The organism is Streptomyces plumbidurans (assembly GCF_019857225.1).
Classification (GTDB): Bacteria; Actinomycetota; Actinomycetes; order Streptomycetales; family Streptomycetaceae; genus Streptomyces; species Streptomyces plumbidurans.
Genome location: NZ_JAFJSY010000014.1, coordinates 1 through 57,671, shown reverse-complemented (window position 1 = coordinate 57,671; position 57,671 = coordinate 1). Strand labels below are relative to the sequence as shown.

Annotated in this window: 47 protein-coding genes and 1 pseudogene (1 of these 48 running past the window's edge); 17 read left to right on the top strand and 31 right to left on the bottom strand. The window is 71.0% G+C overall.

Features of this window, described 5'->3' with window-relative positions:
- A protein-coding gene (locus JYK17_RS12240) for a S8 family serine peptidase (RefSeq protein WP_222810360.1) crosses the window boundary here: on the top strand, positions 1 to 1,363 show its 3' portion. 2,264 nt of this gene lie to the left of the window's left edge; 1,363 of the gene's 3,627 nt are visible here — the last part of the coding sequence; the start codon falls outside the window, past its left edge; the stop codon is at positions 1,361 to 1,363.
- Here the strand turns inward: JYK17_RS12240 and JYK17_RS12235 are convergent.
- The 3 genes from JYK17_RS12235 to JYK17_RS12225 form a co-directional block, all read right to left on the bottom strand.
- Positions 1,338 to 2,693 (bottom strand): carboxyl transferase domain-containing protein, encoded by a 1,356-nt coding sequence (locus JYK17_RS12235; protein WP_222810359.1) that lies wholly within the window; start codon positions 2,691 to 2,693, stop codon positions 1,338 to 1,340. The two genes, JYK17_RS12240 and JYK17_RS12235, sit on opposite strands and share 26 nt — an antisense overlap.
- On the bottom strand, positions 2,686 to 4,188 hold the full coding sequence (locus JYK17_RS12230) for an acyl-CoA synthetase (RefSeq protein ID WP_222810358.1): 1,503 nt from the start codon (positions 4,186 to 4,188) through the stop codon (positions 2,686 to 2,688). The genes JYK17_RS12235 and JYK17_RS12230 overlap by 8 nt, the downstream gene beginning before the upstream one ends.
- 64 nt (positions 4,189 to 4,252) lie before the next feature.
- Positions 4,253 to 5,617, bottom strand: a complete 1,365-nt coding sequence (locus tag JYK17_RS12225; protein WP_222810357.1) for an SLC13 family permease — start codon at positions 5,615 to 5,617, stop codon at positions 4,253 to 4,255.
- A gap of 263 nt (positions 5,618 to 5,880) precedes the next feature.
- Here JYK17_RS12225 and JYK17_RS12220 point away from each other — a divergent pair, with 263 nt between their 5' ends.
- Complete coding sequence (locus JYK17_RS12220; RefSeq protein ID WP_234547725.1) at positions 5,881 to 6,669, top strand: FadR/GntR family transcriptional regulator; 789 nt, start codon at positions 5,881 to 5,883, stop codon at positions 6,667 to 6,669.
- A gap of 1 nt (position 6,670) precedes the next feature.
- Here the strand turns inward: JYK17_RS12220 and JYK17_RS12215 are convergent, their stop codons facing one another.
- Positions 6,671 to 7,732, bottom strand: a complete 1,062-nt coding sequence (locus tag JYK17_RS12215) for a MerR family transcriptional regulator (protein WP_222810356.1) — start codon at positions 7,730 to 7,732, stop codon at positions 6,671 to 6,673.
- A 141-nt stretch (positions 7,733 to 7,873) separates the two neighbouring features.
- On the opposite strand from JYK17_RS12215, the gene JYK17_RS12210 reads away from it, so the two are divergent.
- Positions 7,874 to 8,776 (top strand): ATP-grasp domain-containing protein, encoded by a 903-nt coding sequence (locus tag JYK17_RS12210; RefSeq protein ID WP_108008066.1) that lies wholly within the window; start codon positions 7,874 to 7,876, stop codon positions 8,774 to 8,776.
- On the opposite strand, the gene JYK17_RS12205 is transcribed toward JYK17_RS12210, so the two are convergent.
- The gene (locus JYK17_RS12205) at positions 8,712 to 9,371 is read right to left on the bottom strand and encodes a TetR/AcrR family transcriptional regulator C-terminal domain-containing protein (protein WP_108007787.1); all 660 of its coding nucleotides are present in this window, start codon (positions 9,369 to 9,371) and stop codon (positions 8,712 to 8,714) included. The genes JYK17_RS12210 and JYK17_RS12205 overlap by 65 nt on opposite strands.
- A gap of 128 nt (positions 9,372 to 9,499) precedes the next feature.
- On the opposite strand from JYK17_RS12205, the gene JYK17_RS12200 reads away from it, so the two are divergent.
- The gene (locus JYK17_RS12200) at positions 9,500 to 11,017 is read left to right on the top strand and encodes an FAD-dependent monooxygenase (RefSeq protein WP_222810355.1); all 1,518 of its coding nucleotides are present in this window, start codon (positions 9,500 to 9,502) and stop codon (positions 11,015 to 11,017) included.
- A 546-nt stretch (positions 11,018 to 11,563) separates the two neighbouring features.
- Here the strand turns inward: JYK17_RS12200 and JYK17_RS12195 are convergent.
- The 10 genes from JYK17_RS12195 to pgfA all read right to left on the bottom strand — a co-directional run bounded on the left by JYK17_RS12195 (position 11,564) and on the right by pgfA (position 23,905).
- Positions 11,564 to 12,154, bottom strand: coding sequence for a hypothetical protein (locus tag JYK17_RS12195; RefSeq protein WP_234547723.1), 591 nt, complete (start codon positions 12,152 to 12,154; stop codon positions 11,564 to 11,566).
- Complete coding sequence (locus JYK17_RS12190) at positions 12,129 to 12,965, bottom strand: FkbM family methyltransferase (protein WP_222810354.1); 837 nt, start codon at positions 12,963 to 12,965, stop codon at positions 12,129 to 12,131. Before JYK17_RS12190 ends, JYK17_RS12195 begins: the two co-directional genes overlap by 26 nt.
- A complete protein-coding gene (locus JYK17_RS12185; RefSeq protein WP_108007791.1) occupies positions 12,965 to 13,189 on the bottom strand; it encodes a Trm112 family protein in 225 nt (74 codons plus the stop codon). Before JYK17_RS12185 ends, JYK17_RS12190 begins: the two co-directional genes overlap by 1 nt.
- Positions 13,186 to 14,103, bottom strand: a complete 918-nt coding sequence (locus JYK17_RS12180; protein ID WP_108007792.1) for a hypothetical protein — start codon at positions 14,101 to 14,103, stop codon at positions 13,186 to 13,188. The genes JYK17_RS12185 and JYK17_RS12180 overlap by 4 nt, the downstream gene beginning before the upstream one ends.
- 24 nt (positions 14,104 to 14,127) lie before the next feature.
- The gene (locus JYK17_RS12175) at positions 14,128 to 14,862 is read right to left on the bottom strand and encodes a class I SAM-dependent methyltransferase (protein ID WP_108007793.1); all 735 of its coding nucleotides are present in this window, start codon (positions 14,860 to 14,862) and stop codon (positions 14,128 to 14,130) included.
- A complete protein-coding gene (locus JYK17_RS12170) occupies positions 14,859 to 16,247 on the bottom strand; it encodes a condensation protein (RefSeq protein WP_222810353.1) in 1,389 nt (462 codons plus the stop codon). The genes JYK17_RS12175 and JYK17_RS12170 overlap by 4 nt, the downstream gene beginning before the upstream one ends.
- Positions 16,244 to 20,758 (bottom strand): alpha-(1->3)-arabinofuranosyltransferase domain-containing protein, encoded by a 4,515-nt coding sequence (locus JYK17_RS12165; protein ID WP_222810352.1) that lies wholly within the window; start codon positions 20,756 to 20,758, stop codon positions 16,244 to 16,246. The genes JYK17_RS12170 and JYK17_RS12165 overlap by 4 nt, the downstream gene beginning before the upstream one ends.
- The gene (locus JYK17_RS12160) at positions 20,755 to 21,492 is read right to left on the bottom strand and encodes a class I SAM-dependent methyltransferase (protein WP_234547721.1); all 738 of its coding nucleotides are present in this window, start codon (positions 21,490 to 21,492) and stop codon (positions 20,755 to 20,757) included. Before JYK17_RS12160 ends, JYK17_RS12165 begins: the two co-directional genes overlap by 4 nt.
- Before the next feature lie 89 nt (positions 21,493 to 21,581).
- A complete protein-coding gene (locus JYK17_RS12155) occupies positions 21,582 to 22,733 on the bottom strand; it encodes a glycosyltransferase family 4 protein (RefSeq protein ID WP_108007797.1) in 1,152 nt (383 codons plus the stop codon).
- Positions 22,734 to 22,945: 212 nt separating this feature from the next.
- Entirely contained in the window at positions 22,946 to 23,905 is a 960-nt protein-coding gene (gene pgfA, locus JYK17_RS12150) for a cell envelope lipid trafficking protein PgfA (protein ID WP_222810350.1), read from the bottom strand.
- A 164-nt stretch (positions 23,906 to 24,069) separates the two neighbouring features.
- On the opposite strand from pgfA, the gene JYK17_RS12145 reads away from it, so the two are divergent.
- Positions 24,070 to 24,222, top strand: a complete 153-nt coding sequence (locus JYK17_RS12145) for a hypothetical protein (protein WP_164932261.1) — start codon at positions 24,070 to 24,072, stop codon at positions 24,220 to 24,222.
- A gap of 3 nt (positions 24,223 to 24,225) precedes the next feature.
- Positions 24,226 to 25,467, top strand: a complete 1,242-nt coding sequence (locus JYK17_RS12140) for a PucR family transcriptional regulator (protein ID WP_108007799.1) — start codon at positions 24,226 to 24,228, stop codon at positions 25,465 to 25,467.
- A gap of 16 nt (positions 25,468 to 25,483) precedes the next feature.
- Here the strand turns inward: JYK17_RS12140 and JYK17_RS12135 are convergent, their stop codons facing one another.
- Together JYK17_RS12135 and JYK17_RS12130 are read right to left on the bottom strand one after the other, a co-directional pair.
- Positions 25,484 to 26,521: an NAD-dependent epimerase/dehydratase family protein gene (locus JYK17_RS12135; protein WP_222810349.1), complete on the bottom strand. Its 1,038-nt coding sequence runs from the start codon at positions 26,519 to 26,521 to the stop codon at positions 25,484 to 25,486.
- Positions 26,522 to 26,557: 36 nt separating this feature from the next.
- On the bottom strand, positions 26,558 to 28,591 hold the full coding sequence (locus JYK17_RS12130; protein ID WP_164932262.1) for a TerD family protein: 2,034 nt from the start codon (positions 28,589 to 28,591) through the stop codon (positions 26,558 to 26,560).
- A gap of 218 nt (positions 28,592 to 28,809) precedes the next feature.
- Between JYK17_RS12130 and JYK17_RS12125 the strand changes: the two genes are divergently transcribed.
- On the top strand, positions 28,810 to 29,583 hold the full coding sequence (locus JYK17_RS12125; RefSeq protein ID WP_108007801.1) for an IclR family transcriptional regulator: 774 nt from the start codon (positions 28,810 to 28,812) through the stop codon (positions 29,581 to 29,583).
- Positions 29,580 to 30,440 carry an SMP-30/gluconolactonase/LRE family protein gene (locus tag JYK17_RS12120; RefSeq protein ID WP_222810348.1) on the top strand — a complete coding sequence of 287 codons (861 nt, stop codon included), beginning with the start codon at positions 29,580 to 29,582 and terminating at the stop codon, positions 30,438 to 30,440. The genes JYK17_RS12125 and JYK17_RS12120 overlap by 4 nt, the downstream gene beginning before the upstream one ends.
- A gap of 68 nt (positions 30,441 to 30,508) precedes the next feature.
- Here JYK17_RS12120 and JYK17_RS12115 read toward each other — a convergent pair whose 3' ends face one another.
- From JYK17_RS12115 to JYK17_RS12105, 3 genes are read right to left on the bottom strand one after another with little or no spacing between them, the layout of a single operon-like run.
- Positions 30,509 to 31,921, bottom strand: coding sequence for an NAD(P)/FAD-dependent oxidoreductase (locus JYK17_RS12115; RefSeq protein WP_222810347.1), 1,413 nt, complete (start codon positions 31,919 to 31,921; stop codon positions 30,509 to 30,511).
- On the bottom strand, positions 31,914 to 33,311 hold the full coding sequence (locus JYK17_RS12110; RefSeq protein WP_222810346.1) for an MAB_1171c family putative transporter: 1,398 nt from the start codon (positions 33,309 to 33,311) through the stop codon (positions 31,914 to 31,916). Before JYK17_RS12110 ends, JYK17_RS12115 begins: the two co-directional genes overlap by 8 nt.
- Positions 33,308 to 33,985 carry a toxin-antitoxin system, toxin component family protein gene (locus JYK17_RS12105; protein WP_181362357.1) on the bottom strand — a complete coding sequence of 226 codons (678 nt, stop codon included), beginning with the start codon at positions 33,983 to 33,985 and terminating at the stop codon, positions 33,308 to 33,310. Before JYK17_RS12105 ends, JYK17_RS12110 begins: the two co-directional genes overlap by 4 nt.
- A 220-nt stretch (positions 33,986 to 34,205) precedes the next feature.
- Here JYK17_RS12105 and JYK17_RS12100 point away from each other — a divergent pair, with 220 nt between their 5' ends.
- The 4 genes from JYK17_RS12100 to arfA all read left to right on the top strand — a co-directional run bounded on the left by JYK17_RS12100 (position 34,206) and on the right by arfA (position 39,025).
- Entirely contained in the window at positions 34,206 to 35,555 is a 1,350-nt protein-coding gene (locus JYK17_RS12100) for an extracellular solute-binding protein (protein WP_108007805.1), read from the top strand.
- A complete protein-coding gene (locus JYK17_RS12095) occupies positions 35,552 to 36,490 on the top strand; it encodes a carbohydrate ABC transporter permease (protein WP_108007806.1) in 939 nt (312 codons plus the stop codon). Before JYK17_RS12100 ends, JYK17_RS12095 begins: the two co-directional genes overlap by 4 nt.
- Positions 36,487 to 37,380, top strand: coding sequence for a carbohydrate ABC transporter permease (locus tag JYK17_RS12090; RefSeq protein ID WP_108007807.1), 894 nt, complete (start codon positions 36,487 to 36,489; stop codon positions 37,378 to 37,380). The genes JYK17_RS12095 and JYK17_RS12090 overlap by 4 nt, the downstream gene beginning before the upstream one ends.
- 130 nt (positions 37,381 to 37,510) lie before the next feature.
- Positions 37,511 to 39,025 (top strand): arabinosylfuranosidase ArfA, encoded by a 1,515-nt coding sequence (arfA, locus tag JYK17_RS12085; RefSeq protein ID WP_128803135.1) that lies wholly within the window; start codon positions 37,511 to 37,513, stop codon positions 39,023 to 39,025.
- Between the two features lie 10 nt (positions 39,026 to 39,035).
- Here the strand turns inward: arfA and JYK17_RS12080 are convergent, their stop codons facing one another.
- Entirely contained in the window at positions 39,036 to 41,978 is a 2,943-nt protein-coding gene (locus JYK17_RS12080) for a beta-galactosidase (RefSeq protein WP_222810345.1), read from the bottom strand.
- 75 nt (positions 41,979 to 42,053) lie between these two features.
- Here JYK17_RS12080 and JYK17_RS12075 point away from each other — a divergent pair, with 75 nt between their 5' ends.
- Together JYK17_RS12075 and JYK17_RS12070 are read left to right on the top strand one after the other, a co-directional pair.
- Positions 42,054 to 42,512: an RrF2 family transcriptional regulator gene (locus tag JYK17_RS12075; RefSeq protein WP_108007810.1), complete on the top strand. Its 459-nt coding sequence runs from the start codon at positions 42,054 to 42,056 to the stop codon at positions 42,510 to 42,512.
- 213 nt (positions 42,513 to 42,725) lie between these two features.
- On the top strand, positions 42,726 to 43,376 hold the full coding sequence (locus JYK17_RS12070) for a DUF4360 domain-containing protein (protein WP_108007811.1): 651 nt from the start codon (positions 42,726 to 42,728) through the stop codon (positions 43,374 to 43,376).
- A 79-nt stretch (positions 43,377 to 43,455) separates the two neighbouring features.
- Here JYK17_RS12070 and JYK17_RS41160 read toward each other — a convergent pair whose 3' ends face one another.
- Complete coding sequence (locus JYK17_RS41160) at positions 43,456 to 44,148, bottom strand: acyl-CoA dehydrogenase family protein (protein ID WP_340645145.1); 693 nt, start codon at positions 44,146 to 44,148, stop codon at positions 43,456 to 43,458.
- Positions 44,149 to 44,262: 114 nt separating this feature from the next.
- Positions 44,263 to 44,439: pseudogene (locus JYK17_RS40460) on the bottom strand (acyl-CoA dehydrogenase family protein); the annotation flags it as partial.
- 317 nt (positions 44,440 to 44,756) lie between these two features.
- On the opposite strand from JYK17_RS40460, the gene JYK17_RS12060 reads away from it, so the two are divergent.
- Together JYK17_RS12060 and JYK17_RS12055 are read left to right on the top strand one after the other, a co-directional pair.
- Positions 44,757 to 45,725: a winged helix-turn-helix domain-containing protein gene (locus JYK17_RS12060; protein ID WP_222810343.1), complete on the top strand. Its 969-nt coding sequence runs from the start codon at positions 44,757 to 44,759 to the stop codon at positions 45,723 to 45,725.
- 159 nt (positions 45,726 to 45,884) lie between these two features.
- On the top strand, positions 45,885 to 46,847 hold the full coding sequence (locus JYK17_RS12055; protein WP_108008068.1) for an arabinan endo-1,5-alpha-L-arabinosidase: 963 nt from the start codon (positions 45,885 to 45,887) through the stop codon (positions 46,845 to 46,847).
- Positions 46,848 to 46,884: 37 nt separating this feature from the next.
- Here JYK17_RS12055 and JYK17_RS12050 read toward each other — a convergent pair whose 3' ends face one another.
- The 8 genes from JYK17_RS12050 to JYK17_RS12015 form a co-directional block, all read right to left on the bottom strand.
- The gene (locus tag JYK17_RS12050) at positions 46,885 to 48,492 is read right to left on the bottom strand and encodes a pyridoxal phosphate-dependent aminotransferase (RefSeq protein ID WP_108007813.1); all 1,608 of its coding nucleotides are present in this window, start codon (positions 48,490 to 48,492) and stop codon (positions 46,885 to 46,887) included.
- A 137-nt stretch (positions 48,493 to 48,629) separates the two neighbouring features.
- The gene (locus tag JYK17_RS12045) at positions 48,630 to 49,784 is read right to left on the bottom strand and encodes an aldose epimerase family protein (protein ID WP_128803139.1); all 1,155 of its coding nucleotides are present in this window, start codon (positions 49,782 to 49,784) and stop codon (positions 48,630 to 48,632) included.
- A gap of 57 nt (positions 49,785 to 49,841) precedes the next feature.
- Entirely contained in the window at positions 49,842 to 51,089 is a 1,248-nt protein-coding gene (gene mmsB / locus JYK17_RS12040; protein WP_108007815.1) for a multiple monosaccharide ABC transporter permease, read from the bottom strand.
- Positions 51,086 to 52,636, bottom strand: a complete 1,551-nt coding sequence (gene mmsA / locus JYK17_RS12035; protein WP_222810342.1) for a multiple monosaccharide ABC transporter ATP-binding protein — start codon at positions 52,634 to 52,636, stop codon at positions 51,086 to 51,088. Before mmsA ends, mmsB begins: the two co-directional genes overlap by 4 nt.
- Positions 52,637 to 52,686: 50 nt before the next feature.
- Positions 52,687 to 53,793 (bottom strand): multiple monosaccharide ABC transporter substrate-binding protein, encoded by a 1,107-nt coding sequence (gene chvE, locus JYK17_RS12030; RefSeq protein ID WP_108007817.1) that lies wholly within the window; start codon positions 53,791 to 53,793, stop codon positions 52,687 to 52,689.
- 61 nt (positions 53,794 to 53,854) lie between these two features.
- Positions 53,855 to 54,823 carry a hypothetical protein gene (locus JYK17_RS12025; protein WP_222810341.1) on the bottom strand — a complete coding sequence of 323 codons (969 nt, stop codon included), beginning with the start codon at positions 54,821 to 54,823 and terminating at the stop codon, positions 53,855 to 53,857.
- Positions 54,824 to 54,936: 113 nt separating this feature from the next.
- Complete coding sequence (locus JYK17_RS12020) at positions 54,937 to 55,941, bottom strand: zinc-dependent alcohol dehydrogenase (RefSeq protein ID WP_108007819.1); 1,005 nt, start codon at positions 55,939 to 55,941, stop codon at positions 54,937 to 54,939.
- Positions 55,938 to 57,095: a mandelate racemase/muconate lactonizing enzyme family protein gene (locus JYK17_RS12015; RefSeq protein ID WP_108007820.1), complete on the bottom strand. Its 1,158-nt coding sequence runs from the start codon at positions 57,093 to 57,095 to the stop codon at positions 55,938 to 55,940. The genes JYK17_RS12020 and JYK17_RS12015 overlap by 4 nt, the downstream gene beginning before the upstream one ends.
- 299 nt (positions 57,096 to 57,394) lie before the next feature.
- Here JYK17_RS12015 and JYK17_RS12010 point away from each other — a divergent pair.
- The coding region (locus tag JYK17_RS12010; RefSeq protein WP_443742964.1) for an SCO2400 family protein at positions 57,395 to 57,671 on the top strand (277 nt) is incomplete at its 3' end.

Below are 57,671 nucleotides of genomic sequence, written 5' to 3'. Positions count from 1 at the left end.
CGGCGAGGCAGTCGTCCAGTCCGGCGGCACCCTCGCCGAGGGGCGCACCCGGCTGCCGCTCGTGGACGTGGGCACGGCACCCGTCACGGGGGCCGACCTCAGCGGGGTCCGGGGCAAGGCCGTGCTCGCCCGTCTCGCCGACGGGGCCGACCCGGTCGCCCTCGCGCAGGCCGTGCAGGACGCCGGTGCGAAGGCCCTGTTCGTCACCGACGGGGCCGCCGGACGGCTGTCCGTCTGGTGGGGCAACGACGACAACAGCGACCGTCCGCTGCAGATCGCCACGGTGAACGCCGCCGACGCGGCACGGCTGCGGGCGGCGCAACGCGTCGACATGACCGGCACCCGCAACTCGCCCTACGTCTACGACCTTTCCGAGGGCCACCGGGGCGCCGTCCCGGACCACGACCTGACCTACAGGCCCGGCCGCCGTGAACTCGCCACCCTGCAGACCAGATTCCACGCCACGAAGCCGGTCGACGGGACCGAGTTCCGGTACTCCCTCACCGACACCTTCCCCATCGGCCTCGGCTTCCGGGAGCGCATCGACTACCCGGCCGAGCGCACCGACTACGTGTCCACCGGCCCCGGCCAGCTCTGGACGGAGTCGGTGACGGCCGCGAACGACGCGCTGGAGGAGCGCAGCGGGTTCGTCACCTACCGCGGCGGCTCGCACCGGACGCTCAACTGGTTCAGGCCCGTCTGGCACCCGTGGCTGGGCACCGGGCTCGGCTGGGGACAGCAACGCTCCGGCAACCAGCTGCAGTTCAACATCCCCGGCTGGGGCGACTCCGGGCCCGACCACACCGGCTTCGGCGACGTCTGGAGCACGGACACCGGCATGTCCCAGACCACCGAGGTCTACCGGGACGGGACGCTCGTCGACCACGCCACCGGATCCGGCGCGTACGACTGGGAGGCACCCGCCGACGAGCACACCTACAAGGTCGTCACCGACACCGCGCTCGACGCGGACCGCTGGCGGCTGTCCACCAAGGGCCACTCCGAGTGGACCTTCCGGTCCGCGGCCACCCCCGCCGACCGGTGGACCTTCCTGCCCCTGATCAACCTCGGCTTCGACATCGACACCGACCTCGCGGGCGACGTACCGGCCGGGAAACGGCTGCCGGTGCGGGTCTTCGCCGAGTACGTCAAGGGCGCACCGGACACCGGGACGATCAAGAGCCCGGCGCTCCAGGTGTCCTACGACGACGGGGCGACCTGGCGGCCGGTGCGGCTCGCGGACGGCCACGGCACGCTGAACGTGCCGCGCGACGCCTCCTACGTCTCCCTGCGCGCCTCGGCCGCCGACGACCGCGGCGGCTCGGTGACGCAGGAGATCATCCGGGCGGTGGGGGTGCGGTAGGACGCACCACCCCACGGATCACCCCCAGCTCCACCAGGTCCTGCGGCCGGATGCGCAGTTCGTCCGCGGTGGCCTCGACCCGGGCGGGCGGCCGCTTCAGGATGGCGGCCGCCATCTCCGGGGCGATGACGGAGAAGTAACTGTCCGGCGTGGCATAGGTGTTGCCGGGAGCGGCGAGCGCCAGTGCCCCGCCGGACCCGCCCTCGCCGACGACGAGGGTGGTGACCGGGGTGCGGGCGGCGGCCACAGCCCCGAACACCTCCGCGATCGCGGCGCCCACGCCCTGCCGCTCCGCCTCCGCGTCGTTGGCGGCGCCCGGGGTGTCGACCAGCGTCAGCACCGGGATGCCGAGCCGGTCGGCGAGACGGATCAGCCGGGCGGCGGTGCGGTAGCCGGCGGGGCGGGTCGCGGTCCCGGTCTGCGCGGCGTAGGCCACGGTGCGGCCCTCGTGCTCGCCGAAGCCGCAGAGCATCCCGTCGGGGTCGGTGCCGCCGCAGCGGTCGCCGGAGATCGCCGTGCGAACGGTGAAGTACGCGTCCAAGTAGGCCCGCGCACGCGGGCGTTCGGGGGAGCGGGCCCGCTGGACCGCCGCCCAGCCGGTGGGGGGCAGGTCGCCCGTGCCGAGGGCGGCGGGGACGGGCGCTCCGTCCGCCGGTGAGGTCAGCAGCCGCAGCCAGGTCCCCAGCGTGGCGCGCAGTTCGGCGGGCGGCACCACCGCGTCCGCGGACCCGGCCGCGACCTGCGCCTCGGCCGTGTACGCCGCCGGGTCCGCGTCCGGCGGCCGGACCCGGGAGCCCGCGAAGCCGACCTGGGCGCCGGGCAGCGCGAGGATCACGTCGGCTCCCGCGCCGAGCGTGGCCCAGCCGCCGCCCGTCGTCGGGTCCCGCAACACAGCGATCTGCGGCAGCCCGGCCTCCCGGGTGAGCGCCGACTGCCGTGCCACGCGCTGGAGTTGGGTCAGCGCGAACATGCCCTCCTGCATCCGGCTGCCGCCCGTGGCGACCAGCGGGACGACCGGCAGACGGTGTTCGCGGGCATGGACGTACGCCGACTCCAGCCGGTCGCCGGTGCGTTCGCCGAGCGAGCCGCCGAGGAACCCGAACTCGAACGCGATCAGCACGGCCGGGGTACCCGCGACGCTCGCGGTGCCGCACACCACGGACTCCTGCTCGTCGGTCCGCTCGGCGGCGCGGGCGCGCGAGGCGTCGTAGCCCTGCCAGCCGAGAGGTCCGTCGGGCTCGGACTTCCGCTCCGGGCAGGGGAGTTCGCGAAAGGTGTCCTGGTCGGCGACGAGAGCGAGGAACTCGCGGGCCGAGAGGCGTTCAGTCACGGCTCAGCGCCCGCTTCATGATCTTCCCCATGTCGTTGCGGGGGAGGGCGGTCAGATGGTGCACGACGCGGGGCCGCTTGTGCGGGGCGAGGCGACGGGCGACGTGCTCCGCCAACTCCTCGACGGTGGGCGGGCATTCCGGGTCCTCCGGGACGACCCAGGCCACGATCCGCTCGCCCAGGTCGGCGTCCGGCTCCCCGGTCACCGCCGCCTCGCGCACCGCCGGATGCTCCAGCAGGGCGTTCTCGATCTCGCCGGCCCCGATCTTGTAACCCCCGCTCTTGATCAGGTCGGTGGCCTTGCGGCCGACGATACGGACATAGCCGTCCGGGTCGCGGACCGCCATGTCGCCGGTACGGAACCAGCCGTCCTCGGTGAACGCGGCCCGCGTGGCGTCGGGCCGGTTCAGGTAACCGCTGAAGAGATTGGTGCCGCGCACCTGGATCTCGCCCACCGTCTCGCCGTCGTACGCGGCGACGGCCGACCCGTCCTCCTCCACGAGCCGCAGCTCGACCCCGGGCAGCGGTACGCCGACCGTGCCCGCGCGCGCCTCGCCGTCGGCCCGCACGCTGGTGTTCATCAGCGTCTCCGTCATGCCGTACCGCTCGACGACCCGCCGCCCGGTCGCGGCCGCGATCCGCTCGTGGTCGTGCACGGGCAGGGCCGCCGAACCGGAGACCAGCAACCGGGCCCGGCCGAGCGCCTTGGCCAGCTCCGGTTCCTGCGGGAGTGCCTCGGCGATGCGGTGGTACATCGTCGGTACGCCGAAAAGCATCGTCGCGCCGTCGTTCAGCTCGCGCGCCACGCCCTGCGTGGTGAACCGGCCCAGGTGCCGCACGGAGCCGCCGCGCCGGAGCGGGCCCAGGATGCCGAGCACCAGGCCGTGCACATGGAACAGCGGCAGGCCCTGCACCAGCACGTCGTCACCGGTCCACTGCCAGGCGTCCGCGAGGGCGTCCAGGGTGGTGGCGACGGCCCGGCGGGGGATGACGGCGCCCTTGGGCGGGCCGGTGGTGCCGGAGGTGTAGACGATCAGGGCGGGGTCCTCGTCGCCGACGGACGCGGCGCGGGCGGTGGCGGAGGTTGCCTGGGCGGTGGCGGAGGTGGCGTGGGCGGCGGTGGGGGCGGCGCTCGTCGTGCCGTGCAGATCGACGTCGATGCGCGGCAAGTCCCGTACGGGAGCGGGCAGTTCGGCGCCCGGCGCCGCCAGCACCGCGGACGGGGCGCTGTCCGACAGGATGTGCCCCAGCTCCTTCTCGCCCGACTTCGGGTTGAGCGGCACCGCGGCGATCCCGGCCTCCAACGCCGCCACGACGGCCACCGCGGTCTCCAGTTCCACCGTCGCCCAGACGGCGACTCTTCCGCTGCCCGGAATCCGGTCCGCCAGAGCGCCGGTCGCGGCGGCGAGTTCCGCGTACGTCAGGGACCGGTCGCCGAACCGCAGGGCGGGACGCCGGGCCGGGCCGCCGGTCAGGGCAGGGAAGAGAGAGGACACGCGTCGTACTCCTTAGTTGTTCCTCGGCTGTTCAACGGTTGCCGGCTGGTGCAGCCCGTCCGTCCTACCCGAAGCCGGGCACGACCATCACCAGCCACACCACCGCGGGCACCACCGCCACCACGATCCCTCCATAGACCATCAACTGCCTCAAGAAACGCTCGCGGTCCACGTCCGGTGCCGCGGCCAGGACCAGCGCGCCGTTCGTCGAGAACGGGCTCACGTCCACCACGGTCGCCGACACCGCGAGTGCCGCCACCATGCCGACCGCGCCGATCTGGCCCTGCGCGAGGAACGGCACCGCCAGCGGGATCAGCGCACCCATGATCCCCACGGACGAGGCGAACGCCGACACGATCGCGCCGATGTAGCACAGCAGGACCGCGGCCAGCAGCGGGACGCCGATGCCGCCCACGCCCTCGCCCGCCCACTTGATGGTGCCCATCTCCTGCAGCACGCCGACATAAGTGAGGACACCGCAGATCAGCAGGACCGTCGACCAGGCGATCTCGCCGACCGCCCGCTTGCTGTCCTGCGGCCAGGCGGTGCTGAGCACGACCGCGAGGGTGATTGCCGTCAGACCCGCGTCCAGGTCCAGGACGAGGACGGCGACGACCAGCGCGACCAGGGCGACGAGGGTGGCGATCCGGGCCGGGGTGAGACGGATTGCGCCGGGTGCCTCGGTTGGGGAGGCGACGGCGGTGGCCGTCGGCGAGGCTACGGTGCCTGTGCCTGTGCCTGTGCCGGAGCCGGAGACAGGGGCGCCGGGCGCGCCGTCCGTCGCCCCGCTCCCGGTCGCCTCCTGCGGCGAGACCGCCCCCTGCTTCCACAGCTTGAGGCCGCCGAACAGGACGAACACCACGGCCGCGATGACGAGGTTGGTGAACAGCGAGGCGAGGAAGAGGGCGATCTCGTTGCCGGGGAGCTTCTCGCGCTCGACGATGCCGTTGACGATCGTGCCGTAGATGCTGATCGGCGAGAAGCCGCCCGCCTGGGCGCCGTGCACCACCATCACGCCCATCAGCAGCGGGCTGATGCCGTGCCGGACGGCGAAGCTCAGGGCGATCGGCGCGACGATCGCCACCGCGGCGGGGCTGACCGCCCCGATCGCCGTGAGCGCGCCGGTGAGGGCGAACATCACCCAGGGGATCAGCGCCACCCGCCCGCGCACCAGCCGGATCGCGGCCTGCACCAGCCAGTCGGTGGTGCCGTTGGCGCGGGCGATCGCGAACAGATAGGTGACACCGACCAGGACGACGAACAGATCGCCCGGGAAACCGGCGAAGATGCCGTCCGCGTCGAGGTCGGCGACGAGCTCACCGACGCCGAAGGCCGCGGCGAAGGCGAGCGCGCCCATGTTCACGGAGCGGGTGGTGGCGATGACGAACACCACGACCAGGACAAGGATCGAAATGAGTTCGGAGGACATACGGGGCTCCCGTCTTGGGTCCCTGTCGAGCGGTTGGGGGGAGTGGGGGAGGGCGGAAGTGCGGGCGGACGTGCGGGCGGACGTGCGGGCGGGGCATATGCCCAAGTGGTCAATTGGCTGAACCACTTCGGGGCTGGTTCGGGGCGTTGGCTGGTTAGCGTGCGGGCGCGAGACGGGTGCGTCAAGGGGTCGCGCAAAGAATTGGTTCATCCACTCGGCCACTTCGGGGCGCGGTGCTAGTCTCCCGACGAGAGGGGGAGCCCGTGACCGACGCCCTGCGCCCCATGACCAAACAGCGCCTGTACGAGCAGGTGCTCGACCGGTTGCGCCAGTACGTCACCGAGAGCGGCCTGCGGGCCGGCGACCGTCTCCCGCCCGAGCGTGACCTGGCCCAGCGGCTCGGCGTCAGCAGGGCCTCGGTGAAGCAGGCGATCGTGGTCCTGGAGGTCCAGGGCCTGGTCGAGGCGCGGCACGGTGGCGGCACCTATCTGGTCCGCGACAGCCTCGACGTCGAGCCCGTGGAGAAGATGGTCGAGCGCCGGCGCCGGCTGCCCGACGTGCTCGAAGCCCGCGAGGCCCTGGAGACCAAGCTCGCCGAACTGGCCGCCGAACGCCGTACCGACGAGGACCTCGACGCGATGCGGCGGGCTCTCGACCACATGGCGCGGGAGATGCGCGAAGGCCACCACGGTGTCGAGGGGGACCGGCTGTTCCACGCGGCGGTGACCGCGGCCGCGCACAGCAGCCTGCTCGCCGAGTTCATGCGCTCCATCTCCGACCAGATCGCCGAGAGCCGCACCGAGTCCCTGCGCCAGCCGGGGCGCCCCACCCGTTCCCTGGCCCAGCACCGCGCCATCCTCGACGCCATCGCCGACCGCCGCCCCACCCGGGCGGCGGCCGCCATGCGCCGCCATGTCCGTACGGTGGCGAAGGTGCGGCTGCTGGACTGGGAACCGGAGACCGAACAGGAGACGCAGGGGGAGTCCGAGACGCAGGTCGAGCCCGAGGCGCAGAACGGGCCCGAGGTGCAGAACGGGCCCGAGGCGCCGTAGCTCAGCGGCCGTCCGTCTCCACCACGTCCGCCACCACGCAGCTCACGTTGTCCGGGCCGCCCGCGGTGTTCGCCTCGGCGATCAGGGTGCGGGTCGCCTCGTCGGGGCTCGCGGCCGAGGTGAGGACGGTGCGGATGCGGGCGTCGGGGACGACACGGCTCAGGCCGTCGGAGCACAGGAGGTAGCGGTCGCCGGGGGCCGTGTCGTGCAGGCGTAGTTCCGGTGCGGCGGTGCCGAGTGCCTTGAGGAGCAGGGTGCGTTGGGGGTGGGCGGTGGCCTCCTCCGGGGTCAGCCGGCCCTCGTCGATCATCGACTGGACCATCGTGTGGTCGTGCGTGATGCGGAACAGGGCCCCCTCGCGCAGCAGATAGGCACGGTAGTCGCCGATGTGCACCAGCGCGAGCCGGGAGCCCGTCCACAGCAGGGCCGTCAGGGTCGTACCGTCGTCGCCCGAGCCGTCCGTCGCGTCCCGCACCGCCTCGGTCGCGCCCCGTACGGCGTCCTCCAGGACGTTGAGGACGTCCCCGGCCGGCAGTTCCTCGGTGTCCAGGACCCGCAGCGCCTCGACCGCCGCGCTGCTCGCGGGCGCGCCCGCCGGGCCGAATCCGTCGGCGACCGCGAGCAGCCGTGTGCCCGCGTAGGCCGTGTCCTGGTTGGCGGGGCGGACCAGGCCGCGGTCCGAGTGGGCGAAGTAGCGCAGTTCCAGCATGGTGGTGTCCTTCCTCGGGTCGTCCATCAGGTGCTCCACGAGGAACGCGGCGAGATCCCGCCGTACCGCCGTCTCCGCCTCTACCCGCGACCAGTACGCCCGGATCTCCCGGGCGGCGTCCGCGGGTTCGAGGGCGCAGACCTCGCGGATGCGGGCCAGCGGCATGCCGAGCCGTCGCAGCCAGGCCACCAGCCGGGCCCGCTCCAGCTGCGCCGCCGAGTAGTAGCGGTAGCCGGAGTGCGGGTCGACGCGGGCCGGGCGCAGCAGGTCCAGCTCGTCGTACAGGCGCAGCGCCTTCGGCGACAGCCGGCAGGCCCGTGCGAAGGCACCGATCGTCAGCATGTCCTTGGCCATCCGGCAGTCCTCCCCGTGTTCCAGGCACCGATGCTGGGCCTTCACCGAAGGGGAAGGTCAAACCGGTTGCCTCGGTTGCGGGCGGTCCGGTTAGCCTGCGAGGCGATCCGCCGCCGCAGGACGTACGAACTGGAGACCCTCGTGCCCCGAGTCGCCCTCGCCACCTACGACCCCGGTGCGCAGCCCAGCAAGGACCGCGACCTTCCCGGGCTGGTGCGGGCGCTGCGGGAGGCCGGGGCCGAGGCGGTGGCCGTGGCCTGGGACGACCCCGGCACGGACTGGGGCGCCTTCGACCTGGTCGTCATCCGGTCGACCTGGGACTACAGCTGGCGGGCGGGCGAGTTCGTGGCCTGGGCGCGGAAGGTCGCCGGGCTCACCCGGCTCGCCAACCCGGCCGAGGTCGTGCGCTGGAACACCGACAAGCGCTACCTCGGCGATCTGGCCGCGGCGGGCGTGCCCGTCGTACCGACCCGGTATCTCGCGCCCGGGGACACCCCCGAGCTGCCCACCGACCGCGAGTACGTCGTCAAACCGGCCTCGGGCGCGGGCGCCCGCTACGCCGCCCGCTACACGCCGGACGACCACGACACGGCGCTACGGCACCTCGCGCGCATGCACGAGGAGGGGCTGACCGCGATGGTGCAGCCGTATCTGAATGGCATCGACGTCAGCGGGGAGCGGGCGCTGCAGTTCTTCGGCGGACGGTTCCTGCACGCGGGCCGCAAGGGTGCCGTGCTGGCGCCGGGCACCGCGTACGACGCCGCCAAGGTGGCCCACCCGGACCTGGTCCCGTGGACGCCGACCCCGGCCGAACTCGCCCTCGCCGAGCGGGCGTTGGCCGCCGTGCCGGACGCGCCCGAGCTGCTGTACGCGCGCGTGGACGTGGTCGACGGGGAGGACGGGCGGCCGCTGCTGATGGAGCTGGAACTCGTCGAGCCGAACCTGTTCCTCGATCTGCACCCCGGGTCGCTGGCCGTGGTCAGGGACGCGATTCTGGCGGCGGCGCGGTGGTCGAGCCCGGGCGCAGGGTCCGTAGGCCCGTGAGGACGATCGACAGGGCGTAGCGGAAGTCGTCGTCCGGGGAGGCGGCGGACGCGTGGCGTTCGCGCATCGAGCGGGCCATGAAGGGGAACGGGAAGTCCGCGGCGTCGAGGACGGCCCGCTCGGCCTCCGGATCGGGCCGGGTCTGCTCCTCGACCACGCGGCCGACGAGGAAGTGGATCGACGCCCCGGCCGCGCGCGAGGCGTCGGCGAGCGAGAAGCCCGATGCGTGGAGCACCTCGGTGATGCGTTCGGCGTGCAGGCCGAGCGCATGGGCCCGGCGCAGATCGGCACCGGAGGCGACCGAGGCGCCGTCCCGGTGCGCGAGCAGGGCGCGGCGCAGACCGCCGAGGGTCTCCTCCAGCCACTCCCACCAGGGCTGACCGGGGCCGGGGTGGCCCAGGCGTGCGGCGGCGGGCGCCAGCATCGCGTCCGTCATCTGGTCCAGCAGGGCGCGCTTGTTGGCGAAGTGCCAGTACAACGCGGGGGCCTGGACGCCGAGTTCGCGGGCCAGCCGACGCACGGTCAGCTTCTCCAGCCCCTCGGCGTCGAGCAGCCGCAGGGCGGTGCGGGCGGCGTGGTGCTTGTCGATGGGCAAGCGATTCGGGTCCTTCCCCGCGGGGTGACGTTCTCGTGCGGTGTCTGCTTTCCGATGTTCTGGCTTGACACCTTAACAAGTTAAGGAAAGCGTTGAGGGTGCACTTAACTTGTTAAGGAGGGGTGGGCATGACCCACGACGCCGACGTGATCGTGGTCGGAGCGGGCCCCGTAGGACTCCTGCTCGCGGCCGAACTGCGCCTCGCGGGCGCGACCCCGCTGGTCCTCGAAAAGCTCGCCGCCCCGTCGCCGCAGCACAAGGCCCGCAGTGTCGGGCCGTTGGCCGCCGAGGCGCTGGTCCGCCGGGGCCTCGGTGAGCGGCTGGCCGCGCACGGCGGCGCGGGAGCCGCCGACAAGGCCCGGGACCACGGCAGCGAGAAGGGCCACTTCTCCTCGATCTTCAAGCTCGACCAGGCACTCCAGGAGGAGCCCGAGCGGCAGAGCGTGTACATCTGGCAGCCGGACCTGGAGGCCCTGCTCGGCGCGTACGCGAGCGGGCTCGGCGTCGAGGTCCGCCGTGAGCACACGGTCACCGGGCTCGTGCAGGACGCGGACGGGGTGACGGTGACCGTAGCCGTCCCGCAGGGCGAGCAGCGGTTGCGTGCCGCCTACGCCGTCGGCTGCGACGGCGGGCGCAGCACGGTGCGCCGGCTGACGGAGTTCGCCTTCCCGGGCACGGCCCCGATCATGACCGCCCGCCGCGCCCAGGCCGAGATCCTCAAGGGCGCGGAGCAGCTCCCGCCACCGGGGCGGCAGCCCCGCGGCATCCTCTACTACGGCAACGGCATGCTCGCCACCTTCGACTTCTTCGGTGACGCCCCCGAGGAACGCGACGCCCCGCTGACCGCGAAGGAACTCCAGGACAGCGTCCGCAGGATCACCGGGGTCGACATCGAGGTCGCCGTCACCGGGGAGACGCTCCGCTTCGGCGACCACGCCCGGCAGGCCGCGACCTACCGCCAGGGCCGCGTCCTGCTCGCCGGGGACGCCGCCCACGTCCACTCGCCCATGGGCGGCCAGGGCCTCAACCTCGGCCTGATGGACGCCGTCAACCTCGGCTGGAAACTGGCCGCAGAGGTGCGCGGCGACGCGCCGCCCGGCCTGCTCGACAGCTACACCGCCGAACGCCACCCGGCCGGCGCCCGCGTCCTGCACAACACCCGCGCCCAGTCCGCGCTGCTGGCCCCCGGCCCGCACACCGACGCCCTGCGCGACGTCTTCTCCGACCTGATGGACCTGCCCGAGGTCAACCGCCACCTCGGCCGCATGCTGTCCGGACTCGGCGACACCTACGACTTCCCCTACCCGAGCACCCACTCCCTCACCGGCCGCCACTGCCCCGACCTGACCATCAGGACCGGCGAGCGCGAGGAACGCCTGAGCGACCACACCCGAGAGGGACGCCCCGTCCTCCTGACACCGGACGTGCGCCCGGCGGAAGCCTGGCGGCGCCGCGTCGAACTGGTCCAGATCGACACGCTCGCCTACGACGGCCTCGACGCCGTACTGGTACGCCCGGACGGGGCGATCGCTTGGGCGTCCGGAGCAGGAGCCGGGGCGGGAGCGGGAGTTGCAGCCGACTCCGATGCCGAGGAGCGGGCGGACGAGGACCTGGAAACCGCCCTGGCCACCTGGTTCAGCCGTTGACGGAGGTGCGCTGAAGCAGCCCGGAGGTGAACGCGGGGCGGTTCTCGGGTCCGGGCCTTCTGCGCCCGGGGCGCGCACCGGCCGCTCGTACGGGACGGCGCCGCCCGTGCGGGGAGCCCCTCGAAGTGTCGCAGGTCGGCGCGTCCGGGGCCGTGGACGCGAGGCGGGTCTTCAGGCCCGGGCCTCCGACGCCCGGCGCGCACGCGAGCCACGCGTTCCCGACCGCGCCGTCCGGGCGCGGCGCGCCTCAAGCGCGGCAAGTCGGGCCGAACGGGCTGCCCGATACTCGCCCGGCCCACCCGGTTCAGCCGTTGACCGCGACGCGCTGGAGCAGCCTCCCGGGAACTCCGCGACCACCTGACGCCGTAACCCCCGCGCGTCCGGGGCGTGAATGCGGGGCGGTGCTCAGGCTCGGGCCCCGGCGCCCCGGCGCCCGGGGCGCGCACCGGCCGCCCGTACGGGACCGCGCGGTCCGGGCGCGGCGCGCCTCAAGCGCGGCAAGTCGGGCCGAATGGGCTACCCAAATACCCGCCCCGCCCACCCGGTTCAGCCGTTGACCGCGACGCGCTGGAGCAGCCCCCAGGTGAATTCCGCGACCACCTCCCGCCGCACCCCCTGCGCGTCCGGGGCCGTGAAGGCCAGGCCCCAGCGGGTGGGTGCCGAGCCCTGTAGTGGGCGGGCGGGGGTGAAGGCGTGGGCTGCCTCGTCGACCGTGCAGGACCAGGGGGTGAGGTCGGCGAGGGTTTGCAGGGGCGGGGCCTCGGCGCCGGGGGCGCGCACGAGCCATTCGTTCCAGACGGCGCCGTTCGGGGCGAGGAGCACCTCGAAGCGGAGGTCCGGCCAGAGGGGGACGGGGAAGAGCCATGCCTCGCAGTTCAGGTCGCCCACCTTGCGGGCAAGAGTGGTCTCGGGGGTGCCGAGGATCGAGCGGTAGCGGGAGGCGGCGGCGCGGCCGCGGGGGGAGTGGAGCATCGCCTGCCAGCGTTTGTTGGCCTCCCTCATGTCGGCGATGGAGACGCCCAATCGGTGCCGGGCGTCCTCCACCAGGTCCGGATTGTGGTCGGCCATGCGGCGCAGCAGGACCAGCTGGAAGTCGAGCGGGGTGAAGGGGCTAGCGGGGCGCTTGGCGGACGGCATGGGAACCATGGTCGCCCATGCCGTGCCCGGCCGCCCCGCCGCCGGGGCGGCGCCCGTCCGGGAGGAACAGGACGGAGTTGACGTAGCGCGGATGGCGGCGGAAGGGCAGGACGCGGCCCAGCAGTCCCTGGGAGACGACGTGCGAGGCGGTGGCCTGGTGCGCCTCCAGGGGGAACCGCGCGAGCGGCACCCAGGTCGCGCCCGGCAGCACCCAGCCGTCGTAGCGGAGCAGGGAGAGATAGGTGACGACGGGGGCGATCGGCTGGATACGGGACTCCAGTTCCACGAACAGGGCCGGGCGGTCGCGGGCCAGCAGTCCGGTGGCGCCGCGCAGCACCGCGAGCTCGCTGCCGTCCACGTCGATCTTGATGAAGTCGACGTCGCGCAGGCCGAGTTCGTCGAGGGTGACGCAGGGGACGTGCAGGGCGCGGGCGTGGATGTCGCGCCGGACCAGGGAGGACACGCCACGGTCACCGGAGTCGTCGGCCGGGAACCACAGGCGGGCCGTGCCCGGGCGGTCCGAGGCGGCGGCCTGCACGACGCGTACGTTCGACGGGCTCGCGGAGTCGAGCAGCCGGGCCAGATGCGGGACCGGTTCGACGGTGACCACGTCGCGCGCCCGTCGGGCCAGGCGCCGCGTCCACGGGCCGTACCAGCCGCCGACGTCCACGGCGGTGCCGCAGCCCGACGGGCACAGGTCGGCCAGCCGGGCCAGTTCGGGCTCGAAGCGCGGATAGACGGCCCGGGCGGTGGCGGCCACCAGACGGGTGGGCAGGTACGGCGCCAGACGGGCGGCCAGGGTGCGGGACATCACCGGGCCATCCGCTCCAGCAGGACCTCGTGCTCGGCGTCCGACACCTGCTCGCCGGACGACGGAAGCAGTTGCGGGATGCCGTCGACGATCGGGTAACGGCGGTGCAGGCGCGGGTTGTAGAGGGCCTCGTCGTCCGTCGGCCCGGCCGGCGGGAGAAGGTGCAGCGAGCCCTTGTCGAGCGGGCACGCGAGGATCTGCAGCAGGGGGTCGTCGGGGTTCATGGAGGGGTCAACTCCTTGGTGGCAATGGGGGGTTGGGAGGGCTGTGGGTCGTGTTTGGGCATGGCGAGGAGTACGGACACGGCCAGCGCGATGCCCGCCAGGCGCAGCGCGAGCCGTACGGGGTCGTGCGGCAGCGCCTCGCCGAACGCGAGCGTGCCGAGCACGGCCGTGTACAGGCAGGTGACCGTGGTGCAGACGGGCACGATCAGCGAGGCCCGGCAGCGCTGCAGCGCGGCCTGCGACATCACCAGGCCGAACGCGCCGGTGAACAGCAGGAGATAGGGGTACGGCGAGCGGATCACCCCGGACACCGCCGGCCCGAGCCCACCGGCGGTCAGACAGCTCGACACGCCCTTGATGGCGAGCGAGCTGACCCCGTACAGCAGGCCCACGGCCACCCCGTACTCCACCCCTGTGGTCGGCGCCCGGTGCCGGTGGCGGGCACGGCGCTCCGCGGAGCCGTAGAGCCACACCCCGCCCGCGAGCGACGGCACGCACACCAGCAGGATCAGCGGGTACGGCGCGCTGCGGCTGACGGAGTCGGCGCCCGCGCCCTGCTCCTTGAGCGAGAGCACCACCATGAGCAGGGCGCCGAGGATCGCACCGAGCGCGTACCGCTCCCGTCCCGTGGTCTCCTCGCCGAGCAGCCGGGCCGAGAGCAGCACGAGCAGCACCAGGCCGGAGACGAAGATGCCCTGGGCGGCGGCGATCGGCAGGGTGCGGTAGACGACGAGCTGCGCACCGAACCCCGCGGCCAGCGCCAGCGAGCCGCCGATCCACAGCGGACTGCCGATCACCAGCCGCAGCAGCCGGGCGGGCTTGCGGATGGTCACCTCGGGGAGGCCGCTGAGCGCCCGTTTCTCCAGGACGAAACCGAGGCTGTACAGGGTGTTCGCCATCAGGGCCGCGGCCACTCCCCACCACATGGCGGCCCCCCTCTACGTCTTCGTCGCGTGCAGGAGCAGGATCGAGGCGAGCGAGGGTCTGGTGCAGGCCAGCCGGTCGAGGGCGCGCAGCGGGCGGGGCACGCCGTGGAAGGGCGCGCCCTTCATCCCCACCACCTCGAATCCGGCCGCGGTGACGAACTCCCGCAGCGCGCGGGCGGTGTACAGCCGCAGATGTCCCACCACCTCCTTGCCGGGGCGGCCGTGGATCGCGCGCAGGCTGACCTCGGAGAACACGGGCTGCACCCCGGCGAGCAGCAGTGCGCGGTTGTACCAGGCGGCCAGGTTCGGGGTGGAGAGCATCAGGTGGCCGCCCGGGCGCAGCACCCGGCGGATCTCGTCGAGTGCCGCGTCCGGGTCGACCAGATGTTCGACGACCTCGCTGAACAGCACGGCGTCGGCGCAACCGGACCTGAACGGCAGCCCCCCGCCGGTGAGTTCACCCCGGATCGCGTACGTCAGACGCGTACGGGCGCGGGTGAGGGCGTCCTGGGACCAGTCGACGCCGACGATGCGGTGGCCGTCCAGCAAGGGGGCGGCGGTGGCGGCGGCGGTGCCGTCGCCGCAGCCGATGTCGAGGACGGTGCACGGCGTGCTGGCGGCCGGACCGAGAGCGGCGGCCAGCATCCGGGCCTGGCGGAGGGTGCGCGGGGTGCCGGAGGCGACGGGAACGGCCGGGTCCTCGTAGAAGTCGCGCAGGTCGGGGTGGTGTGCCGGGGCGGTGGTCACGGGGTCACCTCCGTGGCGTGCAGATAGTGCTCGAACAGGTCGCGCAGATGCGCGCCGTCGCCGTGGCTGAGCAGCGCGCGCGACCAGCGCAGAGCGAGGTGCAGGCGGCCCGCGGTGGAGGCGGTGGTGACGGTCAGGCCGCGCGGCATGCGCGCGGGCGCCGAGAACCAGACCGCGTGCGCACGGCCCGCCTCCTCGCCGAAGTCCAGCGGGTAGGGGACGCGGCCGATGTTGCTGAGCAGCGTCGTCGACGTCCAGGGCGCGGCGGCCCTGCGCAGGCCCCGGGTGAGGGCGGCGCGCCAGGCCACGGGGGTGACGGGGGCGGTGAGCAGGGCGGCGCCGTGGCCGAGTTGGGGCCTGGGGAGCGACTTCAGGGCGCGGGTGCGGGTCGCCGTACGGCGGAGCAGGGCGGGCATCTCGTCGGTGCCGTGTGCCGCCAACTCCGCCATGGAGAACGGCACTTCGACCAACCGGGTGCCGTTGCCGATGGGCATGGTGGTGTCCCGGGGGCGGTCGTCCACGGGCATGGTGATGCGCAAGGGGCGCGGCCCGGCGCCGTGTTCGCGGTTCCAGTGGGCGATGGTGAGCGCGGTGGCCACCATCAGCTGGTCGTTCACCGTGTAGGGCGAGCCCTTGGGGCGGTGCGGCAGGGGGATTTCGGTGACGAGCATGCCGTTGCCGGGGGAGGGCTCGGGGGTGCCGGGGGCGACACGGGCGGGCGGGGACCAGTTGGAGGGGGTGTCGCCGGGGTCCTGGGGGGCCTCCGGTGGGCGTACGGGCGGTGCCGCGGGGGAGTTGTCGCGGCCGCCGTAGAGCTCGGCGGCGGTGGCGAGCACCCGCAGACAGGCGGGGCCGTCGAGAGCGGTGTGGTTGATGGTGAGGAAGAGAACGGTGCCCCCGGGGCGCGGCGGCTGGGGTCCGCCGGGCCGTCCGGGCGGCACACCGACACCGTCCGACGCCTCGCTGCCCTCCGCCGGGCCCGCGCCCTCCACCACCTCCAGGCGTATCGGCGGGGACAGGGACAGCGGCGGTGCCGTGGTCAGGGCGCGGGTGCGGGCGTCGCGCAGGGCGCAGCGGCCGGCCGACGGGAAGGTCACCACCTCGGCGTCCGGCTCGGCGGTCAACTCCCATTCGTAGCGCCGCCGGTACCAGCGGCCGGGCGCCTCGCGCATCAGGATGCGGGGGTGCCTGCGCAGCGCCTCGGTGAACGCGGTACGCAGGCGGTCGCGGTCCAACCGTCCCGGCAGATGCACCTCGATGTGGACGGTCTCCGGCTCCTCCTCCTGCAGGCAGTGCCGGGCCACCTCGTCGACGACCGGGAACGGGATCCGTACGGGCGGATGCGCCGGGCCGCCGGCGCGGGCGGGATGGTCGAGTGCGGTCACGTGGGCTCGCCCCTCTCCCTGTCGGTCTCGGGCGGCTCCTTCTCGGGTCGCTCCGTCTCTGGCGCGGTCGGCCGGAACAGCGGTTTGCCGCGCCTGATCCGCGCGGTGGGCGGGTCGGGATCGGGCCCACCGGGACCGCGCGCCGAAATCGTGTGCCCGGCGTCGGGGCCGGGAGCGGGTGCCGTGTCCGCGGGACCGGAGCGCGGGCCGCCGTCGTCCCCGCGTTCGCCCTCGCGGGAGCGCCCAGGGGGTGGCCCGCTCTCGCCGCGCTGCCGCTGCGGCAGGTGGGGGAGCGGCGGGAGCGGACGGGTCGGGGCCTCGGAACCGGGCGCGGGTCCTCCGGGTGCCGATCCCGGCAAGGGCGCCGCAGGCAGCACCGCCGTCGAGCCCGGTCGTTCGTCCGGCTCCCGCACGCTCACCATGCCCGCGAACAGCCCTACCAGCGCGAGTAGTTGGGCCGCGTGTCCGAAGGCTCCGTGGCCCGCGCCCGCGGGCTCGCCGGCCCCCGTGGCCGCCGCGATCCCCGCGCCCGCGAGGGCGGCGAAGGCGATCGGGACGAGCAGCGGGCGCCGCCGCAGTGCGAGCAGTGCCAGGGCGGGCACCAGCAGTGCGAACCACCCGGCGATCACGATGCCCACCGCCGTCAGCACCACCGTGCCGAGCCACAGTCCCGGCAGCGGCGCGGGTGGCTGCAGCGGGTCGGGGTTCGGCGCGCGGCGGCGCCACACGACCAGGCCGATCAGCACCGCCAGCCCCGCGGCCCCGCCGATCAGGCCGCCCTCGTAGGTCGTCGCGGGCTCGTACGTCAGCTTGACGGTGCCGCCCGATCCAGACGGGATCCGCCAGCCCTGCTGCCAGCCGTCGAGGCGGACCGGGGTCAGCTCCTTGCCGTCCAGGGTGGCCTTCCAGCCGTCGTTGTAGTTCTCGTACGTCGTCAGATACATGGCGGCGCCGGAGCCGACGGTCACCTCGCGGCGGTCGCCCAGCCAGTCCCGTACCGTCAACCGGCGCGCCACGGCCGTGGGTTCGGTGACCGTGCCGCGGGTCAGCGTCACATCGGTGAGGATCAGCGGCCCCGCGTCCCCGGCCTCGACCCGGTGCGCGCCCGACGTCAGCTCAAGTCCCGTGTCGGAACGGCCCTGTTGGCAGAGCGTCACAGTCACCTGCCGCCGCTCCCGCAGATCCCGTACGGTCCCCTTCACGCTCGTGGCGTACAGCGTGCCGTCCACCGCCACATCCGGCCCCCGCCCGCACGGCAGCGAGAACGTCCGGGAGCTCCTCGGCTGCGGTGTGCGGTACCGGTCCAGCGCCGGGATGTAGGCCTCGGTCAGGCCCACGGGCAGCTGCAGATCCTCGTCGGCGACCGGGTTGTGCAGGGTCAGCGGCGCGGTCCGGGTGACGGTGATGTCCAGCCGGTCGGTGGTGATCGGGTCGAAGCGGACCACGCCGTTCTCGTCGACGCCGGCGATGGTCGAGCCGTCCGGCGAGCTGATGTGCACCTCGGTCGCCCGGGTCGAAAGTCCGCCCGCCGGGGCCAGCACCACTTCACCGATGGGCTGTTTGCCGCTCCAGCTCAGATGGATCGTGGGCCGGTCGCCCGCGATCCACGCCGTCGTCAGATCGCCGTCGGTGAGATTGCGCGCCGAGACGCCCGCGCCGAGCGGCGCCGTCGAGTCGGCGGTCGCCACGATGCGGTGCTGCTGTTCCGGCGCGACCTCGTAGAGCAGCTTGTCGAGGTCCTCGCCGGGCACCGGCACCGCGCTCGCCCTCATCTCGTACGTCCCCGCCGTCGCCGTGGAGAAGCGCCGGTGCAGGCCCGCCTCGGTGCCGGTCGCGGAGAGCCCGGTGGGGTCGGCGGCGCGGTGCAGGGAGATCAGGGAGGCCGCGGCGTCGGACGCCTTGTCCGCGTCCGTCGGCAGCCGGAGCAGACGGGTCACCTGGACGTGCGGCAGCGCGATCTCGGAGAAGCCCGCGCCGGTCAGACCCGAGCGGCGCGCCACCGAGTCGGTGATCGTCAGCTTCAGCCAACTCGTGTTCCCCACCGGCGCCTTGATGCTCTGCGTGGTGCCGTTGGGCCTCAGGAAACTGGTCCGCGAGCCGTTCTCGGTCTCCACCCGCACCTTCGTCGCCGCCGAGCGCACGCTCTGCTGCGGCAGCGGGGTGACCTTGAACGACGACGGCATGTCGTACTTCCCGGTGAAGGCGATCCGCAGCCACTGCCCGTCCGGCGACCCGGGCGCGCCCTCGGTCCAGGCGGTCTGCGGATTGCCGTCGAAGGCGTTCACGGGGTCGTACTGCGGCAGATGGAAGAGCCAGTTCCCGCTGGAGGACGCCGTCACCGAGCGGGCGCCGCGCAGTTGGGCCACCGTCTGATGGTCGAGCCCCTTGACCGGCAGGATCTGGCGCGGCTTCCTGCCCGCGTCCTGCACGGCGTCCGGCGCGTTGCGCTCCGATGCGGTGTACGTGTACGAGGTGTTGGCGGTGACCAGCCCGAACCGGGTGTCCGCCCGGCGCAGTCCGTCACCGGTGATCTGCAGCGGCGGGGAGCCGAGGCCGGGGTGGTTGTCGCCGGTCAGCACGGTCGGCCGGCCGCGCAGCTCGGAGGCGAGCGGCAGCAGCGCCTCGGGGCCACCGGAGACGACGGCCGTGTCGGACACGGGCAGCAGATGCGCCTGGCCGGGTCGCGGCACGGCCCGGTCGGAGGGCTCGTAGATCTCGACCGCCCGCTGTCGCGGATACAACCCCTCCACCTGCAGCGGTGCGTCATGGGCGATCTCGCCGCCGGTCATGACCGGGCCGATGCCCGTCACCCGCCGGTAGCCGGACTGCTCAAGGGTCCGCTTCACGGTCGTAGTCGGCACCGTGTCGGCCTGCGCGGGGTCGAGATCGTTGCGTACGACGACGTAGTAGATGCCGGCCCGGCTCAAGTAGTCGGCCAGTCCCGGAACTTCGCTGCCGGTGGCCAGGGCCTGCTCGACGGCGTCCGTCGCGCGCCGGTTGCCCGGAGTGCCGAAGGGGACGAAGTCCCGTTGTCCCCAGCGGGACTTGGCGAGGACGTCGAGGGGCTGGTCGATGGGAGAGCCCCAGCTGTAGATGCCGTGCGCGGCGGCCGGGACCACCAGCGCCCGGGAGTCGGGCGAGTACTTCTGCAGCCAACTCGCCGTGGTCTTCCAGTACTTGGGCAACTCCTGGAAGGAGCCGGAGTCGAGAATGGAGCCGTTGAGGTACGGCCACAGCAGACCCGGCAGGATCAGCACCGCCGCGATCAGCGGGGCGAGACGGCGCCCGCGCAGCCGGCGCGCACCGCGCGGCTCGGCGGCCACGCCCACCAGATGGGCCAGACCCAGGACCAGCGCCAGCGCAAGCCCCGTCTGGAACTTGTAGATGTTGCGGAAGGGGACCAGCCAGCCGTTCAGCCAGTCCTGCACGACCCCGTGGAAGGGCGCGCCGAACGCGCCGCCGTACCCGGCGAGCAGCACCAGCACGACCGAGATCACCGTCAGCACCAGCCAGCGCCGCTCCGGCATGTCCCGTCTGGCGAGTCCGGCGAGCCCGAGACCGGCCGCGAGCGCCGCACAGACGATCACCACCACCGAGGCGGCCACCGTCCAGCCCGCGGGCAGCCAGGCCTCGCCGAAGTGCAGATACGCCACCCAGTCGCCGGCCCCGCGCAGCGCTTCCGTCGCCGACATGGTGGCCGTCGTGGTCTGCGAAGTCTCCACGTACGGAAGGAAGTTCTCGCCGTAGACGCCGAGCATCAGCAGCGGTATCCACCACCAGGCCGTCGCCACGATCACGCCCGGCACCCACCAGCCGATCAGCTTGCGCTGCCGGGGCCCGGGCGGGCGGGAGAGCAGATACAGGCCGACCGGCAGCAGCGAGGCCAGCGTGGAGGCGCCGTTGACGCCGCCCATGAACGGCACGACGAGCGCCGAGCGCAGGGCCGCCACCCGGGCGCCGTAGCGCTCGTTCGTCAGCGGCAGCAGCACCCAGGGCAGGAAGGCGCCGGGCAGCGCCGCGGCCGAGGTGGACCCGACGACGATCGTGAACACCGGCCACAGCGCGTACGCCACCCCGGCGAGCAGCCGCGAGCCCCGGCTGCCCACGCCGAGCCGCTCGGCCAGCCGCAGCGCGCCCCAGAAGGCGACGGAGACGATCAGCGACATCCACAGCCGCTCGGCGAGCCACACCGGCAGTTGCACGGCATGGGCCAGCCAGTAGAACGGCAGCATCGGCCAGAGGTAGCCGGCGTACTGGTCCTGGATCCCGCCGAAGCTGCCCTGGTCCTGCCAGAGCTGCCCGAGATCGGAGAAGAACGCGCCCGGGTCGACCGTGACACCCAGCTTGGTGTCGAAGGTCTGCCGGCCCGGGTGCACCGCCAGGAACAGCACGAACGCCACGACCCAGAACCCCAGCAGCCAGCGCCTGGACCGCGGGCCCTCCGGCGGGCCCGCGGCGGCCGCGGTGGTGGGGACGGCTGCCGGGGGAGGAGCCTGGACCGTGCTCGTCATGGGGGACACCGCCGGAGGATGAGGAGAAGGTTCCAGGTGGCCACCTCGCGGATCCCGGGCGCCTTGACGACCGTCTCCGCGAGGAAGGGCCAGTAGCGGGAGCGCGCCGAGACGATCGCCACGTCGTCACGGGCGCGGACCTGCCGCAGGGTGGCGCCGATGTGCACGGCGAAGAGGTTCTCGCCAAGGGTGTGCTTGGCCGGTCTTCCGGTACGGCGCTGATAGCGGGCGCGGGCCCGTTCGGCCCCGAAGTAGTGCCAGGGCGCCCACTCGTGACCGCCCCACGGGGACAGCCAGTTGGTGAACGACACATAGATCAGCCCACCGGGTCGCGTCACCCGCACCAGCTCACTCAAGAACGTCTGCGGATCGGCCACATGCTCCAGCACGTTGGACGAAAAGGTCACATCCGCGACCCCGTCGTACAACGGCAGCAGATAACCGTCCGCGATCACAGCCGACTCGGGCGGCTTTTCCCCCAACTCCCGCTCATCGGGCTCGAAGAGACAGGCAAGCGCTCCCCGCCGCCGAAACTCCTCGGTGAAGTACCCACCCCCTCCACCGACGTCGACAATGGTCCGCCCGTCGACAGGTCCGCCGTAGGCCTCGACTTGATCAACGGCGTCACGGGCGAGCAACTCGTAGCAGCCGATGGGGTCGTCCTGCTCATGCAGGAAGGCCCGGAAGAGGGCGAGCGACCGCCGAAAGGAGGGATCCTTGAAGTGCCGGGTCACCGGAGCGCGCCTGTAGGGGCGCGGGGCTGTGTCTGATGCGCGGCTACCGCCGCGTGGGCGCGCCCAGCCACGACCAACCCGCACCCGCGTCACGGCGCAAAACCCCTCACCGCCTCAGCGGCAACCGCCCGGAACTGTCTGACAGTCCGATGCCAGCGATACCGAGCCGCCCGATCCCGCGCAGCCTTACCCATCACCTCACGCCGCCGCCCGGAAAGAGCGAGCGTGCACCAGGCAGCGGCAAAAGAAGACTCCCCGTGCGCCAGCACCCCGGTCTCCCCGTCGACAACGGAATCCCGCAGCCCAGGCACATCGAAGGCAACAGCCGGCGTCTCCCGAGCAGCCGCCTCGGTGACAACCAACCCCCACCCCTCCACCGCCGACGGATGCAACAACAGCCACGCCGCGCACAGCAACCGATGCTTCTCCGCCTCGGAGACATGGCCCGCAAACTCGACGCCGGGACCGGCGAGTTGCTCCAGGCGCTCCCGTTCGGGACCGTCACCGACGATCACCAACCGCCCCCCGGTGACCGGCCGCACCCGCTCCCAGAGTCTGAGCAGCAGATCGATCCGCTTGTACTCGACGAGCCGGCCCACCGCCACGAACAGCGGCTCGGGCGAGCGTTCGGCGCGCGGCCCCGGTTCCTCCACGCCGTTGTGCACGACACGGATCCGGTCCCGCGAGACGCCGATCGCCCGCAGGGCATGCGCCGTCGAGGGGGAGACGGCGACCAGCAGACTCCGGTGCTGGGCACCGGTCAGCGCCCACTGTTCGAGTCTTCGGCCGATCCGCGCGGCGGGCAGCAGGGCGCCGCCGAAGCGCATCCTCCACAGCTCGGAGTGGACGTGGTTGACCAGGCACAGGGTGGGGCCGCGGTGCCAGAGCGGTGCGAGGTAGGGCATCCCGTTGCAGACCTCGACTAGCAGATCGGTCTCGCCGACCTGGCGGGCGAAGGCGGAGCGGGCGCGCAGATAGTGGCCGAACTCGCCGCCCGCCGACACGACCCGGTAGTCCCTGAACGCGGCGGGACCGCCGCAGATCAGGGTCACCTGGTGGCCGAGGCCGGTGAGCCCCTCGGCCAGCCGGTCGACCAGCAGCTCGGAGCCGCCGGCGGCCGGATTGTCCAGGTCGCGGTGGGCAAGGAAAACGATTCGGCGCGGTTGTGGGGGGAGCGCCGGGAGGGACTGCGGCACCCAGGGGTGACCGGCGCGCAGAGGGGAAGGCACGTGCTGGGGCATGGGTGCTCCAACTCGTCTCAGGGTGCGGAACTCAGCAGTGACTTTCTGGCCTTGCTGTGGGGGGACTGAGCTCTTCATGGGCGGGGGGTGTGGATGCGTTGTGTTCGGGTGGGGCTCGACAGTTTTCGCCCCGCCGTTCGCCACGGCTACTCACCGGGATGACAATTTCCGGCTTTATTAGAACTGACGTCATGTCACTTCATGAGTCGCGTCTATGACATTCCGGCCGTATCCGGACGTCTGCGCCCGCGTACCGCCAAAACCACACCAATCGCCGCCAGTACGAATCCGGCCACAGCGCAGCCGACCGGCAACGTCCGTCCCACCAGCCGCAGTTGACCGCTCTCGGTCTTCGCCTGCTCGACCTGGTCCTTCTGTGTAGCCGTGGTGAAGGCCAGCTTACGGCTGTCCAGCAGCACCACCGCGTCCTTCTTCGAGCCCGGCGCGCGCAGCGTGCGACGCGGGCCGACCTGGGCATACAGCACCCGTCCCGTGCGCTGGTCGACCACCAGCCGGATGCCGTGGTTGGAGTACCACTCCTCGGCCAGCACCTGCGGTGTGCTCTTCCGGCCGACGATCGTGCCCGGCACCAGCCGCGTCCCGATCTTCACAGGCGCCACGGTCCCGGTGAACGCGTAGCCCTCGTACCCCTGGATCTTCTGCCGGCCCGCGTAATGCAGGACGACCGTGTCGCCGAGCGAGTTGTCCCACCACGAGTAGGAGCGTTTGTGCACGTCGAAGGGGAACTTCAGATAGGCGTCGCCCTCGAAGTACGGGTTCTCCTTGCAGCAGTGCACCGGCTGGTTGGTGTGCCGGTTCGTCACCCAGCGGTTGAGGAAGAATTCCAGCGCGTCGTGCGGGTCGGCGGCCGGCAGCGACTTGTCGGTGTCGACCGTCGTCGTCACGTCCCACACCGCCCGCCCGCTCTTCTCGCTGTCCGCGACATTGCCGCGCACCTGCTGGGTGACCGTGATGCGCTTGTCGTGCACCGTCGCGATCTCGCCGGTGTCGAAGTAGCTGCCGGTGCCGTTGTAGACGGCTGTGGTGTCGATGTCGATCGGGTTCACGGCGGCCCCCGGTTCCACGTACCAGGCCAGCATCGGCGCCAGGACCAGCAAGAACGTGCCGAGTCCCAGGAGAATCAGCGAAAGGGGGGAGGCTGTACGGCGCATCCGGACTCCAGGGGGGGTGGATGACTCCAGTTCGGGCCGCTGCATGTGGCCGGAGACCGTAGGCGCCTCTTGACGAGGTGTCAATGCTTGTCGGACTGGCCCGACAGGCAGGGGTGGGACCGCCGGGGTGGGGATGACCTCCGGACAGAGAGGCTGACCCTGCGATGTCCAGACTGCTCGCCGTCGCACTCACCGTCGTCGTCGCCGCGGCCCTCGCCGTGGGTGCGGCCCTCGGCATCGTCGCGCTGCTCGACGCGACACCCCGGCAACCGAACACCCCCTTGATCACCTACGAGCAAGCCGGGCAAGGGAGTTGACCCGTGACGCCGGCCCGCTCACCCGCCACCGCCACCCGCTCGGCCTGGCACGACGTCCCCCGCCTGCAGGTCCGCCGCTTCGCCGCCCTCGCCATGGCGGAGGCGCCCGCGCTCGCCGAGGAGATCCTGCGCGAGATCCGCCGCGAGTACCCGCATCTGCCCGTCGTCCCCGACGAGTCGGGCGAACCGATGGCCCTGGTCGGCATCCGCCGCGCCATCGAGGTCTTCGTCCAGCACCTGGAGACGTCGGAGGGCCGCCCGTCCGTCCCGCCGGGCGTCTTCCAGGAGTTCGGGCGCGGCGAAGGCCTGCACGGCCGCTCGCTGGACTCGCTGCAGGCGATCTACCGCATGGGAGTACGCCTGGCCTGGCGCCGGTTCGCCGAGATCGGCCAGCGCGTGGAGATCCCGCCGCCCGCGATGTACGAACTCGTCGACGCGGGCTACGAGTACCTGGACGGCCTCGTCGACCAGTCCGTACGCGGCTACGCGGAGGCTGCCGCCCGGCAGGCAGGGGAGCGGCTGAGGCTGCAGCGCCGGTTGATGGAACTGCTGCTGGCCGAACACCACCGGGGCGATCCGGCCGACGCGCTGACCGAGCGTGCCGCGCGGGTCGGCTGGTCGCTGCCGCGCAAGGTCGCGGTCGGCGTCCTGCTCCGCCCGGCGCGAGAGGCGGTCGCGCCCGCCGTCGGACAGGGCGTGCTGCTCGACATGGAGTACGAGCAGCCCCGCATGGTCGTCCCCGAACCGTCCGCCGCGGGCCGGCCCGAACTACTGCACCGGGCCCTGACCGGCTGGTCCGGGGCGATCGGACCGCCCGTACCGCTCGCCGACGCCGCGAAGTCGCTGCACTGGGCGGAGGCGGCCGTACACCTGATGGAACGGGGGCTGCTGCCCGCCGGGGACGTCCTGTACTGCACGGAGCACACCGAGGCGCTGGTGCTCCTGCAGCCCGAGGAACTGATCGACGACCTGGCCCTGCGGTGCCTGGCACCCCTGACCCACTGCGGGCCGACGCACGGGCGCCGGCTCGCCGAGACGCTGCTGGCGTGGCTGGAGACACGGGGCGGGGCCCCGGAAGTGGCCGCCCGGCTGGGCGTCCACCCTCAGACGGTCCGCTACCGCCTGCGCCAGATCCGCGAGCTGTGGGGCGACGAGATCGACAACCCCGACCGCCGCTTCGAACTCGAACTGGTGCTGAGGGCGCAGAGGTTGAGGGGGGCGCTGGGGGAGACGGGGCGAGGGTGACTCGACCCGTGGTGTGTCATTTCCCGTGCTGGGCGCGCCACGCCTCGTAATGGTCCAGGAGGGTTTCCTCCATGGGCCGGTAGGTGATGCCGAGTTCGTTCCTGCCGCGCCTGTTGTCGACCCGGAAGCGGATGCCGAGGTGCTTGCGGATGTAGTCCTGGGTGAGTCCGAAGGCGGGCCCGAGGATGCGAACGGGCCAGTGGGGCAGGCGGGTTCGCGGCAGCCGCAGATCTCGTGGGTACCGCCTGCGAAGGATTTGGGCCATCTCGTAGAACGACGTCATGCGTTCGGCCGCGACGATGTACCGCCCCGTGGCATCCGCCGTTTCGGCCGCGGCGATGTGGGCGTCGGCCAGGTCGCGGACGTCGACCGTGGTGAAGCTGAAGTCGGGGGCGCCGTAGAAGAAGTAGCCCTTGAAGAGCTCCTCCAGCAGGAAGAGGCTGCCGGACTCGGAGGCGGGGGTGAGGGACGGTCCGAGCACCAGGCCGGCGTTGACGGCGACCATCCGCCACCGCTGCTGCGTCTTCGCCGCCTCCCAGGCGGCCTGCTCCGCAACGGTCTTGGCGTAGTGGTACGGGTTGTTCTCCACGGTGCTGGTGGTGTTGAAGTACGCCTCGCTCAGCACCTGCCCCTCCATCTCCAGCACATCGGCGTAGTCACCGAAGACGGCCCCGACGGTGGAGGTGAGAACGAGCCGCACGACGGTCGGCGTCCGCCCGATGCTCCCGATGACATTCCGCGTCCCGGCCACCGCGGGCTCCACCACATCCCGCCGCCCGTCCTTGATCCTCTCCGGCATCAGAAACGGCGAGGCCACATGAAACACGACCTCGCACCCCTCCATCGCCTCATCGAAGGACCGCTCGACGAGAAGGTCGGCCTCGAAGAGTTCCAGACGCCCGGGGAAGCGGGCTTGCAGCGCCCGCAGAGGCGCCACCTTCACGCCGTTGCCGACACTCCGGACAGTGGTGCGCACGCCGTACCCGCGCTCCAGCAGCCGCAACACGAGATGACTCCCTACGAAGCCGGTGCCGCCGGTCACCAGGACGTCCACGTGCGCTCCCCTCTCGTCCAGCCGGTTGTAACTCCCTTACCCAGTGCGCTCCTTCGTCGAAGCGCGCCGCGGTGTCGACGGCCCGTCCAGATGCGCCACCACCGAGCTGTAGAACCGCTGCATCTGGTCGTCGACGCTGCGGATGAACCCGGTTTCGGCGTTCCCGCGTCCGCTGCCCATGCTCTTGAGGAGGGAGAGGCGGAAACCGGTGATGCGGGTGTCCGCCTTCCTGGGGAGCAGGTCGGCCGGTTCGGGGCGCAGGCGTTCCAGAGTGCCGCGGGGGCCGCCGGTCTCGCCCTCGACGAGGGTCTCGACGTGGAGGTCGGCAGGTGCCGCCTCGAGTCGGCGGATGAGGCGCTTGGCCCAGGTCAGGGGGTATCCCTGGTCGGGCGCTGGGATCTCCACCGAGGTGCGCAGCTTGCTGGTGCGCAGGTCGGCCGTGACGGCGAGCAGGCCAGGGGCGCCTTCGACGCGCAGTTCGGCCTGCAGGCGTCCTTCGGTGCACAGCCGGTCGGCCAGGAGGGTGCGACGGGTCCCGGGATCGCTGCCGCGCTTGGCGCGCTGGACCGGGAGGACCTTCTGGCCGATTTCGCCGCCCAGTCTGAGACACACCTGACGGATGAGGCGCTCCCAGTTCTCGACCACATCGAGGGCGCGTGGGTCGCCCTGGCACAGGGTCTCGTCGCTGATGCCGTTGCGCACCGGCACCCACGCCGAGCCCATGTTCTGAAAACCGTGGCAACCGGAGTTCTCGTGCTGGAGATAGTGCAGCAGTTCCTGGAGCAACCAGGTGCGTGCCGCGTTGCCGACACCCTCGTGTCGAATCAACAGCTGTGCTTGATAGGCCACTTCGGCCCACGACAGGTGCCACAGAGCCACCTGGTGCTTGCGCCGCCGGTCGATCTTGACGTCCACCAGCGGGCTGCCCTCCAGAGCGACGTCGTTCGAGAGGGTGATCACAGCCTCGTAGCCACGCCGGGCGGCGATGTCCATGTAGGCCTGCACCTGGTCGGCCTTGAGGGCGTTGCCGTTGGTCTTCGTCTCGACGAGTGCCGTCCACAGCCTCCCGGCACGCTCGACACGGATCACTCCGTCGGGGCGCCGGGGCGTGTCGCCGTGCGGCAGAGAGACCTCGGTGAATGTCTCCATGCGGCCGGACGGTGCCCCGAACGCGGCGGTGAGCCGTCTGCCGAACCGTGGGACCTGGGCCATCACGGACAGCACCACGGAAGTGGCGCGCGTCTCCCGTTCGCGGTCGCTCTTGAGCGCCGGGACCGGAAAAAGCCTGGCGGGTTTCCACGAGTCGTTCTCCGCCAAGGATTTCGGCGGGGTCCTGGGCGGCGTGACCTTCCTTTTCGCCGTACGAGGCCGGGCCGCCGGCTTCCTGGCCGCCGCGCCGGTCGCCTCCTCCGCAGGCTCGCGCGGAGCCGGGATCGCCTTCAGGGCGGCAGTCGGTGGGACGGGCTCGGCCGGGGTGGCCGCGACGTGGGCCTCGGCGTCCACCGGCGTCTCCGCCTCGGCCTCCGCTTCGGGCTCGTCGTCGATGTCCACGCCGAAGTCCGTTGCCAGACCGGCCAGTCCGGCGTCGTAGCCCTGCCCCACGGCGCGGAACTTCCACGCGTCCCCGCGCCGGTAGAGTTCGCCGAAGATGACCGCGCTCACCGAGTCGACGTCGTCGATCGAGAACCGCAGGAGACGCTCACCCGCGGCGTCGGCCAGCGTCACGCCCAGGTTCTCCAACTCGCCGAAGCGGGCGCCCTCGTAGCGGCTCGCGGCCACCACGATCCGCTCCACGTCGGCCGGTACCGCTGTCAGGTCGAAGCCGATCCGGTCCTCGTTGCCGTCCTCGGTGGGCGTCTTGCCGAGCAGTTGGACGCTTCCGTCCTTGGCCACCGGGTTGTTGTAGAAGTAGAAGTCGCCGTCACTGCGTACTTTGCCCCGGGCGTCGAGCAGTAAGACGGACACGTCCGCGTCGCCGTCGCCGCTCGGGCTCGCCCAGCCCAGGCCCACGATCACCGAGTCGATGTTTTCGCTCAGGGCCGTGAGAGACACGTTCGAGCCCTTGGTCATTTCATGCATGGAACCCCCCAGTCCCCGTGTGCGACATGATGTGATGTGTCACACAAGAGGGACAGTAGTACCACAGTGACCGTCGGCCGGTCTGCCACGTGGTCTGCGCATAACCATTGCCGGGGCAAACGCTCTATGACTAGCCTGTGTTCGTCATGCCGATCGTCTGTTGAAATTTCGAACATAGACGCCTCAGATGCCAAAGGAGGGGGCCGGTCGTGGGACGCCTCGTACCTGCCGTGACCCGGGCTCTCGACATTCTCGAGCTCTTCCTCGACGGGGACGGGACGCTCTCCGCCCCCGACATAGTGCGCAAGCTGCAGCTGCCGCGCACCACCGTGCACGAGCTGGTGACCACGCTGGCCGCCCGGTCGTACATCGTGCAGGTGCCCGGGCAGCCCGGACGCTACCGGCTGGGGGTGCGGCCGTACCAGCTCGGCAGCCGGTACGCCGAGCAGCTGGACCTCGCGGCTGAGGGACAGCAGGTGGCCCGGTCCGTAGCCGAGACCTGCGACGAGACCGTGCACGTGGCCATCCTGGAGGGCACCGACGTCATCTACATCGCCAAGGTGGACTCCACCCACGCGGTGCGCATGGTGTCGGCCGCCGGGCGGCGGCTCCCGGCGCACTGCACCTCGGTCGGCAAGATGCTGCTGGCCTCCCTCCCGGAGCCGGAGCTCACCTCGCGCATCCCCGACGACGCCGAACTCGTCGCGATGACCCCCAACAGCATCACCGACCCGGCGGCGTTGCGGGAGGTACTCGCCGAGATCCGGCAGAACGGCATCGCGGTGGAGAGCCGTGAGTCCAACCCCGACGTGAGCTGCGTGGCCGCGCCCGTGCGGGACCGCGCCGGACAGGTCGTGGCCGCCCTCTCCATCTCCGTCCCCATGATCCGCTGGAGCGACGAGCGCCGGGCCGAGCTGGAGCAGCTCGCCGCGAAGGGCGCAGTGGAGCTGTCGGAGCGACTCGGACACAGGAGCGTGGCATGACCTCTCAGTACGTCTCCCGGTACGAGGTGGCGGTGCAGGCCGGGGCCACCCTCGGTGAGGGCCCCACCTGGGACGCCGCCCGTGAGCGGCTGATCTGGGTGGATATCCTCGGCTCGCGCGTGCACACCTACGAGCCCGGCTCCGGGCGCCGTTCCGTCCGCACCACCGAGCAGCACGTCGGCGCCGCCAAGCCGCGCGCCGGCGGCGGGCTCGTCCTGAATCTGCGGGACGGCATCGCCGTCGTCGACCCCGACGGCACCTTCCGCTGGCTGCACCACGAAGCGGTCCCCGGCCGCCGCGGCAACGACGCCGCCGTCGCCCCCGACGGCTCCCTGTGGGCCGGGACCATGCGCTACGACGAGGCGCCGGGCGGCGGCACCCTGTCCCGGATCACCGGGGAAGGCCCGGCCGAGACCGTCCTCGACGACGTGGCGGTGAGCAACGGCACCGGCTGGAGCCCCGACGGCCGCCTGATGTACTACGTCGACTCGCCCACCCGGCAGGTCGACGTCTTCCACTACGAGGACGGCCGCATCACGGGCCGGCGCCGCTTCGCCGAGATCGAGGAGGGCGCGGGCTTCCCCGACGGCCTGACCGTGGACGCCGACGGCTGCGTATGGGTGGCCCTGTGGGACGGCGGCGCGGTACGCCGCTACACCCCCGACGGCGAACTCGACCGCGCCATCGAACTCCCCACCCCCCGCGTAACGGCCTGCGCCTTCGGAGGCCCGGACCTGACGGACCTCTACATCACAACAGCCCGCGTGGGCCTTGCCGCACCCCACCCGACCGCGGGCTCACTGCTGGTGGTCCCGGGAGCCGGAAAGGGAGTGCTGCAACCGGCGTTCGGGGGGTGAGGCTGCGGTTTGTGGGTGCGGGGGGGGGGTCGGTCCAGCGGGCCGGCTCACACACCCCACCCCCCGCCCTACTCCAACCCCACCCTCTTCAACTCCTCCCCCGTCAGCGGCGGCCCAGTAAGCGAAGGCCTCATCGGCCCGAACAGTGCCCCCAGGAGCACCGACGGCCCCAGTAGCACCTCCGCCCGGCGTTCCAGCGAGGTCACGTCGGTTACGCGGCGGGCGATTCTTCCGTTGCCGGTGGCTGTGTGCATCAGGCGGGAGACGTAGGCGGCCAGGAGGCGGTCGCGGGTGGTGGGGCCGGTTTCGGTTGCTCCGGGGTAGAAGATGTCCTGTCCTGTGGCGAGGTCCCAGGCCGCGTTGACCGGTCGGGCGACCGCCTTTTGGACGCGGCGGGACAGGCCGGGGGTGCCGATGCCGTGACGGTGAGTCAAATGGCGTAGGCGCAGGGCGCTTTGGGCAGCGACCGCCAGGCCGTGTCCGTAGGTGGGGTTGAGTGAGGCCAGTGCGTCGCCGAGGACGGTGAAGTTGTCGGGCCAGGACGGCATACGTTCGTAGTAGTAGCGGCGGTTCACGGTGGCGCGGGTGAAGGCGACGTCGGACAACGGCTCGGCCCGGGCGAGGAGTTCGCCGAGGAGTGGGTGTCGTAGCTGCTCGCGGGCGAAGCGGGCGAAGTCGTCGCCCGAGGCGTTGGCGGGGCCGGGTTCGCCCCCGCGGGTGCCGCTGAGGGTGACGATCCAGCGGCCGTTCTCGATGGGCAGCAGGAAGCCCGCCCGGCCGGGGCCGCCGTCGTGCGGGTCCGGCTGGATGCTGATCACGGGGAAGCCGCCGCGGGCGGGCTCGGGCGCGAGGTGGAGCCGGCTGGCGTAGGCGAGACCGGTGTCGACTCGGCGCTGCTCGGGCGCGGGCAGCCCGAGGTCGGTGAGCCAGCGGGGTGCTTGGGAGCCGCGCCCTGTGGCGTCGACGACCAGGTCCGCCGCGAGGTCGCGCTCGCGGCCCCCGCGCTCACGCACCCGTACTCCGGTGACTGCCTTCGCGTCCCCCGTGAGCCCCAGCACCTCCGTGTTCTCGAGCAACTCGACGCGCCCGTCCGCGAGGACCTCTCGGCGCACCGTCGCGTCCAGCAGGTCCCGTCCGGCCAGTACGACGTGGTGGGACTCGGGCCAGCGCCTGAACCAGCCGTGAGCGGACAGGACGACCATGTCCGTGGTGACGGGCGCGCGGCGGGCCCCGGCGTCCAGGAGTGCGGTGCTGATGCCGGGCAGCAGCTCCTCCATCGCCCGCACCCCGCCCGACCAGAGCATATGGGCGTGCCGGGCCTGCGGGAGTCCTCTGCGGGGCCCGGGTGTGCTCGGCAGGGTGTCGCGCTCCACGACGACGACCCGGTCGGCCGGGCCGGCCAGGGCGCGGGCCGCGAGCATGCCGGTGTGGGATCCCCCCAGGACGACTGCGGTTCTGGTGGGGGAGGGACGTTCACTCATGCGCGGACATGCTCTCTGCCGGGACGGCCGGGTGGGTGCGCACCGCCGTGATCTCTTCGGTGTGACGCAGAGCCGCGGACACGGCCCGGATCTCCTGGAGCAGATACGAGGTGTCGGCCTCGCCCGTGCCGCCGCCACCGTCCACGGCACGCTGCCTGTCCATGGCACGCTGCCTGTCCGTGGCAGGGTGCCCGTCCATGGAACGGTGCCCGTCGACGGCACGCCGACCGTCCCCCGCACGTTGTCCGTTCGCGGCACGCTCCCCGTCCCCCGCACACTGCCCGTCCCCCGCACACCGCCCGTTCTCGACGGCGTCCATGACCTCCACGGCGTCCAGGATGGTCACCGCGGCGGCGAGCGCCTGCGCCCGGGCGCGCTCGTGGCCGAGGGCGAGTGCGGCCTCGTGGGCCCGGCCGCGCAGGTCCTCGTCCAGGAACCGCGACAGCTGCAGGAGCGCGTCGCGGATGTAGGTCTCGCGGCGGATCAGGCGCATCTCGGCGGTGGCGCGCAGGGCGAGCGGTTCGCGGCGGCCCGCGACGGTCCGCATCAGGCGGGCGAGCGGCTTGAGGTCGCGGTAGCGGCGGCGCACCAGCCAGCGCTCGCGCAGGTACTGGCCGACGTGCGGCACGATGAAGCCGATCGCGACCAGCGTGGCGGCGACACAGGCCGCCGAAGGAGCGATGTTGGTGTTCAGCCAGTCCAGGTCGTGACCGGTCCAACGGGCCACCACCGCCGTGAACTTGGCGGCGCTGAACAGCAGGTTGGTGGCGAATCCGACACCGAGGAAGCGCAGCCCCCAGCGCAGCCAGGCGTCGAGGCCGTCGGTGCGGATCCAGTTCCAGACCAGCCAGGTGGTGATCGAGCAGGCCACCGCCTGTGCCAGCAGGTAGAGCACGATCTCCTCGCGCATGAACGGCGTACCGGCGTAATACGTGTCGAGGTCCCGGACGCGTTCCACCGGTACGTCGGCGAGCGCGAACAGCACCCACAGCGCGACGACCACGGCGGCGTGCAGCCCGACCACCCAGCGGGTGGCGCGGCGCGTCTCCTCCCGGTGGTCGGTGGGGCCGTTGCGCCAGTGCACCACCAGCAGCAGCCAGCACGCGGACAGCGCGGTGATCAGGGTGTACACCCAGGGCGCGGCGATGTTCGGCACGCCGGTGACCCGGTTCGTCCAGGCGATGGTGCCCGGGGCCGCGAAGGCGAACACCGCGCAGGCGAACAGCAGCAGACCGCCGACGGCACGCAGCAGCGGGTCGCGCCACAGCTTGAGGATGCTGGGCAGCTTGACCACCAGGGCCGCGGTCAGGACCAGGCCGGGCAGCCAGAAGGTGACGTACAGGCCGGTGACGAACGCCGTAGGACCTTCGGCCAGTCGCAGTGAGGTCACCGCGCCTGTCCTTCACGTCCCTCACGCCCGCGAGTACGTCCCTCACGCCCGCGGTCACGTCCCTCACGCCCGCGGTAGCCGAGGGATCTTTGGACCGGGTCGGGCGGTGCTCCGCCGCCCCGTCCGGGCAGGGCGGGCCTCAGCGCGGCCGCGAGCCGGTGCCCGAAGTCGTCGGCCTCGGCCTCGTCGGCCTCCCGCGAACCGTTGCGGGCGGCCACCGCCAGAGCGGCGGAGGAGTCCCAACCCGGCTGTCCGGCGGAGGAGTTCCAGCCGGGCTCTTGGGCGAATGCGTTCGCCGTGGACGGGTGGCGATGCGCGTGACCCATGTGCAGATGCCACAACTCATGCCCCAAAATGACCAGTTGCTGCACCGCCTCGGCCCGCTCCTCGACGATGACCAGGTCGAAGTCCTGGAACTCCACCCACAACCCGGTGACTTCGATCTCGTCGGGGAAGCGCTCGAAGCGCAGATCGACGGGGCGTCCGCCGCGCAGCACGCTCATCTCCTCGCACAGCGCCCGGCACAACTCGTGCGCGTCGGCGGGCGGTCGGGGCCTGGACCGGACGGCGTCGCCGAGGCGTTCGGCCAGCTCCCGCATTCCGGCGACCCTCCGCGAGCGCAGCAGCCCGGCAGCGATCCGGGCCCCTTTGCGCCGCGCGCCCGCGATGTCCATCGTTCCCCCTTCCGGCGCCGCTCGCCGTACAACAAGCGGTCCGAGACTACGCGGCCGGTCCGGTCCACGTCAGGTGGTCGGGCGCCGCCGTTTGAACCGGGAACGACCTCGCACCGGCCGGAAACTCCTGTCCAAAGCATTGACTAGCAAGCGCTTCCTCCTTACGGTCCCGTTCGAAGTTACGAGCGAATGTCGAAATACCGAACAGATAGGGCAGGCTATGGAACGACCTGACCTGAGTCGCAGGAACCTTCTCGCGGCCGTCGGCGGACTCACCGTCGCCGGCAGCTTCGGCTTCGCCGCGCTCGGCACCGGCGCCGACGCGCTGACCACCGGAGGGCGCACCCGGGTGCGCTACTGGAACCTCTTCAGCGGCGGCGACGGCTCCAACATGATCACGATGCTGGACGCCTTCCGCCGGGCGCACCCGGACATCGCGGTCAAGGACGCCACCCTCCAGTGGGGCAGCCCGTACTACACCAAGCTCGCCATGGCGGCGGCCGGAAACCGCGCTCCCGACCTGGGCGTCATGCACCTCGGCCGGGTCACCGGCTTCTCGCCCGGCCGCCTGCTCGACCCCTGGGACATGGACCTGCTCGCCAAGTACGGCGTGCGCGAGAAGGACTGGAACCCCAAGCTGTGGCAACGCGGCGTCATCGACGGCACGTTGTACGCCCTGCCACTCGACATCCACGTCCAGCTCTGCTTCTACCGCAGGGACGTACTGAAGAAGGCGGGCCTGCTCGGCGACGACGGTCTGATGATCCCCGTCACCTCCACCACCGAGTGGTTCGACGTCCTGAAGAAGGCCAGGAAGGTCCAGAAGAAGGGGCTGCAGACGATCGGCCTGTGGACCAACGACCAGAACTTCCAGTGGTGGTTCTTCGTCGCCTTCTACACCCAGCTCGGCGGCACCTGGTTCAACGACGCCAAGACCGAGGTGCTCTTCGACGTCGACAAGGCCACCGAGGTCCTGGAGTTCTTCCGCAAGCACGTCACCGACGGCTACGTCATCCCGGGCGCCCCGACCGGCGAGCAGTTCATCAACGGCGCCCCCTTCACCTGGGAGGGCAACTGGTCGGTGCCGGTCTTCTCCGGCGCCAAGCTGGACTACGGCGCCACCCCGCTGCCGCCCGTCTTCGGCAAGCAGGCCACCCACGCCGAGTCGCACTCCTTCGTCCTGCCGCACCAGGCCGACCGCGGCGGCGCCGCCAACGAGGGCGCGCACCGACTGGCGGCCTACGTCGTCAAGCACGCCCTGCAGTGGGCGGCGGGCGGCCACATCCCGGCGTACACGCCGACGCTGTCCACACCCGCGTACAAGAAGCTCACCCCGCAGCACGAGTACGTGTCCGCGATGGACCACCAGGCCACCGAGCCGAAGGTGTGGTTCGCCGGCTCGACCGGCATCCTCGCCCAGGACCTCGGCCCGATCGTCGTCTCCTCGACCATGGGCTCGGCCAAGCCCGCCGCGGCCGCGCAGCGGATGAAGAAGCAGCTCGCCAAGCTCCTCGCCACGAAGAACCCGATGGACGGCAGGACCGCAGCGCAGGGAGGTGCGACCGCATGACGACCAGTGCCCAGACCGTCGTCGTACCGGCGCGGACGAAGACCGCCGCAGCCAGTGCGACCCTGCGTCGCAAACAGGGCTTCCAGCACGGGGGTTGGTTCGTCGCCCCGTTCCTGGCGCTGTTCACGCTGTTCGTGATCTGGCCGCTGCTGCGCGGCCTGTACCTGAGCCTGACCGACGCCAACATCTCCGGCGACGACACGCACTTCGTCGGCCTCGACAACTACCGCGAGGCGCTGCACGACTCGGCGATGTGGGACGCGCTCGGCCACAGCGCCTACTTCACGCTGCTCGTGGTGCCGTGCATCGTCGTCCTCGCCTTTCTGCTCGCGATGCTGGCGCACAACATCGAGCGCGGCAAATGGCTGTGGCGGCTGTGCTTCTTCGCCCCGTTCCTGCTGCCGTCGACCGTCGCCGCCAACCTCTTCCAGTGGCTGTTCACCCAGGGCATCGGCATGTTCAACCATGTCTTCGGCATCACCACGCCCTGGCTGACCGACAAGTCGTACGCGATGCTCGCCATCGTCATCGAGACCCTGTGGTGGACGGTCGGCTTCTCCTTCCTGCTCTACCTCGCCGCGCTCCAGGGCATCCCCGACCACCTCTACGAGGCCGCGAAGCTCGACGGCGCGAACGCCTGGCACCGCATGGTCCACATCACGCTGCCGCTGCTGCGCAACATCACCGGACTGGTGCTCGCCCTGCAGATCCTCGCCTCGCTGCAACTCTTCGACCAGGCCGTCGTGATGATGGACTTCGGCCCCGGACCCGAGCTCAGCACCCGGGCGTTCGTGCAGTACACCCTCGAACAGGGCTTCACCAGCTACCGCGTGGGCTACGCCTCCGCGATGTCCGTCATCTTCTTCGTACTCATCGCAGTCGTCGCCCTCGCCCGGATGTGGCTGCTGCGCAACCGTGAGGAGGGCGTCCGATGACCACCGCCGAGGCCACCACCCGTCCGACCGTACGCACCGGTCCGACCGTACGCACCAAGGCCCGCAGGCCCTGGACACCCGGCCAGATCGTCCTCACGCTGATCGGGCTCGCCGTCTCCGTCGTGTTCGTGGCACCGATCGCCGCGGCCCTGTTCACCTCGCTCAAGTCCGAGACCGAGGCGGCCCAGATCCCGCCGCACTGGCTGCCCAAGGTGTGGACGGGCCAGGCATGGAAGGCCCTGTTCGACACCGGCAACATCACCAACTGGCTCCTCAACTCCCTTGTCGTGTCGGTGTGCGTGACCTCCGTGGTCGTCCTGGTCAGCGCGCTCGCCGGATACGGCTTCGCCCGCACCGAGTTCCGCGGCAAGACGGTGCTCATGGGCGTCGTCATGGCGGGCCTGATGATCTCCCCGGCGGTGCTCGGCGTACCCCTGTTCACCACCGTCCAGCAGATGGGCATGGTCGACACCTACTGGGGCATGATCCTGCCGCAGTGCGCGCCCGCCGCGATGGTCTACATCCTCTACAAGTTCTTCCAGGGCATCCCGCACGAACTGGAGGAGGCCGCCTTCATCGACGGCGCGGGCCGCTGGCGGGTCTTCTTCACGATCGTCCTCCCGCTCTCGCGCCCCTCCCTCGCCGCGGTCGGCATCTTCACCTTCATCAGCTCCTGGAACAACTTCCTCTGGCCGTACATGGTGACCAACAACCCCGACCTGATGACCATGCCCAACGGCATCGCCACCGTCATGAACTCCTACGGCATCCAATGGGCCCAACTCATGGCCGGCGGCCTCATGGCAGGCCTCCCCCTGATCATCGTCTTCATCTTCTTCCAACGCCAAATAGTGGCGGGCGTCGCCCACACAGGCTTGGCAGGCCAGTAGCGGACCTCCGGTTTTGGCTTTTAGGGGCGCGGGGCTGTATCGATTTGCGGCTCCGCCGCGTGAGCGCGACAAGCCACACACAACCCGCACCCGCCAAAAAACATGCACCACCCACCCCCGAAAGGCGACCATGCGCACAGCCCACCTGACCCTCGACCCAGCCTTCACCGTCGGAGACACCACCCCCCGACTCTTCGGCAGCTTCGTAGAACACCTGGGCCGCTGCGTCTACACCGGCATCTTCGAACCAACCCACCCCACCGCCGACGCCGAAGGCCTCCGCCAGGATGTCCTGGACCTCGTCCGCGAACTCGGCGTCACCGCGATCCGCTACCCGGGCGGCAACTTCGTCTCGGGCTACAAGTGGGAGGACTCGGTCGGCCCGACCGAGGACCGCCCCCGCCGACTCGACCTCGCCTGGCACTCCACCGAGACCAACCGCTTCGGCCTGTCCGAGTACATCGGCTTCCTGCGCAAGATCGGCCCGCAGGCCGAGCCCATGATGGCCGTCAACCTCGGCACCCGCGGCGTCGCCGAGGCCCTGCAGCTCCAGGAGTACGCCAACCACCGCGCGGGCACGGCCCTTTCGGACCTGCGCGTCGCGCACGGCGACAAGGACCCGTTCGGCATCAGGCTGTGGTGCCTGGGCAACGAGATGGACGGCCCCTGGCAGACCGGCCACAAGACGGCCGAGGAGTACGGCCGCGTCGCAGCCGAGACCGCCCGCGCCATGCGCCAGGCCGACCCGGGCGTGGAACTGGTCGTCTGCGGCTCCTCCAGCCAGGCCATGCCGACGTTCGCCGAGTGGGAGGCGACGGTCCTCAAGGAGACGTACGACCTCGTCGACCACGTCTCCCTGCACGCCTACTACTGGCCCGAGGACGGCGACATCGACTCCTTCCTCGCCTCCGCCGTCGACATGGAGTCCTTCATCGAGAACGTCGTCGCGACCGCCGACCACGTGGGCGCACGGCTGAAGTCGAAGAAGCGGATCAACCTCTCCTTCGACGAGTGGAACGTCTGGTACCTGCCCGAGTGGGAGGCGCGCGCCAAGACCTTCGAGCAGGACGACTGGCCCGAGGCCCCGCGGCTGCTGGAGGACAACTACAGCGTCACCGACGCCGTCGTCCTCGGCTCGCTCCTCATCGCGCTGCTCCGGCACGCGGACCGCGTCACCGTGGCCTGCCTCGCCCAGCTCGTCAACGTCATCGCGCCGATCATGACCGAGCCCGGCGGCCCGGCCTGGCGCCAGACGACCTTCTTCCCCTTCGCCCAGGCCGCTCGGCACGGCCAGGGCCGGGTCCTCGACGTCCGGGTCGACTCCCCGACGTACGAGACGAAGAAGTACGGCGAGACCGACCTGCTGCACGCCACCGCCGTACGCGCGCAGGACGGCACCGTCACCGTCTTCGCCGTCAACCGCAGCCGTACCGAAGCGCTGCCCCTCGAAGTCGCCCTCAACGGACTGGACTTGACGTCGGTCGTCGAGCACAGCGCCCTTTCGGACAGTGACCCGGACGCCCGCAACACCCTCGACGACCCCGAACGGGTCGCCCCGCACACGGTCGAGGGCACGGGGCTGAAGGACGGCCGGCTCACCGCCGTACTGGAACCGCTGTCGTGGAACGTGATCCGGCTGGCCTGACGGCCACGCCTCACACCGTCCTCACCGGCACCCCTCCGGCCGCCGCACCCAGCAGTGTCAGCCGTACGTCCGACGGGCCGGAGGGGGTCGTCCCGTCGGACAGGACGGCCAGGGCGAGGGTGTTGGAGCCGCGGGTGCGCAGGATGCCGTTGGGCAGGACGAAGGTGTGCTGGGGGCCCACGTCGTTGATGTACTGGCCCATGTTCCAGCCGTTGAGGAAGATCTGGACGCGGTAGGCCCGTGCGGGGTCGTCGTCGAGGACGAGCCCGATCGAGGCGTCCGTGCCGGGGTCGACGGCGAGCCGGAAGGCCGTCCGGTACCAGGTCACGCCCTGCCGCCGCTCGGCCCGCGGCAGCTGAGCCGACTCCCAGCCGCCGTCGGCGTACGAGGGCAGGTGCCAGCCGTGCCGTTCGCCGTACAGCCCGCCGTTGTTCTGCGGCCCGCGCACGGGGTCGGGCGCCGACTCGCCCTGGAGCCGCCAACTCACCTTCGGGGAAGCCCTGTTGAAGGTGACCGCCGTCAGTCCGCGCGCCACCTTGTGGGTGTCCTGCGCCTTGCCGTCCTGGTCGTGCTGCATACGGCGAACCAGCACGGACAGGACGTGCGGGCCCGCCTTGCGCAGCTTCTCCGGTACGTCGAAGGAGGCCGTGTCGGTCCAACTGCCCTGCCGCACACTCTTGTTGTCCGGCACCGGCATCCGGTGCGTGCCCAGGGGCACTCCGTCCAGCCAGGCCATCAGCAGCCCCTGCGTGCCGGTGCTGTACGCGAGAGACACGGACCCGGCGCCGGTCGCGTCGGTGAAGTGCCCGCGGTACCAGACGTCGCCGTAGTGGAAGCCGTAGTCGTCGGCGAAGAGGACGGGCTGCCCGGCCGGGACCGGGGTGGTGCTGTGGGAGGTGGTCTTCTCGGCGACCGTCCAGGAGGTGTCGTCGAAGCCGGGCGCCGACTCCGGGTTCTCCGTGCGCCGCCGCCAGGGGCCGCGCAGCGCGGGTAGGGTGACCGCCCCCGCACCCGGCAGCGACTGTGCGCCGCGCAGGCTCCCGGAGGACGTGCCGCGCACCCTCAACTCGCCGCCGTTCCAGGAGACTTCGCGGATGCCGCGCGGCCCCCACACCTCCAGCTCGGCGGCCCGCACGGTGTCGCCGGTCAGCCGGACCGCCGTACCCTCCACGGCAGCGGTCCGCAGCAGCGCGGGGCCGTACACCAGCACCGGACCGGACGGGGTGTCGCGCGGCCACAGCCGTACGGAGGTCTCGTCGTCGGCGAGGAGCAGCAGCAGGGGCGTCGCGACGCCGCCGCCGGTCACCAACACCCGTGTCAGACCGTCGAGTTCGGCCTCGATACGTAGCAGGCCTTCCGCGTACGAGTGCTCGGCCTCGCCGTCCAGCACGGTGACCGCCGGGCGGCTCGCGCACTCCAGCGCGGTCACCGTCGCCTCCCCGGTCCGGCCGGTGAGCACGGCGATCTCCTGCTGCCCCGCGGTGAGGGCCAGCATGGGCTGGGCGTTGGAGTGCCGCACCGTCCGCCGCCCCAGCCTGATCCCGGCGGCAAGCAGCCGCGCGTCCTGCGCCGGGACGGAGACCGGCAGCCGGGCGCCCCGGACCGCGAGCGTGGTGTCGACCTGCTCCTTGCCGTCGTTGCGCAGGACGTACACGTCGGCGTGGGTGTCGGGGTTGGTCAGGTGGTACACCTTCAGTCCGTCCGCCGTGACGTCCGCGGCGCGGTCCAGCTTGGCGAAGTCGGGGACGTGGTGCAGCAGATGGCCGATCTGGTGCATGGGGATCAGCTTGGACGTGGGCCGGCGCCCCTCGTCGATGGCGGCGCCGTAGTCGTACGACGTGTAGACGACCGGAGCGGGCAGCCAGCCCCAGGAGGTGCCGCCGAAGGTCATGTAGACGCTGTGCAGCGTGATGCCGTTGGCGAGGTTGGTGAGGTAGAAGCGGCGTTCGTACGCCGCGTCGCGCTGCCGCCGGGACTCCTCGTACCCCTTCCTGTCGAACCAGACCCCGCCCCAGGGATCGAACCAGCCGCCCCCGAACTCCGGTACCAGACCGGGAGTTCGGGGGCTCGCCGTCGAGCCGCCCTTCAGGCCGCCGATGCCGAAGTACCCCCAGTCGGGCGGGGTGAGGGACGGCGAGGGGTAGCCGTCGAAGCCGTAGAGCCAACCGCCCGTGTCCCCGCCGGTGTCGAAGGAGCCGGGGATCCAGTAGCCGTTCCTGCTCTTGTCGTTGTGGAAGAGCGGCACGTCGATGCCGTCGGCGCGCACCTTCTTGTACAGGTGCGACATGTAGTCGCGCCCGGTCGGCTCGTCGACGTGGGAGTCGTACTCGTTCTCGATCTGGTAGAGCAGGACGGTGCCGCCGCCGTCGGTGTACAGATGCCGGGCGACGATCCGGTTCACCTGGGTCAGCCACTCGTCGACGTACGACAGATACGTCGGGTCGGCGGTCCGCGCCGTTCCGGCGGTGGTCGTCAGCCAGCCGGGGAAGCCGCCGCCGTCGAGCTCGGCGTTGCAGTACGGGCCGGGGCGCAGGATGACGTACAGGCCGGTCTCGGCGGCCATGCGCAGGAACAGGTCCAGGTCGCGGACGCCGGTGAAGTCGTAGTGGCCGGGGGCGGGGGAGTGGTAGTTCCACGGCACGTAGATGCTGACCGTGTTGTAGCCGTGGGCGCGCAACTTCTGCAGGACGTCCCGCCACAGGGACGGGCTGGGCAGCCGGCAGGGGTGCACCTCACCCGACCAGACGACCAGGCGGCGGTCGTCGACGAGCAGCGAGTAGTGGTCGTAGCCGATGGTGTGGCGCTCGCCGTCCGCGCGCGGCGGGGCGGGCGCGGGGCCCGTCGGGGCGGTGCGGGCGGCGTAGGCGCAGCTCGCCGCTCCGCTGCCGCCGAGCGCGAGGCCGAGCGCCGTGGTGCCGGCGAGCGCGCTGAACGTACGTCTGCTGAGCCCCATGGGAGCCTCCCGTCGTGCCGGTCGGTCGGCGCGTGCGAGGTCATTGTGTACGGCCGCAGCCAGCACAATGGTCGTATGAGGATCTCGGCACGGGCGGATTACGCGGTACGGGCGGTTCTTGAGCTCGCGGTTCGGCAGGATGGCGGACCGGTGAAGGCGGAGGCCGTCGCCGCCGCGCAGGAGATTCCGCACAAGTTCCTCGAGGGCATCCTCGGCGACCTGCGGCGCGCCGGCGTCGTGGACAGCCGGCGCGGGGGCAACGGCGGCTACCGGCTGGCGCGCGCTGCCTCCGCCATCACGGTCGCCGATGTGATCCGGGCGGTGGACGGCCCGATCGTCTCCGTGCGCGGCGAGCGGCCCACCGGCCTGGAGTACACGGGCTCCGCCCGGCCGCTGCTGCCGCTGTGGATCGCGCTGCGGGCCAATGTGCGCCGCATCCTGGAAGGCGTCACGATCGCCGACATCGCGGCGGACGCCCTGCCGGAACCGGTGCGGCAACTAGCGGCGGAGCCGGCGGCGTGGGAGAACCCGTGAACGCCAACGACCCTTATATGTAACGGAGTTCAACCTCACGTCGGCCGTGTGAAAGGTACGCCTGTGAATGGCCGGAGTTCGCCCTGACGGTGGGTCACATCCCTTCCTACGATGCGGATCGCTCCCGGCCTTCACAGGAACCTCACTGTTTCTCCAAAGAGCCCTCTTGGGGGCCGGAGTGTGCCACCCCCCACTCACAGAACCGGAGAAACCATGACTGGTGGACTCCTGATGAGCGGCGCCGTAGCCGCTCTGCTCGCCACGGCGCTGCCCGGCCAGGGCACCTCGCCCGTCCTCGACGACCCGCCTCCGGACAGAATCGTCATCGACGTGGCCACGGTGAACGGCTCGGGTTGCCCCGCGGGCACGGCTGCCGTGGCCGTCTCCCCGGACAACACCGCCTTCACCGTGACCTACAGCGACTACCTGGCCCAGGCGGGCGGCAGCTCCGACCCCACGGCCTTCCGCAAGAACTGCCAGCTCAACCTGATCGTGCACGTCCCGCAGGGCTTCACCTACGCCATCGCGAGCGCCGACTACCGCGGCTTCCTCTCGCTCCAGCCGGGAGCGTCCGCCACTCAGCGGGCCTCGTACTACTTCCAGGGCTCCTCGAACACGGTGCCCAAGAGCCATCCGTTCAGCGGCTCGTACAACGACGACTGGCAGGCCACCGACAGCACCGACTGGGCCCAACTGGTCTGGGCGCCCTGCGGAGTTCTGCGCAACTTCAACATCAACACCGAGCTGAGAGTGAACGCCGGGACCGCGAACCCGGACAAGGTCAGCTTCATGACCATGGACTCGACCGACGGCGCCCTCAGCACGGTGTACCACATGGCCTGGAAGGAGTGCCCGGAGTCCTGACGCGAGGAAGGGGGCGGCCCGGGCGCCGGTACGGGTGCGGGCCATCCCTGTCGTACGGGGCCGTGAGGGAGTGTCAAGCTCACTGTTGATGGAGGCCCAGCAGCATGTGGATTCGTTGGGCCGGGTCGCCGTCGGCGAAACGGCTCGCGCCGCCGACGTCGAGCAGCGTCTCTACGGCTTGACGGACCTGTCGTGCGGCTGTGCCGGCATCCATGCGGATCCGTGCGACGGCGAGGGGACTCATGAGCGTCCCCTCCGCGGTCGCCGTGTCGATGGCGCGGGCGGACCGCGCCGCATGAAGCATCGCGCCGTCGATGAGCATGGCGGCGTCGGCGATGCTCGCCTGCGCGCCCGGAGCGTCGACCGCCCGCGCTTGCAGTTTCGCCCCAGAGGTGAGCGGCCTGCCCTCGACCAGTTTCGCCACGGTGAGGTCGTACATCGCCATGCCCATTCCCAGCACCGGTGCGGGCATCGAGCCCACCACGTTCTGCAGGCTGAAGGTCGGTGCCTGGGGGTCGGGTTTGCCCGACTGGAGGGAGGACATCAGCACGACGTGCTCCGCGGGGACGAAGACCTCCTCGGCGACGACCGTGTCACTGCCCGTGCCGCGCATCCCCGCCATGTGCCAGGTGTTCTCGATCGACAACTCGCTCATCGGGACCAGGGCGACGCCTCCGTCCGGTGCCGGCCCATCCGCCCCCACGACGGTGGAGACGATCGCCCAGGTGGCATGGTGCGAGCCCGAGGCCCAGCTCCAGCGGCCGCTGAGCACGTACCCCCCCTCGGCCTCACGCGCGGGCGAGGGGCTGCCCACCGTGGCGCACACGGTCGCATCCGGATCCTGGCTCCATATCCGGTGCCGCACCTCGGCGGGGAAGTGCCAGAGGCTGTTGACCGCGCTGTAATACACCACCAGCACCCACGCGGTCGACGCGCAGCCGCGGCCCAGTTCCGCGGCGATGGCCGTGATCGCGCGCGCCCCGACCTGGTGACCCCCGTACTCCCACGGTGTGGCGAGACGGAGCAGGCCCGCCGCGCGCAGGGCCTCGACGGTGTCCTTGGGGGAGCTGCCCCGTGACGTCCGCCTCCCCCGCGTTCGCCTTCAGTACGGGGACCAGCGAAGAAGCGGCCGCTACGAGTTCCGCCTCCTCGGCCGTCAGGTCGCAGACGAGCGGGTCCAGTCGATCGCTCAGAGGGAGGTCGGTGGTCATGGGGATTCCTCTCCGGAAGGGCGCATCGCAGTGCTAGAACGATCGTTCTGTCTCGAAAGTAGCACGCGTGACGGCCGGGCTGCAGCCGACGTCAACTCCTGTACGCGTACCGCCACCCCATGACTTCTGAGGGTGGCAAGCAGGCCCCGCTCGTCGACCATGGCTCAGCATGGCGGTACGTATTCACTTCACCGAGGGCGATCTGGCCCAGACCCGGCTTGCGCAGGCGCCCGATCCCATGTGGGAGGCGCTGCTGAGCATGCACATGCTGCAGACGGGTGCCGGGTCCTTCGTGTTCGGGGGATGGCGGGAGGCCGTGCGGCGCAGGCTCGGCGGGCCCCTGGGGGACTTGATCAGGCTGGCGCCGCCCGTGGGGTACTCGGCGGACTTCCTCACCCCGGCGGCCGGTGCGGGCGGGCTGGATGCCGGGGTCGGTGCCCTGCTGTCCACGCCGCGGCGGCGGCTCGCGCACGATCTCGTCGAACTCGCCCGCGGGGGAGGGCGGTTGCCGTCCTGGGCGGGGCTCCTTGCCCGCGGTGACCTGGAGGCCGTCAAGCGGCTCGGGCGGCTGCACCGGCAGTACTTCGCGACCGCGCTGGCCCCCTGGTGGTCCCGTATCCGCTGCCGTTTCGACGCCGAACGTGCCGTGCACGGCCGCTACTTGGCCGACGGCGGACTCGTGGGTCTGCTCAACACCCTGCACCCCGGGCTCGTCTGGCACGAACCGGTGCTGGAGATCACTGGGCTGGGCGTCGACCGCGACGTGCATCTCGACGGGCGCGGACTGCTCATCCTGCCCTCGTACTTCTGCTGGCGCAGGCCCACACTGCTCAAGGACCCCGCGCTGCCGTGCGTCGTCGTCTACCCCATGCCGCACGAGACCGCCCTGAGCACCGCACCCGGACTGCGCTCACTGAACGCCCTCCTCGGCCGCACCCGTGCGCAGATCCTCGCCTCGGTGGCGGGCCACGCGGTGACGACGTCCGAGCTCGCCCACCGCACAGGCATCGCCCCCGCCACCGCCAGCCACCACATCGGCATCCTGCGCACGGCGGGTCTGCTCAGCACCTGCCGAGCGGGCAAGGCCGTCCTGCACACGGTCACACCGCTGGGGCTGGCTCTCCTCGACGGGCGGTGACGGGACGTCAATCGCCGTTGCTGCGGGGGTTATTGACGCGCAAGGGGTTCGATTCTACGGTCCCGTCAAAGCTTGTCCGAAGCTCTGATCGGCGATCGGTATATCGAACGACCCGAACCGCTTCACACCCCCACCTCAAGGAGCGTCAGCGTGAGTCGCATCTCCCGCACCAGAACCGCTCTCCTCGCCCTCCCCGCCGCCCTCCTGCTCGCCCTGGTCCCGGGCACGGCGTCGGCGTATCCGAATCCCGGTGCGGTCACCGGCGATGTCGTCGTCCACGACCCGACGATGATCCGCACCTCCGCCGGGCGCTATCTGCTGTACTCCACGGGCGGCGGCCTGGGCTACCGGACCTCCACCGACAGGATCGCGTTCACGGCGGGCAGCGACGCGTTCTCCAGCAAGCCGGGCTGGTGGTCGTCGTACGCCACCGAGGCCTGGGCGCCCGACATCTCGTACCACGGCGGCAAGTACCTGATGTACTACGCCGTTTCGACCTTCGGCTCCAACAAGTCCGCGATCGGGCTGGCCGGTTCGTCGACCGGACTGCCCGGTTCCTGGACGGACTACGGCGTCGTCTACACCTCCACCACCTCCAGCGACTACAACGCCATCGACCCGAACCTCTTCGTCGACGACAACGGCAAGTGGTGGCTGTCCTTCGGCAGTTGGTGGACCGGGATCAAGATGATCCAGATCGACCCCGGCACCGGCAAGCAGCTCGCGTCCGACACCACCCGGTACTCCCTCGCCTCCCGCCCGACCGGGACGAAGGCCATCGAGGCGCCGTACATCGTGAAGCGGGGCGGCTACTACTACCTCTTCGCCTCCTACGACACCTGCTGCGCCGGCACCAGCTCCACGTACAAGGTGAAGGTCGGCCGGGCCACCAGCGTCACCGGGCCGTACTACGACAAGAGCGGCGTCGCGATGATGAACAACGGCGGCACGCCCGTGCTGGAGTCCCACGGCAGCATCATCGGCCCCGGCGGACAGTCGATCATGAACGACTCCGACGGCGACCTGATCGTCTACCACTACTACGACGGCAACGACAACGGCACACCGAAGCTCGGCATCAACCTGCTGAGCTGGACGACGGGTTGGCCGGTGGCGTACTGAACTCCGCAGCTCGGCCGACGCCCGCCCCGACGCCTGCTCAGCCCGTCTGTCCCATCCCCGCCGCGTTCGGCCAGCTCTGGGCGTTGGGCCAGCCGGTCGCCGGGGCCGGGGTGAGGTCGGGGACGGGACCGGTGGTGCCCCTGACCTGGGCCGCCGTGAGGCCGCCGCGGGCCGGGACACCCGGCGGCGTCGGCCCGGGAGGCGGCGCGGGCACGGGCGTGGGAGCGGGCATGGCGTACGGCGCGGGCGCGGGGACCGGTGTGGGCGTGGGCGCGGGCGCCGGTGCGGGCATCGGCATCGGCTCCGGTACCGGCTGCATCGGCGTCTGCGCCGGGAACCCGGTCGGCTGCGGTGCCGCCTGGGCCGCCGCGGGCATCTGCGCCCCGTTGGTGCCGTTGCCCATGTGCTGTGCGGCCTGTGCGGCGAGCGGCATGCCCGCCCCGTTGGTGGCACCGACCAGCCGGTCCACGGCCGCCGTACCCGAGCTGTAGCTGGTCCCTGTGCCCAGCTCGGGTACGGCGGCTCCCCTCCTGGTCCCGTAGAGCACCTGTTCCAGGCCGGACACCAGGCGACGCACATCCACCTGTGGGCGCACCACGAGCCGCAGGAAGCGGCTGGACGAACCGATCTTGTTGCCGCACTCGCGGACCAGGATCCGGTGCTCGGTGAGCATCCGGTCGCGGACCACGGTGCCTTCCGCGCCCACGGGGAGGCGCACGAAGAGGAAGTTGCCCTGGGAGGGATAGACCGTCAGGCCGGGCAGGGCCGAGAGCTGGCTGGCCATGTCCAGGCGGTCACGGCGTACCTGCTGCAGGCTCTGCGCGTACTCGGCGCCGTGCTCCTTCAGCATGAACACCACGTGCTCGGCAAAGGAGTTGAGATTCCACTTGGGCAGCATCGAGCGGACCCGGCCGGCCAGGGCCGGGTTGGCGACCAGATAGCCGAACCGTATGCCGTGCAGGCCGAAGTTCTTGCCGAGGCTGCGCAGCACGATGACGTTCGGGCGGATCATGGCCTCCTGGACCACGGACGGCTCGGCCTCCGCGTCCGCGAACTCCAGGAAGGACTCGTCGATGACGATCAGGTCCAGGTCGGCCATCGCGTCCATGAACTGCACCAGCGACTGCTTGTGCAGATAGCCGCCGTCGGGGTTGTTCGGGTTGCAGATCACCGCGACCCGGGTGCCGCGCTTGCGGATGAACTCGGCGTACTGGGCGAGATCCAGAGCGAAGCCGCCGGACTCCTGCAGCGGGAACATGTCGACCCGCTTGCCGGTCTCCATGGGCTGGTCGGTCCAGCGGCCGAAGGTGGGGACGGGGATGGCGAGGGACTCACGGACCATCAGATGGTCGATCCAGGTGATCAGCTCCGTGGAGCCGTTGCCCATCGCCACGCACTGCGGCGGGAGTTGGAGCAGGCTGCACAGTTCGGCCGTGATCGTGTCGGCGCTGCTCGGGTAGTACGTGACGATGTCGCGCAGCCGGGCGGCCATGTCCTCGAACATGGCCGGGGTGGGGAAATACGGGTTGCACGGGATGCAGAAGTCCACGGGACCGGTTCCGTCGCCGCCCTCACGCGCCAGCGCCGCCATCGACGGGCTGTGTGCCGCAGTACTGCGGAACAGCGAGGTGACGTTGTCGGCCATGGAACCTCCGTATGGGGCGGGTCCGCCGGGGACTTCGGACCCGTCGTGCAAGGGCGGCCCGCGCGGGGGAGCGCGGGCCGCCCTTACATACGGAGACTGCGGTGGCGCTGTTCAACGGATGTGAAGGAAGTATGACGTCACGCGCTGAACGAGTGGATCGTCGTCGTGCGGTACGTCTGCCCAGGTCGGAGCACGGTCGACGGGAAGGACGGCTCGTTCGGGGAGTCCGGGAAGTGCTGGGTCTCCAGAGCCAGTCCGTCGCCCTGCCGGTAGGTGCGGCCGGAGGTGCCGACGAGGGTGCCGTCGAGGAAGTTGCCGGAGTAGAACTGCAGCCCCGGCTGGTCCGTGGCGATCCTCAGGGTGCGGCCGGAGCGCGGGTCGCGCAGGGTCGCGATGTGCTCGGGCCGCGACGTGACGCCCTTGTCCAGGACCCAGTTGTGGTCGAAGCCCTTGGCCTGCACCTGCTGGGGGTGACCCGCGCGGATGTCGCGGCCGATCGGCTTGCCGCCGCGGAAGTCGAAGGGGGTGCCCGCGACCTTCGCCAGTTCGCCGGTGGGGATCAGGCCCGAGTCGGTGGGCGTGTAGCGGGACGCGGCGATCGTGAGCTCGTGGTCCTCGATCGTTCCCGTGCCCTCGCCGGCGAGGTTCCAGTACGTGTGGTTGGTGAGGTTGACGACGGTCGGCTTGTCGGTGGTGGCCTCGTAGTCGATGCGCCAGTCACCGTGCCGGTCGAGCGTGAAGGTGACCTTGGTGCGCAGCGTGCCGGGGTAGCCCATCTCGCCGTCGACGCTGGTGTAGTACAGGTGCAGGCCGACGTCGGAGCCGGACGTGAACCCCTCGACGTCCCACACCTTGGTGTTGAAGCCCTTGGCGCCGCCGTGCAGGCTGTTCACCCCGTCGTTGACGCTGAGCTGGTACTTCTTGCCGTCCAGGGTGAACTGGCCCTTGGCGATGCGGTTGCCGTAGCGGCCGATCGTGGCGCCGAAGTAGGTGGTGCCGACGACATAGGCCGCGAGGTTGTCGTAGCCGAGCGAGACATTGGCGTAGCGGCCGTGCCGGTCGGGGATCTCCAGGGACTGGATGATGCCGCCGTAGGAGAGGACCTTCAGCCGGGTGCCGCCGTTCTGCAGGGACCAGCGGTAGACCTTGGTGCCGTCGTCGAGCTTGCCGAAGAGCTCCTTCACCGGCCCCCGGCCGTTCGAGGAGGCCTGTGCGGTGCCCGTGCCGAGCGTGGTCGCGGCGATACCTGCCGCCGCGGCTCCTGCGATGACTGAGCGTCTGTTCAGTTCCATGTGTGCCGCTCCCGTGAAGGGGTGGGACCCCGCCGCGAGGACGGGGCCCGCGCTGACTTACGAACCGGACTTGCGCTTGTTCCACACATCGAAGCCGACCGCGGCCAGCAGGGCGAGGCCCTTGATGACCTGTTGCCAGTCGGTGCCGACGCTGAGGAGGTTCATGCCGTTGTTCAGCACGCCGAGGACGAGGCCACCGATGATCGCGCCGAGGACGGTTCCCACACCGCCGCTCATGGACGCGCCACCGATGAACGACGAGGCGATGGCCTCGAGTTCGAAGTTCAGGCCCGCCTTCGGAGATGCCGCGTTCAGACGGGCGGCGACCACCAGACCCGCCAGGGCCGCGAGCACGCCCATGTTCAGGAAGACAAGGAAGGTGACCTTCTTGTCCTTGACGCCGGACAGCTTCGCCGCCGGCAGGTTGCCGCCGATCGCGTAGATGTGACGGCCGAAGACCGCGTTGCGCATGACGTAGCCGTAACCGACCACCAGCACACCGAGGATGATCAGGATGATCGGCGCGCCCTGGTAGCTGGCGAGCAGCATCGTGACCGCCAGGACCGCGGCGGCGATGGCGACCAGCTTCAGCAGGAAGGCGTTGCGCGGCAGGACGTCGAGCGAGAACTCCTGCTCGCGCCTGCGGTCGCGGACCTCCTGGTAGATGACGAAGGCCAGCAGGACCAGGCCCAGCAGCAGGGTGAGGTTGTGGTAGTTGGTGTCCGGGCCGACCTCCGGCAGGAAGCCGTTGCCGAGCTTCTGCAGCCCGTTCGGGAACGGGCCGAGGGTCTGGCCCTGCAAAAAGATCTCCGTCAGACCGCGGAAGAGCAGCATCCCGGCGAGGGTGACGATGAACGACGGTATGCCCCAGTAGGCGATCATGAAGCCCTGCAGGGAGCCCGCGACCGCGCCCACCAGCAGGCACAGCACCAGGGCGACGGGCCAGGCCACGCCGTGCTGGACCGTCAGCACGGCCGCGAACGCGCCCACGAACGCCGTGAGCGATCCGACCGACAGGTCGATATGGCCCGCGATGATCACCAGCATCATGCCGATCGCGAGGATCAGGATGTAGCTGTTCTGCAGCACCAGGTTGGAGACGTTGCGCGGCAGCAGCAGATCGCCGCCGGTCCACACCTGGAACAGGACCACGATCAGGCCGAGCGCGATCAGCATGCCGTACTGCCGCATGTTCCGGCGCAGACCGCCGAGGACCAGCTGCAGCAGTCCGCCGCCCGCGCTCGGCCCACCGCTCCTGCCGGGCGGCGCCGAGGCCGGGAGCTTGTCCGTCACATCCGTGCTCATCGGGTTACCTCTTTGTCCTTCGTCATCTGGCGCATCAGCACTTCCTGCGTGGCCTCGGCCCGCGGGACCTCGCCCGTCAGCCGCCCGGCGGCCATGGTGTAGATGCGGTCGCACATGCCGAGCAGCTCCGGCAGCTCGGAGGAGATGAAGACGACCGCCTTGCCCTCGGCGGCCAGTCGGTCGATGACCGTGTAGATCTCGTACTTGGCGCCCACGTCGATGCCGCGCGTCGGCTCGTCCAGGATCAGCACCTCGGGACCCGCGAAGATCCACTTGCTGAGGACGACCTTCTGCTGGTTGCCGCCGGACAGCTTGCCCACCGGCTCGAAGACGGTCGGCGCCTTGATGTTCATCGACTTGCGGAAGCGCTCGGCGACCTTGCGCTCCTCGTGCTCGTCGACCACACCGCGGCTCGCGACCTTGTTCAGCGCGGTCAGCGAGATATTGCGGTTGATGGTGTCGATGAGGTTGAGGCCGTAGTGCTTGCGGTCCTCGGTGACGTACGCGATGCCGTTCCGGACCGCCTCGGAGACGGTCTTCGTGCGGATCTCCCGGCCGTCCTTGAGGACCGTGCCGCCCGCGTGCCGGCCGTAGGTGCGCCCGAAGACGCTCATGGCCAGCTCGGTGCGCCCCGCGCCCATCAGGCCCGCGATGCCGACGATCTCCCCGCGGCGCACATGGATCGACACGTCGTCGACGACCTTGCGCTGCTGGTCGATGGGATGGTGCACGGTCCAGTTGCGGATCTCCAGGGCCGGGGCCGCGTCCGTCTCGCCCTCGAACGGGGTGCGCTCGGGGAAGCGGTGGTCGAGGTCGCGGCCGACCATGCCCGAGATGATCCGGTCCTCGGTGGTCTCCGGCGCCTTGACGTCGAGGGTCTCGATGGACCTGCCGTCGCGCAGGATCGTCACCGAGTCGGCGACCCGGCGGATCTCGTTCAGCTTGTGGGAGATGATGATCGAGGTGATGCCCTGCTTCTTCAACTCCAGGATGAGATCGAGGAGTTTGCCGCTGTCCTCGTCGTTGAGCGCCGCCGTCGGCTCGTCGAGGATGAGCAGCTTCACCTTCTTCGACAGCGCCTTGGCGATCTCCACCAGCTGCTGCTTGCCCACGCCGATGTCGGCGATCCGGGTCTCCGGGTGGTCGGTCAGACCGACCCGGCGCAGCAGTTCGGTGGCGTGCTTGAGCGTCTCCTTCCAGTCGATCAGCCCGCGCCTCGCGTGCTCGTTGCCGAGGAAGATGTTCTCGGCGATCGACAGGAACGGCACGAGCGCCAGCTCCTGATGGATGATCACGATGCCGTGCTGCTCGCTCGCCCGGATGTCCTTGAACTCGCAGGTCTCACCCTCGAAGAGGATGTCGCCCTCGTAGCTGCCGTGCGGATGGACGCCGGAGAGCACCTTCATCAAGGTGGACTTTCCGGCGCCGTTCTCACCGCAGATGGCATGGACCTCGCCCTGACGGACCGTCAACGTGACGTCCGACAGCGCCTTCACACCGGGAAAGGTCTTGACGATCGAGCGCATTTCCAGGACGGGTCCCGCCATGGTCGTGCCCTTTCACTAAGGAGGAACGGCCGATGTACCGGCCGGCGGGACTACTGCAGCTCGCTGGCCTTGTAGTAGCCGGTGTCGACCAGTTCCTTGGTGTAGTTGGTCTTGTCGACGCTCACTGGCTGCAGCAGCATGGCCGGGACGACCTTGGTGCCGTTGTCGTACGTCTTGGTGTCGTTGACCTCGGGCTTCTTGCCGTTGAGCACGTCGTCGACCATGTTCGAGGCGACGTCGGCGAGCTTGCGGGTGTCCTTGTAGACGGTCTGCGTCTGCTGGCCCGCGATGATCGACTTCACGGAGGCGAGCTCGGCGTCCTGGCCGGTGATGACGGGCAGCGGCTTGTTGGAGTGGCCGTAACCGTCCGACTTCAGGGCGGCGAGGACACCGATGGAGATGCCGTCGTACGGCGAGAGGACCGCGTCGACCTTGGCGCTGCCGTAGGTCGAGGTGAGGATGTCCTCCATGCGCTTCTGCGCGGTGGCGCCGTCCCAGCGCAGCGTCGTGACCTGATTGAGCTTGGTCTGGCCGGACTTGACGACGAGTTTCTTCTTGTCGATGTAGGGCTGCAGCACGCTCATGGCGCCGTTGAAGAAGTACTTGGTGTTGTTGTCGTCGTTGGAGCCGGCGAACAGCTCGATGTTGAACGGGCCTTTGCCGTTCTTCAGGCCCAGCTTGTCGACGATGTAGCTGGCCTGCAGCTCGCCGACCTTGGTGTTGTCGAAGGACGCGTAGTAGTCGACGTTCTTCGTGCCGAGGATCAGCCGGTCGTAGGCGATCACCGGGATCTTGGCGTCGGCGGCCTGCTGCAGCACGTTGTTCAGCGACTTGTTGTCGATGGCCGCGACGATCAGGCCCTTGACGCCCTGCGTGATCAGGTTCTCGATCTGCGAGACCTGCTGGTCGGGGTCGTCCTCGCCGTAGACCAGCTTGGTCTTGTAGCCCTTGGCCTTGAGGTTCTTGACGACGTTGTTGCCGTCCGCGATCCAGCGCTCGGACGACTTGGTGGGCATGGCGATGCCGATGGTGCCGCCCTTGGCGCTGCCCTTGTCCTCTTTGCTCCCGCCCTCACTGTCCTGCCCGCAGGCGGACAGCGTGAGAGCGAGGGAGGCGGCTCCGGCTATGAGGGCAAGGGCGCTTCTACGAGTGCGCATGTGACCATTCCTTGTTCGTGGTTCGTGTCGTCGTTGACGGCTTGTTGGACCCGGCAAGGGGCTACTGGGCGGGAAAGCGGTTGAGCGGTCCGGGCAGCCGGGAGCCGAGCGGCGCCATGTCGCCGTCCGCACCGTGCCGGGCGAGCAGATCGAGAGCGAGACGGCCGCGCCGCACCCGCTCCCGGGCGGTGTCCAGGGTCACGTCCCGCAGATGGGTGCCCCACGGGTAGATGCCGGGAGCCTTGGACAGACCGAACTTCAGATAGAGCGGTGCGCCGCGCCGGATCAGCTCGGCGACCTCGTACATCCGGACGTAGCCGCCGAGGTCGTCGGGGGCCTCGATGTACATGTCCATGGGGGCGGCGGAGACCCGCCGTATCTCGGTGAGGTGACTGAGCGTCAGGTCGCTGGGCACGTTGATCGAGTCGGCGCCCAGGTGCTCGACGACCGCGTACGAGGCCGGGTTGACCGGCCCGACGAGTGCGGAGACCTTCAGCGTGGTGCCGGCCGGGATGATCCCGGCGGTGCGCGCCCGGTGCAGCGTCCACAGCACGCCCTCGTCGGCGACGAGCAGGCACTTGACGCCCAACTCCGTTGCGCGGACGGCGTCTTCGACGCATCCGGCGAGGGCGTCGTGGCCGCGTGCGCGCAGTCCGGCCCCGCGTGAGTCGGAGCGCACCGAGCCGCCGGTGTCCCAGGTGCCGCGCGGTCCGGTGAACAGGCAGAGCTCGATGTCGCGTTCGGCCGTGGCCTCGACCATCTCGGTGATCTCGGCGTCGGTCAGCATCCACACACCGCTGCCCTGGCTGATCCGGTGGATCGGCACGTCCAGACGGGAGGACTCCTTGAGCACGACGGCCAGCGCCTCGGGACCCTCGCACGAGGGGATCTCGGTGCGCCAGCGGCCACCGCCGGGGAAGGTGTGCGGCGAGGCGTCGGCGGGGTCGAGGGCGGGCGCACCCAGACCGAGCGCGGAGAGCACCTGCTCACCGGGTCGGCGGGCCGCCGTGGCGGAAGCGTCGGTCGTCACAAGCTGTCCTTCGTGTTCGATATTTCGGACAAGGTTCGCGGCTCGGGGCAGGAAAACGTCTTGGGTGTACGCCGGTACGGGGGCCGTCAGGTCGCCCCCGTACCGGCGTACGGCTAGGGGCGGAGCAGCACCTTGCCCACCTTCGGATCGCCGGACCCGACCAGCTCGATGGCCTGCGGGAACTCCTCCAGCGGCAGTTCGTGGGTGACGAGCGGCAACGGGTCGAGCAGACCGGCCCCGAACACCCGCACCGTGTGCGCCCAGGCGTCCGGCGGTGCCCCGAAGACGGTGTGCACCTCCAGCTGCCGTACGACCAGGTCGGTGGGGTCGAGCCCCTCGGCGCCCGGCGCCGGGATGCCCGTGAGGACCAGCCGGCCGCCGCGCCTGAGCAGCGAGGCGGCCGTGCGCGCGGCGGACGCGGATCCGGCGGTCTCGATCACGACGTCGAAGTCGCCCGGGAGTTCCTGGTCCCTGGTGCGGAAGTCGGTCGCGCCGAACGTGCGCGACAGCCGCTCGCGGTCCGGGCGGGTGCCGACGACCAGCAGCTCGGCCGGCGATCCGGCCTTCAGGAACTGCACGGCGAACATGCCGAGCGTGCCGGTGCCGACGACCGCGACCCGCTCGCCCGGCCGGGCGTCGGCCTTGATCGCCGCGGCGGCGATGCAGGCGGCGGGCTCCAGCAGGGCGGCGGCGGTCAGGTCCGCGTCGTCGGGCAGGGCGTGCAGCAGACGCGCCGGGAGGGTGAGCGTGCCGGCCATCGCGCCCGGCTGGGTGAACCCGGTCTCCTCGTACCCGGCGCTGCACAGCGTGGTCTCGCCCGCGTGGCAGCGGTCGCACACCTGGCAGTTGCGGAAGCCCTCGCCGACGACCTTGCGGCCCACGAGCGCCGAGGGCACACCGGCGCCCACCGCCTCGACCGTCCCGGACCACTCGTGGCCGGGGGTGAGGGGGTAACGGACGTATCCCTCGGGCCGGTTGCCCTGGTACACCTCGCGGTCGCTGCCGCAGATGCCGACGGCGTGCACGCGGACGAGCGCCTCGCCCGCGTCGGGCTCACGGGGCGTGTGCGCGGTCAGCCGGTGCTCGCCGGGCCCCTCGACGACGACGGCGCCGCTCACTTCGTGTCCTTCGGCTTGCGCTGCTCCCAGCCGTCCGCCCACAGGTCGAACCGGGCCTGCTGCTGCGGGAACTCGGCGGCCGCGTCGACGTCGAGCTCGACCCCGAGCCCGGGCGCGTCCGAGAGGTGGAAGTAGCCGTCCACGACCTGCGGCGCCCCCTTGACGACCTTCTTGATCTCCGCGTCCGCGAAGTCGTTGAAGTGCTCCAGGATCTTGAAGTTGGGGGAGGTGAAGCCGACCTGCAGCGAGGCGGCGGTGAGCACGGAGCCGCCGACGTTGTGCGGCGCGACGAGCATGTAGTGGGTCTCGGCGGTCGCGGCCAGCTTGCGGGTCTCCCAGATGCCGCCGATGTGGCCGACGTCCGGCTGGATGATGTCGACGGCCTGGTTCTCGAACAGCTCGCGGAACTCGATGCGATCGTGAATCCGCTCACCGGTGGCGATCGGCATGTCGACCTTGGCGGCCACCTTCTGAAGCGCCTTGAGGTTCTCCGGCGGTACGGGCTCCTCCAGCCAGGCGGGCTTGAAGGGCGCGAGTTCGTGCGCGAGGCGGACGGCGGTCGCGGGGGAGAACCGGCCGTGCATCTCCAGCATCAGCTCGGCCTCGGGCCCGATGGCGTCGCGCACGGCCTCGATCAGCGAGACGGCGTACAGGGTCTGCTCGTGGTCGAGCTCGAAGTGCCCGGTCCCGAAGGGGTCGATCTTCAGCGCCTTGTACCCGCGCTCCATGACCCCCTGGGCGGCCTTGTGATACGCCTCGGGGGTCCGCTCGGTCGTGTACCAGCCGTTGGCGTACGCCTTGACCCTGTCGGTCACCCTGCCGCCCAGCAGCTGCCAGACGGGCACGCCGAGAGCCTTGCCCTTGATGTCCCAGCAGGCCGTCTCGATCACCGCGATACCGGACATCACGATCTCGCCGGCCCGGCCGAAGTCGCCGTACTTCATGCGGCGGACCAGGTCTTCCACGGCGAACGGGTCGGAGCCCAGAATGTGGTTGGCCTCCGCCTCGTGCAGATAGCCGATCAGCGCGTCGGTGTGGCCCAGCATGCGGGTCTCGCCGACTCCCGTGATCCCCTCGTCGGTGTGCACCTGGACGTAGGTCAGGTTGCGCCAGGGCGTCCCGACCACGTGTGTGCTGATTCCGGTGATGCGCACGGCAGTTGTCCCTCGCGGATCGACGGCTCTATGAGTGTGTTCGAAATTTCGTCACACGTTCGAAATGCTGGCGTGACAGTAAGGACGGGGCGGCGGGGGTGTCAATGGGTCGAACGCATAACGGTTTCGACACTGCTTTCGATGCGCTTTCCGGCGGCGGTTTCGGTGCGATCGGGGCAGATGCCCGACACGCCCTGCCGGATTCCTCAACTCGCCGCGCCGGAACGGATAGTTCCGCACACAACTTTCACAGGTGTGACTATGAACGTTGCCTGTGAGGAACTTAGTCTTCCGGCGTCATGGACTACTGCCACCCGTGCCGACGGCACCTGAATGGCGCCCTCGCCTGTCCGGGGTGCGGCGCGCAGGTCGAACAACTCCGCGCGAACGCGGAGCGCGACGGCGCGCCCGGGTACACGGGTGAGCGCGCGGGCGGTGCGCACGAGGGCCACGAGGGCGGGCACAGCGACGCGCGGAGCCCCTACGACGCCGGGGACGAGGACGAGAGCGCCGAGGACGGCGAATCCGGCGCAGGGTCCGCGGACGAGCGGCCGGCGGGCCGCGCCGCCGCGCGGC

Bases quoted from the DNA above. Each gene is read 5' to 3' on its own strand.
- JYK17_RS12155 (WP_108007797.1), bottom strand. From the start codon at position 22,733: ATGCCCCAGCACGTGCCTTCCCCTCTGCGCGCCGGTCACCCCTGGGTG.
- JYK17_RS12165 (WP_222810352.1), bottom strand. From the start codon at position 20,758: ATGACGAGCACGGTCCAGGCTCCTCCCCCGGCAGCCGTCCCCACCACC.
- mmsB (WP_108007815.1), bottom strand. From the start codon at position 51,089: ATGAGCACGGATGTGACGGACAAGCTCCCGGCCTCGGCGCCGCCCGGC.
- JYK17_RS12080 (WP_222810345.1), bottom strand. From the start codon at position 41,978: ATGGGGCTCAGCAGACGTACGTTCAGCGCGCTCGCCGGCACCACGGCG.
- JYK17_RS12185 (WP_108007791.1), bottom strand. From the start codon at position 13,189: ATGAACCCCGACGACCCCCTGCTGCAGATCCTCGCGTGCCCGCTCGAC.
- JYK17_RS12190 (WP_222810354.1), bottom strand. From the start codon at position 12,965: ATGTCCCGCACCCTGGCCGCCCGTCTGGCGCCGTACCTGCCCACCCGT.
- JYK17_RS12225 (WP_222810357.1), bottom strand. From the start codon at position 5,617: ATGTCCTCCGAACTCATTTCGATCCTTGTCCTGGTCGTGGTGTTCGTC.
- JYK17_RS12045 (WP_128803139.1), bottom strand. From the start codon at position 49,784: ATGGAACTGAACAGACGCTCAGTCATCGCAGGAGCCGCGGCGGCAGGT.
- JYK17_RS12075 (WP_108007810.1), top strand. From the start codon at position 42,054: ATGAGGATCTCGGCACGGGCGGATTACGCGGTACGGGCGGTTCTTGAG.
- JYK17_RS12100 (WP_108007805.1), top strand. From the start codon at position 34,206: ATGGAACGACCTGACCTGAGTCGCAGGAACCTTCTCGCGGCCGTCGGC.
- arfA (WP_128803135.1), top strand. From the start codon at position 37,511: ATGCGCACAGCCCACCTGACCCTCGACCCAGCCTTCACCGTCGGAGAC.
- JYK17_RS12200 (WP_222810355.1), top strand. From the start codon at position 9,500: ATGACCCACGACGCCGACGTGATCGTGGTCGGAGCGGGCCCCGTAGGA.
- JYK17_RS12195 (WP_234547723.1), bottom strand. From the start codon at position 12,154: ATGCCGTCCGCCAAGCGCCCCGCTAGCCCCTTCACCCCGCTCGACTTC.
- JYK17_RS12095 (WP_108007806.1), top strand. From the start codon at position 35,552: ATGACGACCAGTGCCCAGACCGTCGTCGTACCGGCGCGGACGAAGACC.
- JYK17_RS12105 (WP_181362357.1), bottom strand. From the start codon at position 33,985: ATGGACATCGCGGGCGCGCGGCGCAAAGGGGCCCGGATCGCTGCCGGG.
- JYK17_RS12120 (WP_222810348.1), top strand. From the start codon at position 29,580: ATGACCTCTCAGTACGTCTCCCGGTACGAGGTGGCGGTGCAGGCCGGG.
- JYK17_RS12070 (WP_108007811.1), top strand. From the start codon at position 42,726: ATGACTGGTGGACTCCTGATGAGCGGCGCCGTAGCCGCTCTGCTCGCC.
- chvE (WP_108007817.1), bottom strand. From the start codon at position 53,793: ATGCGCACTCGTAGAAGCGCCCTTGCCCTCATAGCCGGAGCCGCCTCC.
- JYK17_RS12215 (WP_222810356.1), bottom strand. From the start codon at position 7,732: ATGGCCAAGGACATGCTGACGATCGGTGCCTTCGCACGGGCCTGCCGG.
- JYK17_RS12050 (WP_108007813.1), bottom strand. From the start codon at position 48,492: ATGGCCGACAACGTCACCTCGCTGTTCCGCAGTACTGCGGCACACAGC.
- JYK17_RS12115 (WP_222810347.1), bottom strand. From the start codon at position 31,921: ATGAGTGAACGTCCCTCCCCCACCAGAACCGCAGTCGTCCTGGGGGGA.
- JYK17_RS12090 (WP_108007807.1), top strand. From the start codon at position 36,487: ATGACCACCGCCGAGGCCACCACCCGTCCGACCGTACGCACCGGTCCG.
- pgfA (WP_222810350.1), bottom strand. From the start codon at position 23,905: ATGCGCCGTACAGCCTCCCCCCTTTCGCTGATTCTCCTGGGACTCGGC.
- JYK17_RS12145 (WP_164932261.1), top strand. From the start codon at position 24,070: ATGTCCAGACTGCTCGCCGTCGCACTCACCGTCGTCGTCGCCGCGGCC.
- JYK17_RS12130 (WP_164932262.1), bottom strand. From the start codon at position 28,591: ATGACCAAGGGCTCGAACGTGTCTCTCACGGCCCTGAGCGAAAACATC.
- mmsA (WP_222810342.1), bottom strand. From the start codon at position 52,636: ATGGCGGGACCCGTCCTGGAAATGCGCTCGATCGTCAAGACCTTTCCC.
- JYK17_RS12060 (WP_222810343.1), top strand. From the start codon at position 44,757: ATGGCGGTACGTATTCACTTCACCGAGGGCGATCTGGCCCAGACCCGG.